Source organism: Nocardioides sp. NPDC051685, assembly GCF_044453405.1.
Taxonomy (GTDB): Bacteria; Actinomycetota; Actinomycetes; order Propionibacteriales; family Nocardioidaceae; genus Nocardioides.
The window spans coordinates 55,798-111,738 of sequence record NZ_JBITCR010000002.1 but is presented as its reverse complement, the minus strand read 5'-3'; the positions used below and the strand labels follow the sequence as shown (position 1 = coordinate 111,738).

The 55,941-nt window shown below is 68.6% G+C and carries 52 protein-coding genes and 3 tRNA genes (2 of these 55 cut by a window edge); 29 read left to right on the top strand and 26 right to left on the bottom strand.

The features are described from left to right. From ACIA03_RS05605 to ACIA03_RS05595, 3 genes are all read left to right on the top strand, one after another. Nucleotides 1–43 carry the 3' end of a 5'-3' exonuclease H3TH domain-containing protein gene (locus ACIA03_RS05605; RefSeq protein ID WP_396981765.1) on the top strand. It extends 866 nt beyond the left edge of the window, so 43 of the gene's 909 nt are visible here — the last part of the coding sequence; its start codon lies beyond the left edge, outside the window; it ends in the stop codon at nt 41–43. Between the two features lie 101 nt (nt 44–144). Beyond that, the gene (locus ACIA03_RS05600) at nt 145–582 is read left to right on the top strand and encodes an SsgA family sporulation/cell division regulator (RefSeq protein ID WP_141793432.1); all 438 of its coding nucleotides are present in this window, start codon (nt 145–147) and stop codon (nt 580–582) included. A 138-nt stretch (nt 583–720) separates the two neighbouring features. Then, the gene (locus ACIA03_RS05595) at nt 721–2,118 is read left to right on the top strand and encodes an OFA family MFS transporter (RefSeq protein ID WP_396980103.1); all 1,398 of its coding nucleotides are present in this window, start codon (nt 721–723) and stop codon (nt 2,116–2,118) included. Nucleotides 2,119–2,226: 108 nt separating this feature from the next. Here ACIA03_RS05595 and ACIA03_RS05590 read toward each other — a convergent pair whose 3' ends face one another. Continuing rightward, complete coding sequence (locus ACIA03_RS05590) at nt 2,227–3,060, bottom strand: aminotransferase class IV (RefSeq protein ID WP_396980101.1); 834 nt, start codon at nt 3,058–3,060, stop codon at nt 2,227–2,229. A 167-nt stretch (nt 3,061–3,227) separates the two neighbouring features. On the opposite strand from ACIA03_RS05590, the gene ACIA03_RS05585 reads away from it, so the two are divergent. The 6 genes from ACIA03_RS05585 (at nt 3,228) to ACIA03_RS05560 (ending at nt 6,316) form a co-directional block, all read left to right on the top strand. After that, nucleotides 3,228–3,300, top strand: a tRNA-Gly gene (locus ACIA03_RS05585). Between the two features lie 35 nt (nt 3,301–3,335). Beyond that, nucleotides 3,336–3,406, top strand: a tRNA-Cys gene (locus ACIA03_RS05580). 34 nt (nt 3,407–3,440) lie between these two features. Beyond that, nucleotides 3,441–3,515: transfer RNA gene (locus tag ACIA03_RS05575), tRNA-Val, on the top strand. 137 nt (nt 3,516–3,652) lie between these two features. Then, nucleotides 3,653–4,807, top strand: a complete 1,155-nt coding sequence (locus tag ACIA03_RS05570) for a cupin domain-containing protein (RefSeq protein WP_396980099.1) — start codon at nt 3,653–3,655, stop codon at nt 4,805–4,807. A 13-nt stretch (nt 4,808–4,820) separates the two neighbouring features. Beyond that, entirely contained in the window at nt 4,821–5,651 is an 831-nt protein-coding gene (locus ACIA03_RS05565) for a fumarylacetoacetate hydrolase family protein (protein WP_396980097.1), read from the top strand. A 5-nt stretch (nt 5,652–5,656) separates the two neighbouring features. After that, entirely contained in the window at nt 5,657–6,316 is a 660-nt protein-coding gene (locus ACIA03_RS05560; RefSeq protein ID WP_396980095.1) for a maleylpyruvate isomerase N-terminal domain-containing protein, read from the top strand. Between the two features lie 177 nt (nt 6,317–6,493). Here ACIA03_RS05560 and ACIA03_RS05555 read toward each other — a convergent pair whose 3' ends face one another. The 9 genes from ACIA03_RS05555 to ACIA03_RS05515 form a co-directional block, all read right to left on the bottom strand. Then, nucleotides 6,494–7,324: an SDR family NAD(P)-dependent oxidoreductase gene (locus ACIA03_RS05555; protein WP_396980093.1), complete on the bottom strand. Its 831-nt coding sequence runs from the start codon at nt 7,322–7,324 to the stop codon at nt 6,494–6,496. Between the two features lie 27 nt (nt 7,325–7,351). Then, nucleotides 7,352–8,989, bottom strand: a complete 1,638-nt coding sequence (locus ACIA03_RS05550; RefSeq protein WP_396980091.1) for a thiamine pyrophosphate-binding protein — start codon at nt 8,987–8,989, stop codon at nt 7,352–7,354. After that, nucleotides 8,986–9,849 carry an ABC transporter ATP-binding protein gene (locus ACIA03_RS05545; protein ID WP_396980089.1) on the bottom strand — a complete coding sequence of 288 codons (864 nt, stop codon included), beginning with the start codon at nt 9,847–9,849 and terminating at the stop codon, nt 8,986–8,988. Before ACIA03_RS05545 ends, ACIA03_RS05550 begins: the two co-directional genes overlap by 4 nt. Then, nucleotides 9,846–10,604: an ABC transporter permease gene (locus ACIA03_RS05540; protein WP_396980087.1), complete on the bottom strand. Its 759-nt coding sequence runs from the start codon at nt 10,602–10,604 to the stop codon at nt 9,846–9,848. The genes ACIA03_RS05545 and ACIA03_RS05540 overlap by 4 nt, the downstream gene beginning before the upstream one ends. A 59-nt stretch (nt 10,605–10,663) precedes the next feature. Beyond that, on the bottom strand, nt 10,664–11,512 hold the full coding sequence (locus tag ACIA03_RS05535) for an ABC transporter permease (RefSeq protein ID WP_396980085.1): 849 nt from the start codon (nt 11,510–11,512) through the stop codon (nt 10,664–10,666). After that, nucleotides 11,509–12,486: an ABC transporter substrate-binding protein gene (locus ACIA03_RS05530; protein ID WP_396980083.1), complete on the bottom strand. Its 978-nt coding sequence runs from the start codon at nt 12,484–12,486 to the stop codon at nt 11,509–11,511. Before ACIA03_RS05530 ends, ACIA03_RS05535 begins: the two co-directional genes overlap by 4 nt. A gap of 67 nt (nt 12,487–12,553) precedes the next feature. After that, nucleotides 12,554–13,381: an alpha/beta fold hydrolase gene (locus ACIA03_RS05525; protein WP_396980081.1), complete on the bottom strand. Its 828-nt coding sequence runs from the start codon at nt 13,379–13,381 to the stop codon at nt 12,554–12,556. Next, nucleotides 13,378–15,156, bottom strand: a complete 1,779-nt coding sequence (locus ACIA03_RS05520) for a flavin-containing monooxygenase (protein WP_396980079.1) — start codon at nt 15,154–15,156, stop codon at nt 13,378–13,380. Before ACIA03_RS05520 ends, ACIA03_RS05525 begins: the two co-directional genes overlap by 4 nt. 314 nt (nt 15,157–15,470) lie before the next feature. Next, complete coding sequence (locus ACIA03_RS05515; RefSeq protein WP_396980077.1) at nt 15,471–16,382, bottom strand: LysR family transcriptional regulator; 912 nt, start codon at nt 16,380–16,382, stop codon at nt 15,471–15,473. A 350-nt stretch (nt 16,383–16,732) separates the two neighbouring features. Here ACIA03_RS05515 and ACIA03_RS05510 point away from each other — a divergent pair, with 350 nt between their 5' ends. Then, a complete protein-coding gene (locus ACIA03_RS05510; protein WP_396980075.1) occupies nt 16,733–17,755 on the top strand; it encodes an NAD(P)-dependent alcohol dehydrogenase in 1,023 nt (340 codons plus the stop codon). Between the two features lie 63 nt (nt 17,756–17,818). Here ACIA03_RS05510 and ACIA03_RS05505 read toward each other — a convergent pair whose 3' ends face one another. The 6 genes from ACIA03_RS05505 to ACIA03_RS05480 form a co-directional block, all read right to left on the bottom strand. Continuing rightward, entirely contained in the window at nt 17,819–18,811 is a 993-nt protein-coding gene (locus ACIA03_RS05505) for a mannonate dehydratase (RefSeq protein ID WP_396980073.1), read from the bottom strand. 365 nt (nt 18,812–19,176) lie between these two features. After that, nucleotides 19,177–19,740 (bottom strand): flavoprotein, encoded by a 564-nt coding sequence (locus tag ACIA03_RS05500; protein WP_396980071.1) that lies wholly within the window; start codon nt 19,738–19,740, stop codon nt 19,177–19,179. Between the two features lie 37 nt (nt 19,741–19,777). Continuing rightward, nucleotides 19,778–20,260: a (2Fe-2S)-binding protein gene (locus tag ACIA03_RS05495; RefSeq protein ID WP_350828578.1), complete on the bottom strand. Its 483-nt coding sequence runs from the start codon at nt 20,258–20,260 to the stop codon at nt 19,778–19,780. Nucleotides 20,261–20,273: 13 nt separating this feature from the next. Then, nucleotides 20,274–22,679 (bottom strand): molybdopterin cofactor-binding domain-containing protein, encoded by a 2,406-nt coding sequence (locus ACIA03_RS05490; protein ID WP_396980068.1) that lies wholly within the window; start codon nt 22,677–22,679, stop codon nt 20,274–20,276. A gap of 118 nt (nt 22,680–22,797) precedes the next feature. Then, nucleotides 22,798–23,733, bottom strand: a complete 936-nt coding sequence (locus ACIA03_RS05485; RefSeq protein WP_396980066.1) for a helix-turn-helix domain-containing protein — start codon at nt 23,731–23,733, stop codon at nt 22,798–22,800. Nucleotides 23,734–23,807: 74 nt separating this feature from the next. Further along, a complete protein-coding gene (locus ACIA03_RS05480; RefSeq protein ID WP_396980064.1) occupies nt 23,808–24,689 on the bottom strand; it encodes a response regulator transcription factor in 882 nt (293 codons plus the stop codon). A 135-nt stretch (nt 24,690–24,824) separates the two neighbouring features. On the opposite strand from ACIA03_RS05480, the gene ACIA03_RS05475 reads away from it, so the two are divergent. Genes ACIA03_RS05475 through ACIA03_RS05465 form a run of 3 tightly spaced genes read left to right on the top strand, consistent with a single transcriptional unit; the run spans nt 24,825 to nt 28,599 of the window. After that, on the top strand, nt 24,825–26,141 hold the full coding sequence (locus ACIA03_RS05475; RefSeq protein WP_396980062.1) for an MFS transporter: 1,317 nt from the start codon (nt 24,825–24,827) through the stop codon (nt 26,139–26,141). A gap of 54 nt (nt 26,142–26,195) precedes the next feature. Next, nucleotides 26,196–27,824 carry an AMP-binding protein gene (locus ACIA03_RS05470; protein WP_396980060.1) on the top strand — a complete coding sequence of 543 codons (1,629 nt, stop codon included), beginning with the start codon at nt 26,196–26,198 and terminating at the stop codon, nt 27,822–27,824. Between the two features lie 7 nt (nt 27,825–27,831). Further along, the gene (locus tag ACIA03_RS05465) at nt 27,832–28,599 is read left to right on the top strand and encodes a thioesterase family protein (RefSeq protein WP_396980058.1); all 768 of its coding nucleotides are present in this window, start codon (nt 27,832–27,834) and stop codon (nt 28,597–28,599) included. Nucleotides 28,600–28,605: 6 nt separating this feature from the next. On the opposite strand, the gene ACIA03_RS05460 is transcribed toward ACIA03_RS05465, so the two are convergent. After that, nucleotides 28,606–30,045: an MFS transporter gene (locus ACIA03_RS05460; RefSeq protein ID WP_396980056.1), complete on the bottom strand. Its 1,440-nt coding sequence runs from the start codon at nt 30,043–30,045 to the stop codon at nt 28,606–28,608. Between the two features lie 100 nt (nt 30,046–30,145). Here ACIA03_RS05460 and ACIA03_RS05455 point away from each other — a divergent pair, with 100 nt between their 5' ends. Next, nucleotides 30,146–30,706: a TetR/AcrR family transcriptional regulator gene (locus ACIA03_RS05455; RefSeq protein WP_396980054.1), complete on the top strand. Its 561-nt coding sequence runs from the start codon at nt 30,146–30,148 to the stop codon at nt 30,704–30,706. A gap of 9 nt (nt 30,707–30,715) precedes the next feature. Here the strand turns inward: ACIA03_RS05455 and ACIA03_RS05450 are convergent, their stop codons facing one another. Together ACIA03_RS05450 and ACIA03_RS05445 are read right to left on the bottom strand one after the other, a co-directional pair. Beyond that, the gene (locus tag ACIA03_RS05450; RefSeq protein WP_396980052.1) at nt 30,716–32,419 is read right to left on the bottom strand and encodes an AMP-binding protein; all 1,704 of its coding nucleotides are present in this window, start codon (nt 32,417–32,419) and stop codon (nt 30,716–30,718) included. A 52-nt stretch (nt 32,420–32,471) separates the two neighbouring features. Continuing rightward, nucleotides 32,472–32,951 carry an OsmC family protein gene (locus ACIA03_RS05445; RefSeq protein WP_396980050.1) on the bottom strand — a complete coding sequence of 160 codons (480 nt, stop codon included), beginning with the start codon at nt 32,949–32,951 and terminating at the stop codon, nt 32,472–32,474. A 114-nt stretch (nt 32,952–33,065) separates the two neighbouring features. Here ACIA03_RS05445 and ACIA03_RS05440 point away from each other — a divergent pair, with 114 nt between their 5' ends. Next, nucleotides 33,066–34,733, top strand: a complete 1,668-nt coding sequence (locus ACIA03_RS05440; RefSeq protein ID WP_396980048.1) for an alpha-glucosidase — start codon at nt 33,066–33,068, stop codon at nt 34,731–34,733. Nucleotides 34,734–34,743: 10 nt separating this feature from the next. Here ACIA03_RS05440 and ACIA03_RS05435 read toward each other — a convergent pair whose 3' ends face one another. After that, nucleotides 34,744–36,342 (bottom strand): glycoside hydrolase family 13 protein, encoded by a 1,599-nt coding sequence (locus tag ACIA03_RS05435; RefSeq protein WP_396980046.1) that lies wholly within the window; start codon nt 36,340–36,342, stop codon nt 34,744–34,746. 172 nt (nt 36,343–36,514) lie between these two features. Between ACIA03_RS05435 and ACIA03_RS05430 the strand changes: the two genes are divergently transcribed. Continuing rightward, nucleotides 36,515–36,937 (top strand): hypothetical protein, encoded by a 423-nt coding sequence (locus ACIA03_RS05430; protein WP_396980044.1) that lies wholly within the window; start codon nt 36,515–36,517, stop codon nt 36,935–36,937. Nucleotides 36,938–37,032: 95 nt separating this feature from the next. Here ACIA03_RS05430 and ACIA03_RS05425 read toward each other — a convergent pair whose 3' ends face one another. Genes ACIA03_RS05425 through ACIA03_RS05415 form a run of 3 tightly spaced genes read right to left on the bottom strand, consistent with a single transcriptional unit; the run spans nt 37,033 to nt 40,727 of the window. Then, nucleotides 37,033–38,529 carry an MFS transporter gene (locus tag ACIA03_RS05425; RefSeq protein WP_396980042.1) on the bottom strand — a complete coding sequence of 499 codons (1,497 nt, stop codon included), beginning with the start codon at nt 38,527–38,529 and terminating at the stop codon, nt 37,033–37,035. A 51-nt stretch (nt 38,530–38,580) separates the two neighbouring features. After that, nucleotides 38,581–39,273, bottom strand: a complete 693-nt coding sequence (locus tag ACIA03_RS05420; protein WP_396980040.1) for a response regulator transcription factor — start codon at nt 39,271–39,273, stop codon at nt 38,581–38,583. Then, on the bottom strand, nt 39,270–40,727 hold the full coding sequence (locus tag ACIA03_RS05415) for an ATP-binding protein (RefSeq protein ID WP_396980038.1): 1,458 nt from the start codon (nt 40,725–40,727) through the stop codon (nt 39,270–39,272). Before ACIA03_RS05415 ends, ACIA03_RS05420 begins: the two co-directional genes overlap by 4 nt. On the opposite strand from ACIA03_RS05415, the gene ACIA03_RS05410 reads away from it, so the two are divergent. Continuing rightward, entirely contained in the window at nt 40,719–40,913 is a 195-nt protein-coding gene (locus ACIA03_RS05410; RefSeq protein WP_396980036.1) for a hypothetical protein, read from the top strand. The two genes, ACIA03_RS05415 and ACIA03_RS05410, sit on opposite strands and share 9 nt — an antisense overlap. An 86-nt stretch (nt 40,914–40,999) precedes the next feature. On the opposite strand, the gene ACIA03_RS05405 is transcribed toward ACIA03_RS05410, so the two are convergent. Further along, nucleotides 41,000–41,737: a prepilin peptidase gene (locus ACIA03_RS05405; RefSeq protein ID WP_396980034.1), complete on the bottom strand. Its 738-nt coding sequence runs from the start codon at nt 41,735–41,737 to the stop codon at nt 41,000–41,002. 285 nt (nt 41,738–42,022) lie between these two features. Here ACIA03_RS05405 and ACIA03_RS05400 point away from each other — a divergent pair, with 285 nt between their 5' ends. The 9 genes from ACIA03_RS05400 (at nt 42,023) to ACIA03_RS05360 (ending at nt 50,593) form a co-directional block, all read left to right on the top strand. Beyond that, on the top strand, nt 42,023–42,226 hold the full coding sequence (locus ACIA03_RS05400; RefSeq protein ID WP_396980032.1) for a Flp family type IVb pilin: 204 nt from the start codon (nt 42,023–42,025) through the stop codon (nt 42,224–42,226). Between the two features lie 76 nt (nt 42,227–42,302). Next, nucleotides 42,303–42,716: a TadE/TadG family type IV pilus assembly protein gene (locus tag ACIA03_RS05395; RefSeq protein ID WP_396980030.1), complete on the top strand. Its 414-nt coding sequence runs from the start codon at nt 42,303–42,305 to the stop codon at nt 42,714–42,716. Then, entirely contained in the window at nt 42,704–43,840 is a 1,137-nt protein-coding gene (locus ACIA03_RS05390; protein WP_396980028.1) for a pilus assembly protein TadG-related protein, read from the top strand. The genes ACIA03_RS05395 and ACIA03_RS05390 overlap by 13 nt, the downstream gene beginning before the upstream one ends. Before the next feature lie 24 nt (nt 43,841–43,864). Next, entirely contained in the window at nt 43,865–44,632 is a 768-nt protein-coding gene (gene cpaB / locus ACIA03_RS05385) for a Flp pilus assembly protein CpaB (RefSeq protein ID WP_396980026.1), read from the top strand. 13 nt (nt 44,633–44,645) lie between these two features. Then, nucleotides 44,646–45,848: a CpaE family protein gene (locus tag ACIA03_RS05380; protein WP_396980024.1), complete on the top strand. Its 1,203-nt coding sequence runs from the start codon at nt 44,646–44,648 to the stop codon at nt 45,846–45,848. Beyond that, a complete protein-coding gene (locus ACIA03_RS05375) occupies nt 45,845–47,260 on the top strand; it encodes a CpaF family protein (RefSeq protein WP_396980022.1) in 1,416 nt (471 codons plus the stop codon). The genes ACIA03_RS05380 and ACIA03_RS05375 overlap by 4 nt, the downstream gene beginning before the upstream one ends. Then, nucleotides 47,257–48,894: a type II secretion system F family protein gene (locus tag ACIA03_RS05370; protein WP_396980020.1), complete on the top strand. Its 1,638-nt coding sequence runs from the start codon at nt 47,257–47,259 to the stop codon at nt 48,892–48,894. The genes ACIA03_RS05375 and ACIA03_RS05370 overlap by 4 nt, the downstream gene beginning before the upstream one ends. Next, nucleotides 48,891–49,802 (top strand): type II secretion system F family protein, encoded by a 912-nt coding sequence (locus tag ACIA03_RS05365; protein ID WP_396980018.1) that lies wholly within the window; start codon nt 48,891–48,893, stop codon nt 49,800–49,802. The genes ACIA03_RS05370 and ACIA03_RS05365 overlap by 4 nt, the downstream gene beginning before the upstream one ends. A gap of 134 nt (nt 49,803–49,936) precedes the next feature. Then, a complete protein-coding gene (locus ACIA03_RS05360; protein WP_396980016.1) occupies nt 49,937–50,593 on the top strand; it encodes a response regulator in 657 nt (218 codons plus the stop codon). Nucleotides 50,594–50,597: 4 nt separating this feature from the next. Here ACIA03_RS05360 and ACIA03_RS05355 read toward each other — a convergent pair whose 3' ends face one another. Both ACIA03_RS05355 and ACIA03_RS05350 read right to left on the bottom strand, forming a co-directional pair. Continuing rightward, nucleotides 50,598–51,794 (bottom strand): CaiB/BaiF CoA transferase family protein, encoded by a 1,197-nt coding sequence (locus ACIA03_RS05355; protein WP_396980014.1) that lies wholly within the window; start codon nt 51,792–51,794, stop codon nt 50,598–50,600. A 5-nt stretch (nt 51,795–51,799) separates the two neighbouring features. Beyond that, nucleotides 51,800–53,128, bottom strand: coding sequence for an SLC13 family permease (locus tag ACIA03_RS05350; RefSeq protein ID WP_396980012.1), 1,329 nt, complete (start codon nt 53,126–53,128; stop codon nt 51,800–51,802). A gap of 195 nt (nt 53,129–53,323) precedes the next feature. On the opposite strand from ACIA03_RS05350, the gene ACIA03_RS05345 reads away from it, so the two are divergent. The 3 genes from ACIA03_RS05345 to ACIA03_RS05335 all read left to right on the top strand — a co-directional run. Further along, nucleotides 53,324–53,932 carry a TetR/AcrR family transcriptional regulator gene (locus ACIA03_RS05345; RefSeq protein WP_396980010.1) on the top strand — a complete coding sequence of 203 codons (609 nt, stop codon included), beginning with the start codon at nt 53,324–53,326 and terminating at the stop codon, nt 53,930–53,932. A 30-nt stretch (nt 53,933–53,962) separates the two neighbouring features. After that, entirely contained in the window at nt 53,963–55,630 is a 1,668-nt protein-coding gene (locus tag ACIA03_RS05340; protein WP_396980008.1) for an MFS transporter, read from the top strand. A 138-nt stretch (nt 55,631–55,768) separates the two neighbouring features. Further along, nucleotides 55,769–55,941, top strand: the 5' end (the start) of a protein-coding gene (locus ACIA03_RS05335) for a FadR/GntR family transcriptional regulator (RefSeq protein ID WP_396980006.1). It continues 526 nt past the right edge of the window; 173 of the gene's 699 nt are visible here — the first part of the coding sequence; the start codon lies at nt 55,769–55,771; the stop codon falls past the right edge of the window.

Genomic DNA, 55,941 nt, shown 5'->3' with positions numbered 1-55,941 from the left:
CTCCCCCGTCGCCCGCCTGGAAGCCGCCCTCGCCCGGGTGTGACCGGAGTCTCCCCCAATCGGTTCAGAAAGTTCGTAGAAACGGCATCATCACCTGCGTACGGCTCCGTCTCCTTGGCAAGACCACCAAGAAGGAGCGGACGAATGAGCGACATCAAGCACCCGGCAGTGCAGCAGGACATCAAGATCTCGTGCCTCGACCCGTGGGGCCGCACGGTCGACGTGCCGACCACCCTCGGCTACCGCGAGAACGACCCGTACGCAGTGAGCCTGACCTTCCACTCGGGCGGCGGTGACGTCGAGTGGGTCGTCTCCCGCACCCTGATGCTGCAGGGCCTCTCCGCCCCGGCCGGCGAGGGTGACGTGAAGATCTACCCGAGCATCGACGAGGACGCCAAGGCGGTGGCCGTCTTCGACTTCAGCTCCCCCGACGGCCGCCTGATCGCGACCGCCGACTCCAGCGAGGTGCAGACGTTCCTCGGCAAGTCCTTCGCCGCCGTCCCGGTCGGCTCCGAGGGCCAGCACATGGATCTCGACGGTCTGATCGCGGATCTGCTGGGCAGCTCCTTCGACGCTGAGTAGGCACTCCGCCCGCCTGCTCATTCGTTCACGAACCCTTCCTTCCCGAACGCCCGGAAAGGAAGGGTTCGTGCTTTCCTGGCCGTTGCCACGTCAACTGTGGTAGTGATGTGCGTCACCCGTACCATCTCGGAGGTCACAGTGCTGCCAGCTTTCCTTTCTCGCGAGCGGACGGTGGCCGGTCCCGGCTTCAGCCGTTGGCTCATCCCGCCCGCCGCCCTCGCCGTCCATCTCTGCATCGGCCAGGTGTACGCCACCAGCGTCTACAAGACCGCTCTGGTCGAGCACTTCGACTCGAGCCAGACCGCGATCGGCGTGATCTTCTCGATCGCGATCGTGATGCTCGGCCTCTCCGCCGCGGTCATGGGGACCTGGGTCGACCGCAACGGACCGCGTGCGGCGATGACCGCGGCCGCGGTCTTCTGGGCGTCCGGCTTCTTCATCGGTGCCGTCGGCATCGGCACCGGTCAGCTGTGGCTGGTCTACCTCGGCTACGGCTTCATCGGCGGCATCGGACTCGGGATCGGCTACATCTCCCCCGTCTCCACGCTGATCAAGTGGTTCCCGGACCGGCCGGGCCTGGCCACCGGCATGGCGATCATGGGCTTCGGCGGTGGCGCGATGATCGCCAGCCCGCTGAGTGGTCGCCTCCTGGCGCTCTACGACCCGTCCTACACCGGCGACGCCACCACCGTGCCCGACGGCCACGCGGTGATGATGCTCTTCCTCACCCTCGGCGTGGTCTACCTCGTCTTCATGTCCTTCGGCGCCGCCACCGTCCGGGTCCCCGCGGACGGCTGGACACCCGCCGGCTGGGATCCGGCGAGCGTCAAGGAGAAGAAGCTCGTCACCACAGCGAGCGTCTCGGCCCGCAACGCGGTCCGGACACGCTCGTTCTGGCTGGTGTGGATCGTGCTCTTCTGCAACGTCACCGCAGGCATCGGCATCCTCGAGCAGGCCGCGCCGATGATCCAGGACTTCTTCCGCTCCGACGGGGTCTCCTCGGTGAGCGCCGTCGCGGCCGGCGGCTTCGTCGGGCTGCTCTCGATCGCCAACATGGGCGGCCGGTTCGTCTGGTCCTCGACCTCCGACATCATCGGCCGCAGGCCGATCTACATGATGTATCTCGGGGTCGGCCTGGTCCTCTATCTCCTGCTGGCGACCGTCGGGCACGCCTCGATGGCGCTGTTCGTGCTGCTCGCCGTGGTGATCCTCTCCTTCTACGGCGGCGGCTTCGCGACCGTCCCCGCCTACCTGCGTGACCTCTTCGGCACCTTCCAGGTCGGCGCCATCCACGGCCGCCTGCTGACCGCCTGGTCGGCCGCCGGGATCGCCGGACCGCTCATCATCAACGCCTTCCTCGACGCGCAGGGCGAGCCCGGCACCCTCACCGCGGCGGCCTACCGGCCGGCGCTGCTGACCATGGTCGGTCTCCTGGCGGTCGGCTTCATCGCCAACCTCCTCGTCCACCAGGTGCCGGACAGGTTCCACGAGCCGAAGTCCACCGATCCGTCCGCGACCGAGAGGAGCGCAGCATGAACCCCAAGATCGCAGTCGCCTGGGCCCTGGTCGGGATTCCCCTGGGCTACGGGATCATCGAGACGCTGCGCCGTGCGGCGCAGCTCTTCACCGGCTGAGCTCCTCCTTTCAGCTCAGGGCTGAGAGACCGAGAAGGCTCCGCTCGTTCGTACGCCACGCCTCCTGTGCCGCCCGGGTCACCGGGCCGTGCGGGAGGGTGCGCGTGCCCCACGCCGTCACCGCCTGCACGTCGCGCAGGCTGGAGGTGAGGAAGACCTCCGTGGCGTACTCCTCGACCTCGGCCAGCGGCTCGTCGGTCTCCTCGGCACCGAACCACTCCAGCACCAGGGCTCGGGTGATCCCGGCCAGCGGGCCGCTGGAGAGCGTCGGGGTCTTCAGCGCCCCGTCGAGCACGTAGAAGACGTTGCTCCCGGTGCCCTCGCACAGGTCGCCCACGGTGTTGGCGAAGATCGCCTCGGTGGCCCCGTGCTCGCGGGCCTCGGCGAGGGCGATGACGTTCTCGGCGTACGACGTCGTCTTGAGGCCCGTCGTGGCGCCGTGCTCGTTGCGGCGCCACCGCACGCTGACGACCTTGGTCGTGTCCGGGTTCGGGGTGGCGTCCTCGAGGCCGATGATGACCGTCGGCGCGACCTCCACACGGCCGGAGCCGAACGGAGCCGGCCCACCCGTGACGGTGATCCTCAGTCGTCCGTACGTCGTCGGGGCTGCCTCGAGCACGGCCTCGACACCCTTGGTGATCAGACCGCGGTCGAGGGCGGGCAGTCCGAGGCCGGCCGCCGATCGCTCCAGGCGGTCGAGGTGGAGGGCGAGCGCGAACGGCTGGTCCTCGATCACCTTGAGCGTCTCGAAGACGCCGTCGCCGACCACCAGACCATGGTCACGGATGGAGACCGCCGGAGCGGCCGGGTTGTCGAGAAGCTGACCATCGATCCACGCGCGCATGCGGCAACTCTAAGACGTCCCTGGTCAGCGCCCGGAATACGCGCCGATGGGACTCCTGGGGCTGCTGGTGAATGACACGAAGGTGACCCCCGATTTGTCCCCCGGGTGCGGCTCCGTTAATGTTCTTCTCGTCGCCAAGGGCACGGGAAACCGGGCCGGAAGCACAAGCGGACGTAGCTCAGTTGGTAGAGCGCAACCTTGCCAAGGTTGAGGTCGCGAGTTCGAGCCTCGTCGTCCGCTCGGAGTAGGTCTCCACCGGAGGCAATGCCTCCAGCGGTGGGTTGGCCGAGAGGCGAGGCAACGGACTGCAAATCCGTGTACACGGGTTCAAATCCCGTACCCACCTCGAAGCACCACCCTGATATAAACTGAATAACCACGGACGATTGGCGCAGCGGTAGCGCGCTTCCTTGACACGGAAGAGGTCACTGGTTCAAACCCAGTATCGTCCACCACAGAAACCGGCCCCTGAACTGCGGAAACGCAGACAGGGGCTGGAGTCTTTCCCAGGCACGGGGCACGCCGAGGGCACGATGATTCCTTAAGACAGAATTATTGATTCCTGGGCCACTGGAGCCAGCAGGCTGTACCCATGACCGCCCCGTCCACATCCGCCACGTCACCCTCTCCGGTGAGGCTGAAAGCCGTCGAGGCCGACAACCAGCCCACCGTCACCCCCGAGCTTGAGGCCCTCTACCGCGGCTTCGAGAACGAGCTACTGGTCCCGTTGTGGACCGAGATCGGTGACTTGATGCCGGCCCACCCACGATCCCGGGCGGTGCCCCACCTGTGGAGATGGGACAGTCTGGTCGAGCTGGCTGACCGGGCCGGCCACCTCGTCCCCGTCGGCCGCGGCGGCGAACGCCGCGCGATCGCGCTGGCCAACCCCTCCCTCGGCGGTCGGCCGTTCGCAACGCCGACGCTGTGGGCGGCGATCCAGTACCTCATGCCCGGCGAGGACGCTCCCGAGCACCGCCACACCCAGCACGCGTTCCGCTTCGTCGTCGAGGGCTCAGGGGTGTGGACGGTCGTCGGTGGAGATCCGGTGCCCATGAACCGCGGCGACTTCCTCCCCCAGGCCGGGTGGAACATGCACGCTCACCACAACGCGTCCGCCGAGCCGATGGCCTGGATCGATGGGCTCGACATCCCGTTCCAGTACACCAGCGAGTCGCAGTTCTTCGAGTTCGGCCGTGACGAGATCTCCGAGGCGGAGCGGACGACACCCGATCTCTCGCGCTCCGAGCGGCTGTGGGGCCACCCGGGTCTCACCCCCGTGGCGGTCACGCACACCGCGCCCGGATCCCCGTTGCTCTCCTATAAGTGGGAGTTCACCGACCGGGCGCTCGCCGACCAGCTCGCGCTCGAGAACGAGGGTTTCGGCGGCACTGTCGAGCCCGGCCACGCAGCGGTCCGATTCACCAACCCGGCCACCGGCGGGGATGTACTGCCGACGATGCGCGCCGAGTTCCACCGAATCGCCAACGGCGCCGAGACCGCGCCGCTGCGCGAGACCGGCTCGAGCGTCTACCAGGTCTTCGACGGTTCCGGCGTCGTCACCGTGGGGACGAAGTCCTGGACCGTCTCCCGCGGCGACCTCTTCGTGGTTCCCTCCTGGGAGCCGTTCTCGGCCAGGTCCGAGGCGGGCACGACAGACTCGGACTCCGGCGCACTCGACCTCTTCCGCTTCTCCGACGCCCCCGTCTTCGAGGCGCTCCGGCTCAACCGCACCCAGATCGACAAGTGAGGAACACCAGACGATGAAGCTCGCCACCATCCGTACGGCCGAGGGCACCCGCGCGGTCAGGCTCGACGGGGACCAGCACGTGGACCTGGGCTACGCCTCCGTGGGCGACCTTCTCGCCGAGGAGGCCTGGGCCTCGCAGGCAGCCGCGACAGGCTCGACCACCTACCCGGCCGAGACAGCCGACTTCGCGCCGGTCGTGCCGCAGCCCAGCAAGGTCGTCTGCGTCGGGCTCAACTACCGCAGCCACATCGAGGAGATGGGCCGCGACCTGCCCGAATACCCGGTCCTGTTCGCCAAGTTCGCCGACACCCTGACCGGCCCGAACGACGCGGTGACCAAGCCCGCCGAGACCGTGCAGCTCGACTGGGAGTGCGAGCTGACCATCGTGATCGGCTCGACCGTACGCCACGCCGACGAGGAGCAGGCCGCGGCTGCGATCGCGGGCTTCACCGCCGCCAACGACTACTCGGTCCGCGACTGGCAGTTCCGCACCCGCGAGTGGCTGCAGGGCAAGATCTGGGAGGCCACCACACCGGTCGGCCCCTACGTCGTGACCCCTGACGAGCTGCCCGGCGGCGTACGTCCGGAGCTGGCCACGCGGCTGACCGTCGACGGCGTCGAGAAGCAGAGCGCGAACACCTCCGACCTGCTCTTCGACCCGGTCGACCTGGTGCGCTACATCTCCACGATCACCACGCTGCGCCCCGGCGACCTGATCCTCACCGGCACCAACGGCGGGGTCGGGCACGCCCGGGCGCCGCAGGAGTTCCTGTGGGGCGGCGAGTCCGTCGAGATCACCGTCGAGGGGATCGGCACCCTCACCAACACGATCGTGAAGGGCTGAACGCGATGAGCCTCCTGATCGGCACCACCCCGACGCGTACGTTCGACGACGCCCGCCGCTGGGTCACCGAGGGCACGGCCCTGCTGACCGGCGCCATCGAGGGTCTCGACGTGGCGGCCTTCGACGACGACTCCCAGCTGCCGGGCTGGACCCGCAAGCACCTGCTCGGCCACGTCGCCGCCAACGCCGACGCCCTCGGCAACCTGATCTCCTGGGCCGAGACCGGCGTGGAGAAGCGGATGTACGCCTCCACCGAGCAGCGCAACGCCGACATCGAGGCAGCCGCGACACGGCCGGCCGACGAGCTCCGCGCGTGGTATCACCGCAGCGCCGGCGAGCTCGAGGCGGCCATGGGCCGGCTGAGCGCCGAGCAGTGGGAGCACGAGATCATCACCGCCCAGCTCGTCACCCGCAAGGCCTCCGACGTCCCCTGGATGCGCGCCCGCGAGCTCTTCGTCCACGCCGTCGACCTCGGCGTCGGGATCACCTTCGCCGACCTCCCCGACGACTTCCTGCTCGCCCTCGCCGACGAGATCCGTACGAAGCGGGGGCTCTCCGACGACGACCTGCGCTGCGTCGAAGGCTCGCTGCCCGACGTCGCCGCCTGGCTCGCCGGACGGCCGCACGGCCTCGTCGCCGCGCCGGAGCTCGGACCATGGCTGTAACGCGCTCAGGGCCGACGTGATCTGGTTACCACCGCCGAGGTCGTCGGCTACAGGCGGGCCTCTCCCGATCGCTGCTGACGGTCTACGTTCCTTCCCCTGGCAAGCTCTCGGTCGAGGTCGGCAGAAGCAAGCACGGGATGCCGCCGGCGCGGTCATGGACCGCTGAATGCGTGAACGTCACCTCCTGAAGACGTCTGCGTCGGTGCGGTAGACAGCCACGCCGCCGTCGATGACGAGGACAGAGCCGACGATGTGTCGAGCCGCCGGCGATGCAAGGAGCAGGGCCAGACCTTCGAGTTCCGCGGGATCCGCCAGGTGGTCGGTCGCCGTTGCAGCCGTGAGCGCGGACAGCATGTGCTCGTTGTCAGGATTCCTCGCCCCGATCGCGGTCCGGAACGAACCCGGCGCAAGCACATTGACGTTGATGCCGCGCGGCGCGAGCTCGGCCGCTGCGTTCTGGGCAAACAAGGTCACTGCGGCCTTGGAACTGGAATAGGCATACCCGACGAGGGGATCCGGTGCCAGCCCCGCCACAGAAGAGACCACGATGATCCGTCCGCGGCCCTCGTTCATATGAGCCGCTGCTGCGCGCACCGTGTTCTTCGTGCCCGCAAGGTTGACCGCCACGACGTCGTCCCAGCGTTGATCCGAGATCTCGCTCAGAACACCGCTACCGAATGCCCGGCCCAACCCGGAGGAGATCCCTGCGTTGGCGAACACGACGTCCAAGCCACTATCCCAGCTGGCGGCGGCGCTCATGAGCGCGTCCATGGCTTCGGTGTCCCTGATGTCTGTGACGACGGATCGAACCGACAGCCCCTCGTTCGCCAACGACTCGGTCGCGGACTCCACAGCGTCGGATTGGGTATCAACGAGGACCACGCGTGCCCCGTTTCGGGCGAGGACGCGGGCGATCGCGAAGCCCAATCCACTGGCAGCCCCTGTGACGACTGCCCCTAGACCAGCGACCGAGAACAGGTTCTCAGCATGTGATTCGCTGCTGCTCACTGCCCCACCTCAAGCAGACTCAGACCGTTAGACATGGTCGTAGATCGGCGATCGCACCTCGCGCGAAACATGGCAGTCGAGAAAGAGGGGCCCTCGCTGCGGGTCCCAAGCTCGAATGGCAGGTTCCAGCTCCGACACCTCGTCGATGCGCGACGCGGTCGCACCCATACCGGCCGCGGCCGCAGCGACATCTGCATAGCCGAACAGTGCCTGCTCGGGCGGTACGCCCCAATCCTTCATATGCGCCAGCTCCGAGCCGGCTGCCCCGTCGTTCATGCACACGACGACGAGAGGTATGCGTTCTCGAACCACCGTCTCCAGGTCGCCCATCGTCATGTAGAAGCCGCAGTCCCCGATGAACAGGACAGACTGCAGATCGGGGTCCGAGACAGCGCTTGCGGCTGCGGCGGCCAGTGCGCTTCCGACAGCACCGAAATCGGGCATCCACACGACCGAGCCCGCCTGGGCATGTGTCATATAGAGCACCGGGAAAGCGCCGAAGTGGCCGTTGTCCAAGAGGATCCGTCGTGGGGCGGGCAGCGCTCGGTCAAGCTCAGCTGACAGCGTGCGTGGGTCGATCTCTCCTGGCACAGAAATGTCATCGAACGCTGCGAGGGATGGCGCTACCACGCGCGGGCGGGGCGGGATCGTCTCCAACATCCGATTCAGGCGAGCTACGGCGTCCCGCGCATCACCGAGCACCCGCAGATCCGGTTCACTCCATCGCCCGAACGAGGCGGCGTCTCGATCGATCTGAATGACCGTTCGACCCTCGATGAACGAGTTCTTTCTCGTCTGGAAGAGATTCAGACCAGCGCCGATGGCCAAGATACAGTCTGACGCTTCGATGATCTCGGCCGCCTCCGGAGGAGAGAATCCCCCGAAGATCCCGAGGTCGGCGGAGTTGCCGTGGAAGATGCCCACCGACTTTGCTGTGGTCGCGAGATGCGCACCCAATCGTTCCGCGAGCTCCGCGACCTCGCCTGCGGCGCCGGCGAGGTGCACTCCGTATCCCGCGACGATGAGCGGGCGCTGTGCCGCGCGAAGAAGGCGCTCAGCCTGTGTCAGTGCTTCCTCGTCCAAGTTCGATCCTGAGACGCCCCTCCCCGCGAACGGTGAGGCGGGTGCAGGTGCGGTTGGATCGAGATCCATCCCTGTCGGGATCACGAACACGACCGTGCACCGTTCTTCCGTCGCGCGTTGATAGGCCTCGATGAGATCTGCAGCGCACCGATCCCGCGTCGCGCGCACCACGGGGATTCCGAGCGGCGCAAGGATCACCTCCGGATCGAGCCCCTGCACTCCCCCGGCGAACGGGAACCGCAACGGGTCCATGCTCGATGAGTCGGAGGTGATCATGACAACGGGAGACCGGCCCTTGTGAGCGGTCAGGAGAGCCGTGATCGTGTTGGTGAAGCCAGGGCCCTGCGTGACGGTGCACCAGCCCACCTCGCCTGTTACCCGGGCATACCCGTCCGCAGCTCCGACTGCTCCGTTCTCGTGACGGAAGTGGTGGACGGTGACGTCGTGGTCCTCCGCCAGGTGGTGAATGAGTCGGAGGTTTCCGGCTCCCATGAGCGTGAACAGGTGGCGCATTCCAAGGTCCGCCATAGTCCTCGCGAGTGCACCGACGACGGTGGTCGGCGTTGACGTCATGACGTTCATACGGCCGGCATGACAAGGTTGAGAAGGTGACCGCGCAGCTGCAAGAACTCTGCTGAGGCGCGCGTCGCGACCTGCGAGCGACCGCTGCCGAGTCCGACCGTCACGCACTCGCGCACACGGCTCGGCGACCCGGTCAACGCCACGACCCGGTCTCCAAGGTAGATCGCCTCGTCGATGTCATGCGTGACCAGGACGACAGTGATCCCGAACTCGTCGCGAACCCTCAAGATGAGGTCCTCGAGGTCGAACCGCGTCTGCGCGTCGACGGAGGCGAACGGCTCGTCCATCAGCAGGAGATCAGGCTTATAGGAGAGAGCCCGTGCAATCGCCACGCGCTGCTGCATGCCGCCGGACAGCTGCCACGGGTAGTGCTTGCCAGAAGCGGCGAGACCGACCGAAGCCAACACTTCCTCTGCACGCGCGACCCGAGCCGCCTTACTGACTCCCCGCGCAGCCAGCGGGAGCGCCACGTTCTGCAGGTTCGTGAACCATGGGTAGAGCGATCGAGCGTAGTCCTGGAACACGACGCCGAGCTGGTCGGGGACCGAAGTCAGCTTCGCACCCTCGAACTCCACCTCGCCCTGGCTCGGACGAGCCAGTCCAGACAGGCACCGCAGGAGGGTCGTCTTCCCCGCCCCGCTGGGCCCGACGATGCATACGAACTCGCCACGCTCGACGTGGAAGGTGATGTCGTCGATGGCCATACGTTCGGACGGCTTGCCCTCGTTGTAGATCTTGCGCAGGCCGCCGACCTTCAGTACTGGCTCGAGTTCGGCGCGGTCGGTCTCCGTGGCGTCACTTGTCGTAGCCATGGCAGCTTCCCCAATCTTTCTAGCTTTGCGTGTCCCTAGCATCGTCATCGCGCTGATCCTCCTATTGCCGTGTAACCGATATGCCATCTGAGCAATCTGCGCTCGATGAGCACGAATATGAGGTTCAGAATCGTTCCGACTAGAGCGAGAACAAGGATTCCGGTCCACATCAGGGTGATCGAGAAGACAGTCTGGGCCTGCAGGATGAAATAGCCGATCCCCGACTGCGCTGCAATCAGTTCGCTCACCACCATCAGGATGATCGATACTTGCAGGCTCGCTCGGAGCCCTGCCACGATCTGCGGAGAAGCGGCGGGGATTACCAGCTCGAAGAGCGTGCGCCACGGGCCCAGCCGCATCGCCCGCGCGCTGTCAAACTTGACCTGATCGATGCCGCGCATCCCGTCCAAAGTGTTGAGCAGGGTCGGCCAGATGGCCCCGAATGCGATGAGGGCCACCTGCCTGGTTTCGCCGATACCGAAGATCGCGATCAGAGCGGGAAGCAGAGCCGGGGCGGGCAGGGCGTAGAGGAAGTAGACGAAAGGCGACGCGGCCCGCCGGGCCGAAGAGAACTTCCAGAGCACCGTCCCGGATATGAGCCCGAGTCCTCCGCCCAGTGCAAAGCCGTAGACGAGGTGGCTCAGGCTCGGAACCAGCTCCAGTTTGGCGTCGCCAAGGACCCAGTTGTCCCACAGTTGTGTCAGGATCGTGCTGAGCGGTGGAAAGAAGGGCGAGGTACTGTTCGCCGAGAGAACCCACCAGATGGCGAGCAGCGCGACAGGGAGCCAGACGAGGACCGCCATATTGCGGACGGTGCCGCCAGCGTCAGCGGCGATCCGGGTGCGAGATGTTCCGACGAATGTCATTGCGAAGACCTCTCATTCAGGGCGAGGTTGCGCTGACTCTCGTGCCAATGCAGCGCCTTCTTCTCAATAAGGAAGAACGCCCCTGTCAGCAGAAGTCCGAGCAACCCGGAGATCAGCACGTACGCGTACATGCGCGGGTACGCGCTCGCGCCGGCACTCTGCGACTGCAGGATGATGCGGCCGATTCCTTCGGCGCCGCCGACGAGTTCGGACACCACCGCGAGGATGAGAGCGTTGGCGGAGGCAATACGCAAGCCGGTCGCGATGTAGGGGGCCGCGCTGGGCACCGTCACCACCAAGAACTTCCGCACGCCGCGTACGCGCGAGACCTTCGCCGTGTCGAGGACGGTCGGATCGACGGAGCGCATGCCGTAGATCACCTGGATGAGCAGGGGCCAGAACACGCCGAACGCGACGAGGAAGACCTTCATCGGCGGCGTCGACCCAAGGACCAGGATCACCAGCGGGAGGATTGCGATGGCGGGGATGGCCTTGAAGATCTCGATCACCGGCGATGCGCTCCGAAAGGCGAAGTCGTTCGATGCGAGCAGCGCGCCGACGACGAGGGCGAGGGCGGTGGCGATGAACAGGCCGACGGACCAGGTCTGGAGCGTGGCGCTCACGGCTGACCACATCGTCGAGGTGGTCAGCGCGTCGGCGAACGCCTGGAAGGTGGCGAAGGGGGTCGGGAACTGATCCGGTCGAAAGAGTCCGTTCGACGTGACCACCTGCGCCAGGAGCACGGCGGCTAGCACGGTCACCCAGGGCAGGAGCCACCACGACATGGTCCGCGGCGACCGGGCGGTGGCCGGCTGCACCTTCACCTCACGTGTCGCCGATGTCATTGCTGCGGCTCCAGGGCCCCCGGCCAGATCAGCTCGTCTGCCGGGAAGGTCTTCTTCAGGCCCGCGTACTTGGTCATGAGCTCCTGCACGACGTCCATCCCCTCGGTGTTGAGGGTCGGCTCGCACGTCGTGCACCAGGTCGCCTTGGCGGCCGCCTCCGCGGAGAGGCCGAGCTGCTTTGCCACCACAGCTCGCGCCTCGTCGGTGTTCTCAGCCGCATACTGCTGCGATTCGATGATGGCGTCGCTGAACTTCTGGACGGTCTCGGGCGAGGAGTCGATGGTGTTCTGGCTGGTGGTGTAGAGCGAGACCGCCATATTCGGGAAGAGCTCGTTGTTGGGCTTGGCCACGACGGTCGCCCCGCTCGCGACGCTGTCTGCGATGAACGGACTCTGTACCACAGCGGCGTCGGCGTCGCCGCCGGCCAGAGCCGCGGGCATCTGCCCGAACGGCAGCTGCACGAGCTTGATCGACTTGGGGTCCACGCCCGCCTCGGCGGCCAGCTCCCAGGCGGCCATCGTGTTCAGCGACGACAGCCCGACCACCGCGAGGGTCTTCCCCTCGAGATCGGCTGGCGACTCGATCCCCGACCCGGGTGCCGCGAGCATCGCGTTGCCGTCGTTGTCCGCTTCGTTCGGGGACTGCAAACCATCGACGGTGGAGATGGCGCGGATGGGGATGTCGTTGACGTTGGCGTTCACGATGTGCACCGAGGTCGCGAAGCCGAAGTCGTACTGACCGCTGGCGACACCGGAGATGATCGCTGCCACATCGGTCTGAGGCACGACCTCGACCTGGAGGCCGTGCTTGGTGAAGATGCCGGATTCGATGCCCACGAGCAGCGGAGCGTTGAAGGATCCGGGGATGATGCCAATGGAAACCTTCTCCGTGGATCCCCCGGCCGCGTCCTCCGACGGTGAGCCATTGGAGCCGGCACAACCGGCGAGGAGCATGAGGGCCGCTGCGGCTGCCACGGCGCTGATGGTTCGACTTCGGGCGGTAAACATCGTTGTTCTCCTTGATTCTGCGGGATTCGGACTGTCAGGTCGTGCGGGAGAGGAACTCCAGAAGGACCGGGACGAGGATGTCGGGGCGATCGATGTTGGGCTCGTGCCTGGCGTCGAGCGTTGCGACGCTCAGGCGATCGCCCAGCAGGGCGAAATGATCGGTCCACCCCGGTTCGAGGAGGGTGTCGCGGGTGCCGGCGATGAGGAGCACCGGGGTGTCCGTGTCGCGGAGTTGTTGGGGCCACGGATCGGTTGGTCGTTCCTCTTTCAACCCATCGGGGACAGGAACTCCCACCGAGGCGACGGAACGGTAGTGCCCCGGCGCCGCTGCCCACCGCATCCGCTCACGGATCTGGTCGTCCCAGCCGTCGAACGGTTCGATGAGCTGCGCGACGATGCGATCTAGGTCGCTCTCGGAGCCGTCCCATCGGCTCAGATCCTCCAGGGCAGTCGGCGTCCGCCAGGGGCCTCCGGTCCCGTTGATGCTGGTGACCGAGCGCAGCGCTGGCCGTCCGGGATGCGCGAGCATCCGCAGAGCCAACGATCCCCCGAACGAGTTCCCGACAACATGTACCGGACGGTCCACACCCACCGAGGCCAGGAAGCGCGTGACGTGGTCGATACGGGGTTCGTACGTCGACCGGTCGAAGTACACGACTTTGTCCGTTCCACCAAAGCCCAGCAGGTCCGGCGCCAGGACGTGGAAGTGCTGCGCCAGGGCGCCGATGCTGTTGCCCCACGTGACCGAGCTGGAACCGCCCCACGCTCCGTCGTGGAGCAGCAGCACCGTCTCGTTCGCGCGGTCGCCCGCCTCGAGGTACCTCGTCGCGTGCCCTCCCACACGCACCATCGACTCGATCATCGCCGCGTCCCGCCCACGTCGACCGTCGCCCGCGCGTCGAGGAAGTCATAGTCGTCGGCCCGGACGGCGCGCGTCAGGTTCCAGTAGTCCAGCAAGGGAAGCGGCCAGTTCTGCGACACCCGGCCGCGACTGTTCTTGTACCAGCTGCTCACGGCCGATGCCCCCCACGCCATTCCGGAGTTGGCGCGGTCGATGCGCTGGTTGTATGCGATGAAGGGTTCCTCCCGCACGCGCATGGCATCATGTCCCTCGCTCAGGAGGTGGCGCAGGCTGTCGAGGATGTAGTCGACACCGAGCTCTGATAGGAGCACGATGCTGCCGTTGACGACGACGTTGGTGTTCGGTCCGTATAGACAGAAGAGGTTGGGGAACTTCGGCACCGTGATGCCCAGGTACGCGCGGGCATCGCCCGCCCAGTACTCGGCCAGCGTCAGGTCGTCCTCCCCCGTGACGACGACAGACTCCAGGAACTCGGATGCGCGGAAGCCGGTTCCGTAGACAATCACATCGACATCCACGTGGGTGCCGTCCTCGGTGCGGATTCCCGTCTCCGTGAACTCGGTGATCTGGTCGCTCACCAGATGGACGTCCGGCCGCTTGAGGGTGGACGCCCACGCCCCGTCGTCCCGGAGCAGGCGCTTCGCACCCGGTGGGTAGTGCGGGATGACGTGCTCGAGCAGGTCTGGTCGGTCACCGAACTGTTCGGCTAGGTAGTCGGTGAGGGCTACCCGCATCGACTCGTTCGCCGCCGACACCGAGCCCGGCCGGTCCCACTCGGGATCGACGGTGACGAAGCGTCGGCGTCCCTCGACCGAGGTCCAGAACTGGAAGAAGCGGAACCAGCGGTGATACAGCGGCAGGACGTCGAAGAGCCACTGACAAGCCTCGGGGATGGCGTCGTGATAGTTGGGGGTCGGATACATCCAGGGCGCGTTGCGCTGGAAGACGAAGAGCTCCTCGACCGAGTCGGCGATCGCCGGGATGAGCTGGAAGGCGCTGGCGCCCGTGCCGATGACCGCCACGCGTTTGCCGGCGAGATCCAGATCATCGTCCCATCGGGCGGTGTGGACGGTCGTCCCTCGGAAGCGCTCGGCGTGGGGGAACTCCGGAACGAGCGGCGTGTTGAGCTGACCCACCGCGCTGATCACGGCGTTGAAGGTCTTCACGCGACGGGTGCCGTCGACGGACCGCGTCCGGACCTCCCAGTCGTGCGTGCCGCTGCGGTAGCGCGCCGCCTCGACGGCGGTGTCGAAGGTGATCAGCGGGCGCAGGCCGAGCTGTTCGGAGGCGTCGCGGAAGTAGGCGAAGATGGCGTCCCGACGCGAGTACTGGTGGGTCCACCGCCCCGTCTGCAGGAACGAGAAGCTGTAGGCGAAGTTGCTGGTGTCGAGCTGACAACCGGGATAGCGGTTCTCGTACCATGTGCCGCCGACCTCGGGGTTCTTCTCGAAGACCTCGCATTCCACCCCTGCTTCCTGCAGACGATAGGCGGCCGCCAAGCCGGACATTCCAGCCCCGATAATGGCGACTCTGAACGGGCGTCCTTCGTCCATCGAGGTCTTGCTCCATGACGGGGAACCCACCCCGGCGGGGATATCGATCTCGTGCTTGAGAAGCGGCAGGTACGCCTCCGCAGCATCGCCGGCGATGAACGTCATCAAGTCGCGAAGTCGATTCTCGGAGAGCTCGGGGACCTCGATCGAGCCGGTGTCCCTGAGGCTGCGAAGCGCATTGAAGCTGGACCGGCGGGCCGCGGCTTGCTGTTCATCAGTCATGCCGCCCTGGGGTGGAATCGCGCCCGGTGACGGGACAAGAGGCGGTCGCAGCGCCTCATCGAGCAAGGATGTGTCGCCGGTGAGGTGGCTCAGGGTGACCAGCAGTGCTGGAAGCTCGGCTTGATCGACAGCCGATTCGAGCTCGGTGTCGGACGCTTGCAAGAGGGAAAGCGCGCGCATGCTAGTGGGTCTCCTTCGACACTGCAGCAGAACCCGATCCGGGCTCGCTTGTGACTTGTGACACTAGGCGCGAAGGACCATTAGTTCAAACGATTGTTAGACATGGCTAGCATTCATCTCATGAATATTTAGATTCAACGGGTCGAGCGAGTTTCGACGGCGATCTCCGAGAGCAACTGACGGAGCCACACGCTCCCCGGATCGTGCTGGCTACGGGGATGCCAGTAGGCGTTGATCATCAAAGGTGGCAACTCGACGGGCGGTTCCACCCGGCGAAGTCTCATTGTTCCTGACAGGCGATCGGCTAGCGCATCCTGCACCAGTGCAACGTATGGCGTGCCTTCCAATAAATAGGGAATGGTGACGAAGTCGTTCGCCACAACTCGCGGCGTGACGTTTATACCGTTGCGCGCGAGCATCTCCAACGCGACTGTCGTGACACCGGCCTGTTCGTACACGACATGTCCGAACGTCAGGAACTCCTCGAGTGAGAACTTCGAATCTCGGAAGGGGTGGTCGTTATCGACGAGACATGTCCAATTCATCGTGAGCAATCGCTCTCCGGGGAAACCTACGTCGAAGTAGTCGGGTAGAAGGAGAATGTCGACGCCGGGATCGAGCAGAATGGAGTCCAGAGGCTCGGTGACTTGCACAATCTTGATCGTCACCTGCGGCGCAGAATGTGCGATTCGGGCGATCGCCGGCGCCAGCACTATGACAGCAGACGAACTGTTCGTCGCGACAGTGAACAGGCGCTTATCCGATCGCGGGTCGAACGGAGCCGGGACCAGAATGTCATCTCGAACAATCTGCAACGCCCGCTCGAGCGGCGCTCGCAGCGACTCGGCGCGGGAGGTGAGATGCCACTCCCTACCCACGCGAATGAGGACTTCGTCACCGAGCAGTCTTCGCAGCCGCCCCAGCGTGTTGCTCATCGCCCCCTGGCTGATGCCCACACGCGCGGCCGCACGCGTGACGTTCTTCTCCAACAACAGAGCTTCGAACGCCACGAGCAGGTTGAGATCCACGCCACTCAGATTGGTCATGATGTCACGCTAGTGCCGTCGTCGCCGTTTAGATAGGCAGATGGGAAAGGCACGAGACCCCGGGAGACGCCGATTCAAGGGCCATTCCATACCGAGGCTCGCGACCATTCACTGGGTGAATCACAGACATGGCTTGGACGGCGTTGCCTGCCCGTATGTCACGCACCTAGTATGGCGTCCGAAACGACCAGATTGTCGGCACGCCACACCAGCACGGCAACGCGCTCGTGTTCTATATCCGAGGCGCTGTCCCCGTTCCATTCGGGAGAACCCTTCGTTTCCGGGACGCCGGGCCCCACAGTTTCGCGCCTATGGCTCGCTCCGCCCGGAAATTATCTGAGGATGATCCTATGAAAGCAGCTCGCTTGCACGAGCCCGGCGCAGACTTCGTCCTGGAGGACCTCCCGATCCCGGAGCCTGGACCGGGCCAGGTCCGCATCAAGGTGGGCGGAGCGGGTGCTTGTCACTCCGACCTCCACGTCAGAGCCGGGGAACTGAACGGCGTCATGCTCCCGCATACGCTCGGCCACGAGAACGCCGGATGGATCGATGCTTTCGGCGTAGGTGCCGAAGACCGCGGTCTGGTGATCGACGATGCTGTCGTCGTCTTCGGAGGCTGGGGCTGCGGACACTGCAGGGTTTGCCTCGGAGGTCAGGAGCAGTTGTGCAATTCGCTCCTGTGGGGCGGCATGGGGCCGGAGGGCGGATACGCCGAGTACCTGATCGTCCCGTCTACTCGCCACCTGATCCCGGCAGGCAATCTGGAACCCGCCGACGCAGCCCCCTTGGCGGATGCCGCGCTGACGCCGTACTCCGCAGTGAAGAAAGCCCTACCGCGGCTTGTACCCGGGACGCGAGCGGTGGTGATCGGAGCCGGTGGACTTGGGCAGTACGGCATCCAATTCCTGAGACTGCTCACGGCCGCGACGATCATCGTCGTCGACACCGACGGACGCAAGCGTGATCTGGCGCTGCAGCTGGGTGCGCATGTGGTGATCGACCCGAATGTTGCGGGCGCCGAGGGGGTCGTCAGGGAAGCGGCTGGCCCAGACGGCGCGGCCGCGGTCTTCGACTTCGTCGGCCTCGACGCGACCATGGCGCTGGGGATTGAGGCTCTCGGACCAGAGGGCATCTTCGTCCTCGTTGGCCTCGCCGGCGGCAGCGTGCCGTTCTCCTTCTTCAGTGTTGCCCAGGGTGCGGCGCTGACCATAAGCAACTGGGGATCGCGCAACGAGCTGGACGAGGTGCTCTCCTTGGCGCAGCAGGGGCGCCTGGTTTCCCACGTGGAGAGATTCCCCCTTGCGTCCATCAACGAGGTCTTCGATCGACTCGGGCGCGGCGAGATCATCGGCCGAGCTGTGCTCATCCCCTGAGCCTGACCGTCCCGGTGCACCCACGTCGCCGGGGACGACTCGACCAAGCGTCGCTCGGTTGGATCAGAAGAGCCCACGCGCGCGGTGCTCGGCGCCCTTGATGGCACCCAGGATGAAGCCGTAACCCTGCGCGTACGCCTGCCGGCCGTCTTCGTCGTCGGGGTGGTCAGGGACGTGGTCGGGGTCGATCGCGTCGGCGTAGCCTTCCTCCGCGAGGATGTTGATGATCCGTGCGTGATCGACGACCCCCTCGTCGGGCCACACCTCGATGAAGTCGTCGCGGCGACCGATGATGTTGCGCAGGTGGATGTTGAAGATGCGGCTGGTGCGCGCCAGCCGGCGCACGATGTCGTAGATCTCCCCCTCGGGGTTCCACAGCATCTCGGCCAGAGTGCCGCAGCACAGGTTCAGCCCGTGGTACGGGCTGGCGTGCATGTCGAGGAAGGTGAACAGACCCTTGCCGCCTTCCTGACTGAGGACGTTCTCCTCGACTCCTCGATATCCACCGGGCGGCGTGCCCGGGTCCTGGGGATGGCAGGCGATCCGCACCTTGTACTCCTCGGCGACGGGCACGACGCGTTCCAGGAAGTAGTCGATGCGCTCCCAGTAGTCATCAGCGCTGACCTTGCCCGCGATGGTGTCCGGAAGTGAGTAGTCGAGATCAGCCGCCCGGAATCGCCGCGTGGTCGATCCGCCGCGAAGCTCTTCGTCTCCGGTGCTCAGCACACCGAGGAGACTCAAGTTGTACTTGATCGTCGACACCCCGGCCTCCGCGCACGCCTGGATGCTCCGGTGGATGTCCTCGATGTCGCGATCTCGCTCCGGGCTCTTCGCCAGCATGATGGCGGGGCGAGCCTCACGGTCGATCAACGTGGAACCCAGGAACGACAACGCCACCATGTCCATCTCGAGGCCGTCTTGGCTCTCGATGAACTCCTTGGTCTGAGCGACCTCCGCGGTCGTCCAGTAGCCGCGGCCCGAGTCCACGGGCGGCGCCGGCGGGTAGCCGCACACCCTCTGGACCCCGTGACGCCGGAACTCCTGCAACGTGGCCATGTCATTGGCCCTCCGCTGCGTACCGAGCACCATCTTTGGCCGCCGGTTCGGGCGTGGCCGGTGAACAGAGGTCGCACCGTCGCTGGCCGCGAGTGCGGGGCTGCCGGCGCTCGTTCCCAGAGTGACCGCTCCGGCCGCGGCAGCGCCCGCACGCAGCAACGATCGTCGTCCAAGTTCTCCGCTCATCTGCACGCACTCCCATGGCTCGAACGCAGCCTCGGCCGCGGTTCGGCATCCCCGTTGAACGCCTCAGTCCTGGAACCTAGTGAGTCTTCGATGACCTGGTCCAAGCCCGATCTGGCATGGCGCGATGCGCCACGCGTATGACGCACGTCACAACAGCGATCGGGTGCCAAACGCCGACTCTAGGCCCCTGGCGCTCCGCGAGCCGCCGCTCGCTGGGCGGCGTCGATGATCGCTCCCCAGGGGAGTGCTTGATCCTGTGGCATCTGGCGTGGCGGGTGGAGGGGCCAGACGTCGGGGCCCTCGATCAGGTCGACGCCAGCCCCGCGGAGAGCTGCGAGGTGGGACGCCCACGCGGGGTGCTCGGCGTGGGCGGCGTTGATGAGTGGGAAGAGCACGACGGGAACGCTGGTGAGGCTCTCGGTGACGACCGTGAGGGCCTGGTTGTCGGCGAGGCCGAGGGCGATCTTCGCGGTGCTGTTGAAGGTCGCGGGGGCCACGACGATGGCGTCGAGCTGGGCAGGGTGGGTGCGTGGCTCCCACGGGAGGCGGCTCGCCCCGCGTACGGGGTAGCCGGTGGCGGCCTCGATCCGTTCGGCTTCCCCGTTCGCGGTGAGCCAGGTGAACGCCGTCGGCGTCAGGGTCACCGGCACCTGGTGGCCGGCGACCCGCAACGGGGTGACCAGCTCGTCGCAGAGTTGCTCCACACCACCTGCGGCGCAGGCGATGACTCCGACGGTGGCCACCCCGCGAGCGTACGTGACGGGGACCTCGGGCGAGGGATCAGCCCATCTTGCCGGCGCCGGCCTTGATCGCCTCGCGGATCCGGAAGTACGTGCCGCAGCGGCAGATGTTGCGGATCTGGTCGATGTCGGCGTCGGTGACCGAGCGACCCTCGGCGTGAGCCTTGTTGACGGTGGCGACCGCGGCCATGATCTGGCCGGGCTGGCAGTAGCCGCACTGGGCCACGTCGGCGTCGAGCCACGCCTCCTGCATCGGGTGCAGGCCGTCACCCGGAGCCGTGTCGGCGAGGCCCTCGATGGTGGTGATCTCGTCGTCCTCGTCGAGGGCGCTGATCGGGGTGGCGCACGGGTTGAAGGCCTTGCCGTTGATGTGGGAGGTGCAGGCCTTGCAGACGTTGATGCCGCAGCCGTACTTGGGGCCGCGCACCCCGAGCACGTCGCGCAGCACCCACAGCAGGCGCTCGCTGTCCTCGACGTCGACCGTGACCTTCTCCCCGTTGAGCTTGAAGGTGTAGTTGGGCATGTTCTTCCTCTACTCAGTAGGTGTGGCCGAGGCCGTCGGTCGGCGACGCGGGCACGGGCGGGACGAAGGACTTCACCTCGAAGCCGATCGGGTCGTGGTGGTTGATCGGGAACGAGGTGGGCGTCGTGCCCGTCGCCCGGGCATAGGCGCAGGCCACCGCGGCGAACGACGCCGCGACACCCGCCTCGCCTGCGCCGCCGGGGATGTCGGTGACCGGGTCCATCACGAAGACGCGTACGTCGGGCGGGGTGTTCCACTGACGGGTGTAGAAGTAGTTGTCCCAGCTGGCCTCGAGGTAGTGGCCGTCCTCGAGGTGGGTGCTGGCGGTGAGCGCGAGCGCGATGCCGTCCATGATCCCGCCCTGCATCTGCGCCTCGACGCCCTTGGGGTTGATCACCTCGCCGCAGTCGATGGCGAAGGTCACCTTGGTGACCCGGGGACCGGTGACGCCGTGGTAGACCTTCCGGTCGACGGTCTCCGGGCGGCAGTCGATCTCGACCAGACAGGCGGAGTAGCCCTTGTACTCCTGGTGGATCGCGATGCCCTGGGCCGTGCCGGCCGGCATCGACCTGCCCCAGTTGCCGGCGGCCGCCACCTGCTTGATGACGCGCCGCAGGCGGTCCTCCTTGGCGTACTTCAGGCGGAACTCGACGGGGTTCAGCCGCATCTTCTTGGCGACCTGGTCGACCGTCAGCTCGAGCGCCGTGCGTACGTCGGGCGAATAGACGTTGCGGACGGCGCCGGAGTTGATCGCCCGACTGGTCGTCTCCATGAGTCCCTGGGTGGTGACGCCGAAGTCGTACGGCACCTGCTGGGAGGTCACGAAGATGGTCTCCGACACGCCCAGGTTGCTCACCCCGGCCGGGAGCGAGATGGCGGACGAGGTCAGGATCTCGCCGAAGCCGTGGCGGTAGTCGGTGGCGGTGCAGGTGTGCTGCTGCTCGACGGAGAGGATGTTGTCGCCTGCCCAGACCGTACGCACCCGGGACGTCGCCATCGGGTGGTTGCGGCCCTGACGGGGCTCGTCGGCGCGGTGCCACATCAGCCGGACCGGCGCCTGGCAGTTCTGCGAGATCAGGGCAGCCTCCAGGGCAGCGTCCCAGAAGAGCTTGCGGCCGAAGGAGCCACCGGACTCCATCACGTTGAACGTCACCGCCGTCGGCGCGAGACCGAGCTCGAGCGCGATGCTCTCGGCGGCCACGATCGGGGTCTTCGAGCCGGCCCAGATCGTCGCCCTGTCGGCGCGGACGTCGGCGACGGCACAGTTGGTCTCCAGGGGCGAGCCGCTGCGGGTGTAGAAGACGTAGTCGGTGTCGAGAGTCTTCACGTCGGCCGCGGTGAGGCCGCCGGTCAGGCCACCCACGGCGTCGGTCACCGTGCCGAGCAGCTCCTCCACGTTCGGCACCGCCATCGGACGCTGGATACCGCGGAGCTCCTCGAGCACGTCCGTGTCCGAGCGACCGCTCACGGTGCCGGGGTTCCACTCGACGTCGAGGGCACGGATGGCGTTGATGCACTGTCCGAACGTCTTGGCACGTACGGCCACACCGGTCGGGATGGTGACGACATGCGTCACGCCCGGCATCGCCTCGACGTCCTTCTGGTTGCGGACGGACTTCACCGTGCCGTTGTGCTCGGGGGCGCGGCAGACCATCGCGGGCAGCGCGTCCGGGACGTCGATGTCCATCGTGAACTGCTTCTTGCCGGTCACCGCGTCCAGAGCGTCCTTGCGGCGGCGCGGGGTGCCGATGACCGCGAAGTCCGACTTCGGCTTGAGGTCGACGTCGACGACCTTCGTGACCAGGGCCGCGGCGGAGGTGGCGAGCTCGCCGTAGGAGATGGAGGCGCCGCCCGGGGCGCTGATCACGCCCTCGTGGACCGAGAGGGTGTCGTGGGGCTGGGCGAGCGCGATCGCCGCGGCCTCGAGCAGCGCGCCACGGGCGATGGCGGCGGCCACACGCACGGGCGTGTACATCGCGTGGATGGTGTTGGAGCCGCCGGTCATCTGGTTCCAGATCAGCTCCGGGCGCGCCTTCGACAAGGTGACGTCCACCTTGCCGAGCGGCAGGTCGAGCTCCTCGGCGATCAGCATCGCGATCGAGGTGGTGATGCCCTGGCCGACCTCGGCGCGCGGCAGCTCGAACGATGCGGTGCCGTCCTTGTTGACGACGACCTGGATCAGGTTCGCGGTGGGACGGGCAGCATCGGTCAGCAGGTCGTTGAGGTCGTAGAGATCGGCCGGCTGCGGCACCCCCGGGACGACGGCCGCGGCCGGTGTGCCGAGGCCGATCCCGATCTGGGCCGCCCCGGTGACGGTCGCTGCCGCCAAGAGGTAGCCGACGAAGCGGCGGCGGCCGAGCTCGTGCTCGGCGAGGCCCGATACGGACAGGCCCGATGGCGTCTCGGGATGTGTTGACAAGGCGGTTACCTCCGTGGGTCCGGTCAAGGTCCTCGTCACGTTATGTGCGACGCGTCACACCTGTGTCGCCATGGAACGCCAACTTCGTTGACTTTCCGCGCCAGCTCGACAGCTCGGCTCACACCGAGGTCAGGACCCCTTTTCGGAGCGCGCCCGGAGTGATCCCGAAGCGCGATCTGAAGCTGCGGGCGAAGTGGGACGGGTCCGGATATCCCCAGCGCCCGGCGATCGACGCGGTCGAGTGCGCGGTATGTGCCGGGTCGAGCAGCGCGTCCCGGATCCTCATCAGCCGGAACTCCCGCAGGTGGGCCATCGCCGAGTGCGGCTGGCTCTCGAAGAGCCGGTGCAGGCTGCGGGGCGAGAGCCCGTGCGCGGCCGCCACCGCGTCGTGGCCGAGGCCCGGGTCGGTGGCGTGGGCCTCGACGTAGGCGATGATCCGGGCCCGGAGCGCCTCGCCGGGGTCGACCAGGTCGTCACCGCCGACCAGGCTCGAGAGCACCTGGATGGCGGCCTCGCCCAGATGTGTCGCTCCCCCGGCGTGCGGGGTCTGACGGACCGCGCTGCCCAGCAGATGCCCGAGTACGCCGGTCCTGCCGTCGAACGCGGTCCAGGCGTGCGACATCGACCGCTCGATCACGGCGTCCGAGGCCGCCAGCGCACGACGCGGAAGCGTCATCGCGAGACACTCCCAGGTCTCCTCGAAGCGCAGCTCGTAGGGGCGGCCGGTGTCGTAGATCGCGATGTCCCCCGGCCTCAGGACGAGCTCGGTGCCGCCCTGCCGGACGACGGAGCGGCCATGTCGCTGGACACACACCTTGAACGGCTCGTCGGGTACGTCGGCGAGGGAACGGCGGGTGCGGCGTACGACCTGCGGGGTGCCGCCGACCCGGAAGGCGTCGACCCGTCCCAGGTCGGCGTGCTCGATCGCTCCGGCCAACGGGCCGGGCGCCAGGTGCTGGCCCGGTGGCAGCCGCTCCGCCTTCAGTCCCGCGAAGGCGTCCGCCAATGCGGTCCGCCATCTCTCCGACACGCCGCCCGAGTCCCCATGCGTCATGCCGTGATCCTGCGCACGCGGCCGCCCGGACGGTACCCCCGTACGAGGGGCCTTGCACCATCGACCCGGCGGCGTCAGTTGATCAGTCCGGCCTCGCGCGCCATCCGGACCGCGTGGACGCGGTTGTTGGCGTTGAGCTTGCGGGTGGCGCTCTTGAGGTAGGACTTCACCGTGCTCTCCACGATCCCGAGCGCCTCGGCGGCCTCGCGGTTGCTGCTCCCGAGCGCCACCTGGCGGAGCACGTCGATCTCGCGCGCGGCCAGGCGTACGGCAGGGGCGAGCGGAGCCGGCCGCTTCTCCCCCGGCTCCGCGGTGAGCCGCAGCACCATGGCCTCGAGCCGCCTGCGCACCTCGGGGTCGATCACCTGGCCGGCCAGGTCGGTGAGCTCGGCGGCCATCTCGCGGCGCTCGGCGAGATCGCGCTTCGCCGAGCTCTCGGCCGGGCGCGGGGCCGGGGTGGGAGCGAGCCGGGAGAGCCGGTTGCGGACCTCGTCATCGATCAGGATCTCCCGCTCGAGGGTGCGGATCAGCGGCCGCAGCGCGTCGAACCAGACGCCGCCGAGACCGAGCCGCGAGCGGGAGGCGAGGTAGATGAGCATCCGCGGGGCCCGGTCGACCAGGATCGGCAGGGCGGCGACGGTCTGGATCTCCTCCTGGGCCACGGCGGTGTCGTAGAGGTGGGTGATCCCGCGAGCGGTGTAGTAGTGATCGACGGAGCCGGGCTGACGGGTCTGCAGGGTCTTCCCGCCCAGGCCCTCCCCGTTGACGACGCGCAGACCTCGCAGCGACACGCCCTTCGCGCCACACGTGGCGGTGATGTCGATGGCCTTGCCGTCGCCGCGGACAGGACCACCGAAGGCGAGATCCAGCCCGGACGCCGTCCGGAAGGAGGCCAGCGTCTGGGCGATCCGGGTCCCGTCGTAGGGCGCCTCAGGGGCGATCGCGCTCGTGCTCATGACCTTGAGGGTAAGTGACGATCATCACAAGCAACAAGAGGCACACCCCCTCTTTCGAGGGCACTCGTCCGGGGGTATCGGACAGGTGGTAACGGTCCCACACTCGGTTCACCAATCCGAGTAGGAGGCACGATCATGGCCCAAATCGCGGCTAACCGAGCCGAGGTCGACGGGCGCACCATGCGCCGCGTCGCGACGGCGTCACTGACCGGCACGACCATCGAGTTCTACGACTTCCTCATCTACGGCCTCGCAGCGGCCCTGGTGTTCAACGCGATCTTCTTCCCGTCGATGGGCGGTCCCGAGGGCACCCTGGCCTCGATCGCGACCTTCGGCGTCGCGTTCGTCTTCCGGCCGCTCGGCGCGATCCTCTTCGGCCACTACGGCGACCGGATCGGCCGCAAGGCCACCCTGATCACGACCCTGCTGATCATGGGCACCTCGACGTTCGCGATCGGCCTCATCCCGAGCGTGGAGTCGATCGGCAAGGGCGCCGTGGTGATCCTGGTGCTCCTGCGCGCGCTCCAGGGAATCGCCCTCGGCGGTGAATGGGCCGGCGCCGCCCTCCTCACCACGGAGTACGCCGCCCACGGCCAGCGCGGCCGCTACAGCATGTTCCCGCAGCTCGGTCCCAGCCTCGGCCTGATCATCGCTGCCGGCGCCATGCTGACCACCTTCCGGCTGATGGATCCTGACGCGTTCGCTGCCTGGGGCTGGCGGATCCCGTTCCTGGCCAGCGCCGTGCTGGTCGGCGTCGGTCTGTGGGTGCGACTGAACATCGCCGAGACCCCGTCGTTCAAGAAGATCCAGTCGGCGGGCTCGCGCAGCGCGCTGCCGATCCTCGGCTGCCTGCGGGATCAGTGGCGACAGGTGCTGCTCGGCGGCGGCATCATGGCGATCGTCTTCGGCGCCTTCTACACCGGCGCGAGCTTCATGGTCGCCCACGCGGTCGGCACCCTCGGCCTCAGCCTGACCCAGGCACTGCTCGGGGTCATCGTCGCCGCGGTCGCGATGAGCGTGACGGTCATCCTCTCCGCCTGGCTCTCCGACGTCCTCGGCCGCCGAGCGGTCCTGCTCCTGGGTGCCGGCTTCGGCATCGTGGCCGGTCCGCTGGCCTTCGGTGTCATGGAGCCGGGCAGCTTCGCGAGCTTCGCGCTCGGCAACAGCCTGCTCCTGTGCGTGCTCGGTCTCAACTACGGCCCGATCGCGGCGTTCCTGCCCGAGACCTTCCAGGCGAAGTACCGCTACACGGGCGCCGGGCTCGGCTACAACATCGCGGGCATCCTCGGCGGCGCCGTCCCGCTCGTCATCGCCGAGGAGCTGCTGGCCCGGTGGGGCACCGACGGGATCGCGTACTTCCTCACCGCGCTGGCCCTGCTGAGCGTCGTCTGCCTGCTGGTCGCCAAGGAGACCAGCCGCGTCGAGCTCGACGCGGAGCCGGCACCGGCCTGATCCACCCTCCTTCGGGGGTGTGGCTGTGGCCATGGTCTCGGTCATGCTCGCGGCATGACCGAGACCTCATCCATCACCGCATCGTCGGCTCGTGGCGACATCGACGTTCCGCTGCTCGAGGAGACGATCGGAGCCAACTTCGAACGCACCGTCGCCCGCCACGCAGACCGTGAGGCCCTCGTCGAGATCGCCACCGGACGGCGCTGGACCTACGCCGAGCTCGACGCCGACGTGAACGCCCTCGCGATCGGCCTCCGCAAGGCGAGGATCGGCAAGGGTGACCGGGTCGGCATCTGGGCTCCCAACTGCGCCGAGTGGACGATGGTCCAGTTCGCCACCGCGAAGATCGGCGCGATCCTGGTCAACATCAACCCGGCCTACCGGACCCACGAGCTCGCCTACGCGCTCAACCAGTCCGGGGTCCGGCTGCTGATCAGCGCGACCGCCTTCAAGACCAGCGACTACGTCTCCCTCGTCCGCGAGGTCGAAGGCGACTGCGGCGCCCTGGAGCAGACGATCTTCCTCGGTACGCCGCAGTGGGATGCCCTCCTGGCCGCGGGCCGTGGGGAGCGGCTGGCCGACCACGTCGACTACCCGCTCGCCCCGGACGACGCGATCAACATCCAGTACACCTCCGGGACCACCGGCTTCCCGAAGGGCGCGACGCTGTCGCACCGCAACATCCTCAACAACGGCTTCTTCGTCACCGAGACGATCCACTTCACCGAGCAGGACCGGCTCTGTATCCCGGTGCCCTTCTACCACTGCTTCGGCATGGTGATGGCCAACCTCGGCTGCACCACCCATGGCGCGACCATGGTCATCCCGGGCCCCGGTTTCGACCCGGCCACGACGCTGCAGACGGTCCAGGACGAGAGGTGCACCGCGTTGTACGGTGTGCCGACGATGTTCATCGCGATGCAGGACGACCCGGGGTTCGCCTCCTACGACCTCTCCACGCTGCGTACGGGGATCATGGCCGGCGCGCTGTGCCCGATCGAGGTCATGAAGCGCTGCGTCAGCGAGATGCACATGAGCGAGGTCGCGATCGCGTACGGGATGACCGAGACGTCGCCGGTCTCCTGCCAGACCCGCACCGACGACGACCTCGAGCGGCGCACCGAGACGATCGGGCGCGCCGCGCCGCACGTCGAGATCAAGATCGTCGACCCGGCCACCGGCGAGGTGGTCCCCCGCGGCACCGCCGGCGAGTTCTGCACCCGCGGCTACTCGGTGATGCTCGGCTACTGGGACGATGAGACCAAGACGGCCGAGGCGATCGACACGGATGGCTGGATGCACACCGGCGACCTGGCCGTCATGCGCGAGGACGGCTACTGCGTGGTCGTCGGCCGGATCAAGGACATGGTCATCCGCGGCGGGGAGAACATCTACCCGCGTGAGATCGAGGAGTTCCTCTTCACCCATCCCGACATCGCCGAGGCCCAGGTCGTGGGCGTGCCGGACGAGAGGTACGGCGAGGAGCTCTGCGCCTGGATCCGGATGCGACCCGGGGCCGAGCCGCTCGACGCCGACGCCGTCCGCGCCTTCGCCAGCGGCAAGCTCGCGCACTACAAGGTCCCTCGGTACGTCCTGCTCGTCGACGAGTTCCCGATGACCGTGACCGGCAAGGTCCGCAAGATCGACATGCGCGAGCAGAGCGTCGCTCTGCTCGGCCTGTGAGCCGCCGATGAGTTATTGGCACCGCACTGGGCCACGCACGTTCACCCCGACCGAGCACGTCGGTGGCGCCTGGGACCTGGAGACCCAGCACATCGCCACCCTGCTCGGCGTGCTCGCGCACGAGGTCGAGCGGGACCGCGCCGCCCGCCGCGACGACGGGCTCCAGGTCATCCGGATGAGCTACGACATCCTCGGCACGATCCCGCTCGAGCCGGTCGATGTGGAGGTCACCGTGCTCCGGTCCGGGCGCACGATCGAGCTCGTCGAGGCCCGGGCGAGCCACGGCGGCCGGCCCGTGGTGCTGCTCCGTGCCTGGCTCACCGCCGGCTACCCGACCGGTGACCTCGCCGGCACCCACCATCGGCCGATGCCCACGCCGGAGGAGGTACCCGCCTGGGACATGACCAGGCTGTGGCCAGGGGGCTTCATCGCCTCGGTCCAGGTGCGGCGTTGCGAACTCGGCCCCGGGCGGGCCCAGACCTGGGTGCGTACGCCGCACCCGATCGTGGCCGACGAGAAGGTGAGCCGGTTGGCGCAGGTCGCCGGTCTGCTGGACATCACCAACGGCGTCGCCGTCCGGGCCGACCCGAAGGACGTCAGCTTCCCCAACCTCGACCTGACCGCACACCTGTTCCGCGCTCCGGGCGATGGCTGGCTGGGGCTCGACACGACGGTCTCGTTCGGCCCGGCGGGGGCTGGCGTGACGACCAGCGTGCTGCACGACGAGCAGGGCGCCTTCGGCATCAGTACGCAGTGCCTGACCGTCCGCCCGTGAGGCAGCTCAACCCGCGGCGGCGGCCATCGTGACCGACGTCGACCGGCTCGCACGCCGTTCGGCTACGAGGATCACCACCGCGACGACGACGGCCAAGGCGTAGAAACCGGTCGCGACGTCGAAGACGGTCGAGTAGCCGTGGGCCTGGGTGAGGGCGCCCGGGGCGGGGTCGTGGTGCACGGCGGTTCCGTAGACCACGGTGAGGAGGGCGAGCCCGATCGAGCCACCGATCTGATGGGCGGTGTTGACGAGGCCGGAGGCCGCACCGGCGGCGCCCGGATCGACCTCGGCCATCCCGAAGTCGGTGAGGAGGATGATCGCGATGCCCTGGCCGATGCCCAGCACGAGGAGCGGCGGCAGGATCCAGGCCACGGTGGTCGTGCTGTCGATACGGCTGAGCCAGGCCATGCCGATCGCTGCGGTGACCAGGGAGGCCAGCAGGAGCGCCGGCTTGCTGACCCTCGGGGCGGCCCAGCGCACGACGTACACCATGGCGAAGAACATGCCGGTCATCGGGATGTAGACGAACCCGGTGGCGAGCGGACTGAGACCGAGGACGTTCTGGAGATACTGCGAGAGGAAGTAGAACGTCGAGAACATCGCGCCGACGATCAGGATCCGGCCGACGTAGGCCCCCGAGCGCTGCACGCTGAGGAAGAGCCGGAGCGGCACGATCGGTTGGGACGCCCGCAGCTCGACGAGCACGAACGCGACGAGCAGCACGACCGACGCGGCCAGGGGAAGCACGGTGCGGGTGTTGGTCCAGCCGATCTCGGCGGCCTCGACCAGTCCGTAGACCAGTGCCGACATCCCGACGGTGACGCTCAGCGCTCCGAGAACGTCGACACGGCCGGGCTGACGCTCGGTCTCGGGCAGGAAGCGCGGTGAGAGCGCGAGGATCAGCATCCCGATCGGGACGTTGACCAGGAGGCCCCAGCGCCAGGAGAGGTACTCGGTGAAGACGCCGCCGACGATGATCCCGACACTCGCTCCGGCACCGATGACCGCGCTGTAGATCGCGATCGCCCGGGTGCGCTCCCCCGGCTCGGGGAAGGTCGTGATCAAGAGAGCCAGCGTCGACGGGATCGCCAGGGCCGACGCCACCCCCTGCAACGTGCGCGCCGCGACGAGAAGCTCGGCCGACGGCGCCACCCCGGCAAGAAGCGAGGCCGCGGTGAACAGCGCCGCGCCGGTGATGAACACGCGCCGCCGACCCAGGAGGTCACCGGCCCGTGCGCCGAGCAGCAGGAGGCCTCCGAAGGCGAGCACGTAGGCGTTCTGGATCCACGACAACGAGGAGTCGGTGAAACCGAGCTCGGCCTTGATGTGGGTGAGTGCCGTGGTCACGATCGAGGCGTCGAGGGTCATCATCAGCTGGCAGCCGAGGATGACCATGAGCACGACCGCCCGGCGGCGGGCGCCGGAGGTCGGGAGTGTCGGAGACATGAGTGCCCCATTCCTAAGTAACTAACGAGTTGGTTGCTTCAAGTGAAACGCCGAGCCCGAGAAGACGAAACTAACTAGTTACTTGCCTTACGATGGGCGCATGGCCAGAGACTCCGAGGCGACCCGTGCCCGCATCCTCGACGCCGCCGAGGCCGAGTTCGCGGCGTACGGCATCGCCGGCTCGCGCGTCGACCGGATCGCGGACGCGGCGCACGCGAACAAGGCGCTGATCTACAAGTACTTCGGCACCAAGGACGAGCTCTTCGACGCCGTGTTCGCCCACCGGGTCCTCGCGTTCGTCGACGAGGTCGAGTTCGACGCGACCGACCTGCCCGGCTACGCCGGGCGGTCCTTCGACCTCTACGAGCGCTTCCCCACGACCCTTCGGCTGACGACCTGGTATCAGCTCGAGCGGCCCGACGGGAAGCTCCCCGCGATCGTCACCTCCAACGACGCGAAGCTCGCCAAGATCGAGGAGGCGCAACGCGCCGGGAAGCTGACGACGGCCTACTCACCGCTCGAGCTGCTCACCGAGGTTCGCGCGCTCGCGATGAGCTGGCACCTCCACACCCCCGAGCTGGCCCTCGTGCGCCGGCCTGGTCGTGCCCGGTGCCGGGAGGTCGTCGTCGAGAGCGTCCGGCGCCTCGTCGAGCACGACTAGGCCTCACCCCTAGCTGCGGGGGAAGAAGTCCTCGTAGCGGTGCTCGCCCGGCGGCCGCTGGTCGACCACATCCTGCTCGCGCACGCGGAGCTCGACGCGCCGGATCTTCCCCGAGATCGTCTTCGGCAGGTCGAAGAACTCCAGGCGCCGCACGCGCAGGTAGGGCGGCAGGTGGTCGCGGGCGAACTCGAGGATGGCCTTGGCGGTGTCGGCGGTCGGCTCGTGGCCCGAGGTGAGGGAGACGTACGCCTTGGGGACGGCCAGCCGCACCGGGTCCGGGGCGGGGACGACGGCCGCCTCGGCCACCGCGGGGTGCTCGATCAGGACCGACTCCAGCTCGAAGGGCGAGACCTTGTAGTCGGAGGCCTTGAAGACGTCGTCGGTGCGCCCGACGTAGGTGATGTAGCCGTCCTCGTCGCGGCTGGCGACGTCGCCGGTGTGGAAGAAGCCGCCGCGCATCGCGTCGGCGGTGCGCTTCTCGTCGTCGCGGTAGCCGGTCATCAGCGTCGCGGGCCGTTGGCCGAGGTCGAGGCAGAGCTCACCCTCGCCAGGGCCGTCGACGACCGTGCCCTCCACCGGGTCGACGAGGACGACCGGGACTCCGGGCAGCGCCCGGCCCATCGACCCCGGACGTACCGGCTGTCCGGGGCTGTTGGCGACGGTCGCGGTCATCTCGGTCTGACCGAAACCGTCGCGGATCGTCAGGCCCCAGGCCCGGTGGACCTGGCTGATCACCTCGGGGTTGAGCGGCTCACCCGCGCTGATCGCCTCACGCAGCGAGCCGCAGCCGCCGCTGAGGTCGGCCTGGATGAGCATCCGCCACACGGTCGGCGGGGCGCACATGCTGGTGACGTGCTCCTCGCGGATCCGCTGCAGCAGGGTGGCCGCCTCGAAGCGCGCGTAGTTGAGGACGAAGACGGTGGCACCGGCCAGCCAGGGTGCGAAGAAGTTCGACCAGGCGTGCTTGGCCCAGCCGGGGCTGGAGATGTTCATGTGCACGTCGCCGGGGCGCAGGCCCAGCCAGTACATCGTCGACAGGTGCCCGACCGGGTAGGTGTAGTGGGTGTGCTCGACCAGCTTCGGCCGGCTCGTGGTGCCGCTGGTGAAGTAGAGCAGCAGCGCGTCGGTGGTGGCGTTGCCCGGGTGCTCCAGCGGCTCCTGGCTCTCCTCCGCGGCCGCGGCGTAGCCGTGCCAACCCTCCCGCTCCCCCACACTGATCCGCACGTAGTCACCGGGGACGCCGTCGAACTTGCCCGTGTCGTCGGCGTTGCAGACCACGGCCTTCGCCCGGCCCCGGGCGAGCCGGTCCACCAGCTCGGCGGTGCCCACCGCGGTCGTGGTCGGCATCAGGACCGCCCCGACCTTCATCGCCGCGAGCATCGTCTCCCACAGCTCGACCTGGTTGCCGAGCATGACGACCACGCTGTCGCCTCGCCCGATCCCGAGCCTCCGCAGGTAGCGGGCCACGGCGTCCGAGCGACGCGCCAGCTCGTCGAAGGAGTACGCCGCCCGCGACCCGTCCGCCTCCGCGATGATCAGCCCCGGAGCGTCGTTGCCCCGAGCCATCGGGTCGAACCAGTCATGGGCGAAGTTGAAGGTCGCCCCGACGTCGGGCCAGCGGAAGGTGTTCAGCGCATCGGCGTAGTCCAGGCGCTGGGCGATCAGCGCGTCCCGGGCGGCGAGCAGGGCGTCGGTCGAGGTCGAACGAGTCATGGCGGTCATCATCGTCGCGACGCCGACCCCCGCCATACCCCCGGAAGAGGGGCTAACGCGCCAGCCCACCGACGATCACGGTCGGCTCGACGTCGACCGGGAAGTTCACGCTGCTCGCGATGAAGCAGTCCAGGTGGGCCTGATGGTGGGCGGTGGTCGCGGCCTCGATCATGGACGCTTCGGCGACGGTGACGACCGGGTGCAGCACCGCCCGGGTGAACCGGCCACCGGTCCCCTGCGTCTCCATGGTCGCGGTCGCGGCGTCGTGGTAGTCGAGGACGACCACACCCACCTTCACCGCCTGGTGCAGGTAGGAGAGCATGTGGCACTGCGCCAGCGAGATCAGCAGGAGCTGCTCGGGGTTGTGCCGGCTCGCGTCGCCACGGAAGGTCGGGTCGGCCGAGCCGAGGATGTCGGGCAGCCCCTCGATGCGTACGACGTGGTCTCGGGAGTAGTCGCGGTAGCCGCTGGTCCCGGTGCCACGGTTGCCCGTCCACTCCACCGAGACCGTGTAGTCGTGGGTCAGTGCCATGTCCACACGCTAGCGGCCGCCTGAGCGCGGCGGGTATGTGCGGCGCGTATGCCCGGCGCCCGACGCGGTTACCGCTCGCGGGGACCGCCGTCCGCTCAGCAGGAGGAAACCAGGATGCCTTCGAACCTCACCGAACCCGCTGGCCGCATCGGGCCGGGATGGTGGCGTTCCGCCGTCGTCTACCAGGTCTACCCGCGCAGCTTCGCCGACGGGAACGGTGACGGTGTCGGCGACCTGCGCGGGATCAGGGAGCGCCTCGACCACCTCGAATGGCTCGGGGTCGACGTCCTGTGGATCTCCCCCGTCTACCCCTCGCCGATGGCCGACAACGGTTACGACGTCAGCGACTATCACGACGTCGACCCGACGTACGGCACGCTCGCAGAGCTCGACGCGCTGATCGACGAGCTCCACCAGCGGGGGATGAAGCTGGTGATGGATCTCGTCGCCAACCACACCTCGGACGAGCATCCCTGGTTCGTGGAGTCGAGCTCGAGCCCCGAGAGCCCCAAGCGCGACTGGTACTGGTGGCGCGACGAGCCCAACAACTGGGGCTCGTTCTTCTCCGGACCGGCCTGGACCTACAGCGAGGGCAGGGCCGCCTACTACCTGCACCTGTTCACCAAGAAGCAGCCGGACCTCAACTGGGAGAACCCCGAGGTGAGGCAGGCGGTGTACGAAGTGATGCGCTGGTGGCTGGACCGTGGCGTCGACGGCTTCCGCATGGACGTGGTGAACCTGATCTCCAAGGACCCGGAGCTGCCGGAGGCACCGGTCCTGCCCGGACAGCGCTACGGCAACATGCGCCGGTCGGTGATCGACGGGCCGCGCGTGCACGAGTATCTCGCCGAGATGCACCGGGAGGTCTTCGACCGCTACGACCGCGACCTGCTGCTCGTCGGGGAGACCGGCGAGACGACGGTCGAGGAAGGCCGGAAGTACACCGATCCGGCCCGCCGCGAGCTCGACATGGTCCTGCACTACGAGCACGTCGAGATCGACCACGACACCTTCAAGTGGGACGTACGCCCCTTCGACCTGGGTCGGCTGCGCGACCGGCTCGCGGCCTGGCAGACAGGTCTGGCCGACGTCGGCTGGAACAGCCTCTACTGGGACAACCACGACCAGCCGAGGATCGTGTCGCGCTACGGCGACGACGGCCGTTGGCGGGCCGAGTCGGCCAAGCTGCTCGCGACTGTCCTGCATCTGCAGCGGGGCACCCCGTTCGTCTACCAGGGTGACGAGATCGGGATGACGAACTTCCCGTTCGCGTCCATCGACGAGGTCGACGACGTGGAGGCGGTGAACTACTACCACGAAGCGGTCGCCGCGGGCCTGGAGCCCGAGGACGTGCTGCGCTCACTGCGGGCGATGTGCCGCGACAACGGGCGTACGCCGATGCAGTGGGACGCCTCCCCCGGTGCCGGGTTCACCAACGGGAAGCCCTGGCTCGCCGTGAACCCGAACCACACGGAGATCAACGTCGCCGCACAGCTCGACGACCCGGACTCCGTGCTCTCGCACTATCGTCGGCTGATCCGGCTGCGCCATGAGGACCCTGCGGTGGTCGACGGCGACTTCAGCCTGCTCGCCGAGAGCCACCCGCAGCTCTTCGCCTTCCGCCGACGCCACGAGAGCGGACAGCTGACCGTGCTCGCGAACTTCAGCGGCACCGAGGCCGACCTCAGCGACCTCGTCGAGGAGTGCCGGGGCGAGCTCGTGATCGGGTCCGGCCGCGGTCCGGTGATGGCACCGTGGGAGTCGCGGGTCTACCGCCGCTGAGGTCTCTGCGTCAGTCGGTGAGCATCCAGACCGCGTCGTCCGGCGGAAGGTCGGAGACCGGCTGGTCGCCGCTGCAGATCACGACGTCGCCATCCGGCAGCGGCGTGGGCACCGTGCCGCAGTTGAGGAAGACGCTCAGCCGGCCGCGGCGGAAGGCGATGACGCCGTCCGGCGCGTCGAGGAACTTCACTTTCTCGCCGACGCCACGGGCGTAGCGGCGGCGCGCGGCCAGGGCCGCCCGGTAGAACTCCAGGGTCGAGCCCGGCCGACCGCTCTGCGCGGCCACGGTCAAGTCAGCCCACTGGACCGGCTGCGGCAGCCACGGCTGCCCGTCGCCGGGGCTGAAGCCGAAGGGCGGGGCGTCACCGCTCCAGGGAAACGGCACCCGGCAGCCGTCCCGGCCGTTGCCGCCCTGCGCCCACGGGTCCTGCTGATGCTCCGGGGGCAGCTCCACGTGCGGTAGCCCGAGCTCCTCGCCCTGGTAGAGGTACGCCGACCCGGGTAGTGCCAGCATCGTCAGCGTCGCCGCGCGAGCGCGGGCGAGCGCCTGCTCGCCGTCGCCGTAACGGGTCCGATGACGGACCGCATCATGGTTGGAGAGCACCCATGTGGGCCAAGCGCTGGAGGGCTCCAGCGCCTGCAGAGTGGACATGATCGCCTCGGTGAACTGCACCGCCGACCACCTCGACTGCAGCCACAGGAAGTTGAACGCCTGGTCGAACTCGTCCGTACGCAGGTAGTCGCGCAGATCGGCCGGCCAGTGGGTCCACGCCTCGGCGAGCAGCATCCGCTCACCGGGGTAGGAGGCGACGATCTTGTGCCAGTCGCGGTAGACGTCGTGCACCTCGGGGCGGTCCCACATCGGGTCGTCCTCGACACCGGCGTCGTACATCACCGCGGGGTCGGAGTTCGGTGAGCATCCCTCCGGGACCTTCTGGTCGCGCAGGTCCTTCATCAGGCCGTGGGCGACGTCGACGCGGAACCCGTCGACGCCCCGGTCCAGCCAGAACCTGAGGACGGAACGGAACTCCTCGGCCACCTCGGGATTGCGCCAGTTGAGGTCGGGTTCCTCCTCGTCGAACATGTGGAGATACCACTGTCCGTCCTCGACCCGCGTCCAGGCCACGCTGCCGAAGACGGAGCGCCAGTTGGTCGGCGGCTCGTCGCCGTCCGGACCTCGGCCGTCGCGGAAGATGTAACGATCCCGCTCCGCCGAGCCGGGTCCGGCCGCGAGCGCCTCGCCGAACCACGGGTGGTCCGAGGAGGTGTGGTTGGGGATCAGGTCGATGATCACTTTCAGGCCCACCTCGTGCGCCTTGGTGAGCAGGTCCTCGGCGTCGGCGAGCGTGCCGAAGAGCGGGTCCACGCCGCGGGCGTCGACGACGTCGTAGCCATAGTCGCTCTGCGGCGAGGGATAGAACGGCGAGAGCCAGATCGCATCCACACCGAGGTCGGCCAGATGGTCCAGCCGCGCGGTGATACCTGCGAGATCCCCGGTGCCGTCCCCGTCCGCATCGGCGAACGAACGCGGGTAGATCTGGTACGTCACGGCCTCACGCCACCACGGAGAATCCACGCGAGCCCGGTAACCGGATGCCCTCGAGATCATGCAATGGCGGCCGCCGGTTCGGGTCGGCGAGGACTTACCCAACATCAGGCATGGCGCTCACCCGGGGCGAGGCGTTGTGTTGGAGGTGACCAGGTCCCTGCCGTGCGGCAGCGGACTCGGGGCCGCACGCTGCACGACATGCGGACGCACCTCACCAACCATGGAGGGAACCATGCGGATCCTATTCCGCGTACTCGCAGCACTCGTCGTCGTGACCTTCGCGACGATCGGGGCACCAGCGATGGCCGGCAGCGCGCACTTCGTCGGCGACGCCACCATCACCCGGGTCGGAGACACGCTCCAGGTCTCCGGAAAGGTGGCCGGCCTCGGCAACGAGGCGCAGATCCACGTCACCGTCACGGCCGTGGCCCAGTGCATCAACCCCGGCAGCAACCATCCCAAGGCTGCCAACAAGGAGTCGGTCTCGGCAGAGGGCGACTTCCCGGTACAGAACGGCAAGGCCAACTACTCGTTGACGCTCGTCGCGACGACCATCTCGCCGAACTGCACCCCACCGATGACTATCCGGTGGAGTGACGTTTCCATCTCCGTCCTGGACCAGGGCATCTCGCAGTTCTACCCCGGCCCGTTCTGATCCCCCGCAACCCACGTGACGGCGCTCGGCTGGACCCTCAGCCACGCGCCGTCTTCGGCGGTCTGCCCCTCTGCGTCCAGGAGCGCGTGCTCGGCTCAGTGGTCGTGGTCAGCAGGGTGCAGCTGCGTCCCGGTCACACCGCAGTGCGCACAGGTCTCGATGTGCACGCGGTACTCGTCGGGCTGGGCCTCGACCGCCAGCGGGCGGCGTACGAACCCGACCGCGATCACCGCGCCGAGGACCAGCAGGCCGGCGTTGAGGACCATGGCCATGCCGAAACCGGCGTCGAAGGCCTGCGGGTCGGTGTAGTCGTCGCCGGCGATCCCGACAGCCGCCGGCACGACGGCCACCGCCAGCAGCCCGGCGGTCCGGGCCACGGCGTTGTTGACGCCCGAGGCGATGCCGGCATGCCGGTCGTCAGCGGCGTCGAGCACGGTGGCGGTCAGCGGCGCGACCAGCAAGGTGAGCCCGGCGGCGAAGAGCAGGACGGGCGCGAGCACGTCGAGGACGTACGACGCCTGGGGCCCGATCCGCCCCATCCAGAGGACGCCGGCGGCCGCGAGCAGAGGCCCGAGGGTCATCGGAAGACGCGGACCGATGCGCTGCGCGAGCGCGCCCGCACGGGACGAGAAGAGCAGCATCACCACGGTCACCGGGAGCAGGCCCGATCCCGCGGCGAGGGGCGACCAGCCGCTGACGACCTGGAGCTGCAGGACGAGCAGCACGAAGATCACGCCGAGCGCCGCGTACACGAGCAGGGTGACGGCGTTGGCCGCGCTGAACTGCGGGTTGCGGAAGAGCTCGAGCGGCACCAGCGGGTGGGTCGAGCGGGCCTCGACGACCACGAAGGCGACCAGACAGGCGACTCCGGCCGCGGCGGTCGCCGCCACGGAACCGGCGAAGCCCGCATCGCCCGCCCGGGTCAGTCCGAAGGTGAGCGCGCCCAGCCCGGCCGCAGCCAGGACCGTGCCGGTCAGGTCGAGCCGGCCGCTGGCGTCCGGGTCTCGGCTCTCCGGGACGTGGCGCGTGGCGACGATGACGATGAGCACCGCGACGGGGACGTTGATGAGGAAGACCAGCCGCCAGTCGATCTCGACCAGCCAGCCGCCGACGAGCGGTCCGATCGCGGCTGCGATGCCGCCGAGACCCGACCAGGCGCCCACGGCCGCGGACCGGTCCTCGGCATGGAACGACGCGGCGATGATCGCCAGGCTGCCCGGTGTCAGCAGGGCGCCGCCGACCCCCTGCAGCCCCCGCGCCGCGATCAGCAGATGGATGTCGGGTGCCAGCCCGCACAGCAGCGACGCGACGGCGAACCACACCACGCCGACCAGGAACACCCGGCGCCGCCCGAAGCGGTCGCCGAGGGAACCGCCGAGGAGGATCAGCGCCGCGAGGCTCAGCGTGTAGGCGTTCACCGTCCACTGCAGGCCGGAGAAGCCGGCGTCGAGATCCTCCCCGATCCGGCCGAGGGCGACGTTGACGACGGTGGAGTCGAGCAGCGCCAGGCCCGAACCCAGCACCGTGGTCAGCAGCACCCAGCGGCCGCGGGCGGAGCCCAATCGGAGGGCGGCGCTGTCGGTCTCTGTCACCCGCTCAGTCTAGTGACGCTCCGATCTCCGACCGGTTGCCGTGCCCGCAGGTCAGCCCTGAGGTCGGTAGCGGTAGCCGACACCACGCACAGCCGCTATCGGCGAGGCGTCGCCGGACCAGCCGAGCTTGCGACGCAGCCGGAGGACCACGAACTTCACCCGCTCGGGGGCGATCCCGGTGGGGTCGTTCCACACCTGGTCCAGCAGCTGGTTCGGTGAGAGTACGGCGCCGGCGTGCTGGACCAGCACGCTGAGCAGTCGGAACTCGGTGCGGGTGAGGTCGACCGGTCGTCCGTCGACCTCGACCTGCCGCTGCCGGAGGTCGACGCGGACGACACCGTCGTCATACACCCCGGCCTCGGTCCGGTCCGCTCGCTCGGTCGACCGCACGCGACGCAGCAGCGCTTCGACCCGCGCCAGCAGCTCGTTGTTGTTGAACGGCTTGGCGAGGTAGTCGTCGGCGCCGCCGCGGAGGCCGCGTACCTTCTCCGACTCCTCGCTGTGGGCGCTCAGCATCAGGATGGGTACGTCGGCGAAGTCGCGCACCCGCTCGAGCACGGTCCAGCCGTCCATCTCGGGCAGGCCCACGTCCAGGACCACCAGATCCGGTCGCACGTCGTGCACCTTGCGGAGCCCGACGCGGCCGTTGGTCGCCAGGTCGAAGCCGTAGCCACTGCGCTCGAACAGCACCCGCAGGACGAGCGCGACGTCCGGCTCGTCCTCGATGGCTAGGATCCTGGTCATCGCGTCTCCCTATCCAGCGGCACCGCGACTCGCACCGTCGTGCCGCGGTCCTCGGTGCTCTCGACCACGATCGAGCCGTGGTGCAGCTCGACGATCGTCTTGCAGATCGCCAGGCCGAGCCCGCTGCCCGACAACCGCCTCCGGACGGCGTTCGAGCCGCGGATGAAGGTGTCGGTGACGGCTGGCAGCTCGTTGTGAGGGATGCCGATGCCGGTGTCGGCCACCTCGATCAGCCACCGAGACCCGGCACATTCGGCCCGGACCGCCACCGAGCCCTGGGGCATCGTGAACTTCACGGCGTTGCTCAACAGGTTGTCGAGCACCTGGCGCAGGCGGGTCGGGTCGCCGACGAGCGGCGGTCCGTCGGCGATGTCGGCGGTCAGTGTCAGCTGCCTGCTGTCTGCGGCGGGCCGGTGGTCGGCGACCGCGAGGTGCACGAGCTCCGACATGTCGACGGCTGACTCGTGGATCGGGAGGGTGTGTCGCTCGAGCTGGGTGATGAGCTGCAGGTCGTCGACGAGCCTCGTCAGCCGCTCCGCGTTGCGTGCGACCGCGTCGACGGCCGTCCGTTGTCGGTCGGTGAGTGAACCCGAGGCCGGGTCACCCAGCATCTCGGTGAAGCTGGCCACCGCGGTCAGCGGCGTACGGAGCTCGTGGGAGACGGCGGCCACGAAGTGGTTCCTCAGCTCCGCCGCCTCGGTCAGCACCCGGTTGCGCTCCCGGAGCTCGTGCTGGGTCGTGGCGATCTCGGTGACGTCCCGGAAGTACCACAGCGCGCCCAGATCGGTCTCGCCGTCACGGATCGGCACGAAGTCCAGGCTGAGGCTGCGGCCGTTCACGAGCTCGAGGCCATAGCCCAGGCACATCTTGCGGAGGGTCGCGATGTCATCGAGCTGGGCACGCACGGTGGCCCGCTCGCGGCAGCGCCGGGCCACGGCACCGAGGACCTCCGAGCGCTCGACGTCTCCCCACGCCTCGGCGCTCGCACGCCCGAAGACACGCGCGAAGGTGTCGTTGGCCAGCACCGTCCGGCCGCCCTCGTCCTCCACCAGTACGGCGGCATCGAGCTGCCGCACGAGTGCCCGAAGCCGCTTCCCTTCGGTCCTGGACCGGCGCTCGGCGGCCCGTTGATCGGTCACGTCGAGCGCGTACGCGATCACGGCGCGCACTCCTGAGACGTCGGTCATGTCGTAGAAGACGGTGTCCATCTCCCGCCAGCGGCCGTCGGCGGCGAGCACCCGGATGTCGGTCCGGGCCGCCGGCAGCTCGCCGGCGCGCACCGCCCGCAGTGCGGCGGCGGCGGTGTCGATGTCGTCAGGATGGACCGCGTCCCGCAGACCGGAGGGCAGCTCCATGTCGGGCGGATAGCCGAGCGCCTCGACGATCGCGTCGGAGAGCACCGACCAGGTCCCGTCGAGACCGATCCGCACCACGATCGACCGCGAGTGCTTCACCAGGGACGAGTACGCCTCCAGACCGGGTTCCCGGCGTACGGCATCCGGGTCGAGACGCGCGACATCCTCGACGAACTCCGCAACGTCGTCCGAGTCCGCCGCAGCATCGTGGAGCAGGGCCGTGGCGCGATCGATGAGGTCGGAAAGGGCATCCGCGTTCGCGCTGGTGTCCGCGTGCTCAGCTGATGGTTCCGTCGTGGGACCCCCTTCGCCTGCTCCTCCCCACAACTAAGGTGCCACAAACAACGGGAAAGCGCAGGAACAAGGCGGAATCAGGCTGTGCCGAGCAGCACCGCGAACGCGCCGAGCACCAGGAACGGCCCCAGCGGCAGGGCGGAGTCGAGGCTGGCCCGCCTGGTCACGAGCAGCGCCAACCCGAGGATCCCGGAGAGCACGAACGGCAGCGCGCACGCCAGCACGACCGCGGACAGCCCCCACCACCCGAGGGCGAGACCGAGCAGGCCGGCCAGCTTCGCGTCACCGAGGCCGAGCTGGTCGGGGCGGATCAGCACCAGGACCAGGTAGCCGACGCCTGCCACCAGCCCGCCGGTGAGGACGCCGACGATCCGGTGCGGCTCGCCGCCGGCAAGAGCCGCGACGATGAGCAGACCGGCGAGGATCGGGTACGCCGGCAGCGTCAGCCGGTCGGGCAACCGATGCACCGCGATGTCGATGAACACGAGCGGGACGGCCACCAGCGCCAGGAACGTGAACGCGAGCAGCTCGGGACGGGGGCCGATCGCGCCCGCGACGGCACCGAGGAGCGCGGCCGCGACTCCCTCTACCACGCCGGCCGGCGGGCCGATCCGACGCCGGCAGCCGCGGCAGCGGCCGGTCGGCGGGAGGAGCGAGCGCCACAGCCGGTCGGACACCAGCTCACGGGTGCAACTGGGGCACCGGATCCGGTCGGGTTCTCCCGACGGGACCGACAGACGAAACGCCAGCGCCCGCAGCCAGGGCGCGAGCAGCGCCCCGGCCGCGGAGCCGGCCATCACCATGACCGATGCCATCACGGCGTCATCACCAGGTGCATGCATCGAAGGTAAGGCAGCCAACCGGCTGGGCCCAGAGGCCGGAAGCAGAAATGGCCGACCGTCCGTCGGCGCCCGACAGATGTCCTCCGAACGCCCGACACGGGACGACACCGGTCGTCCGGCCCCCGGCCAACCATGGCCGTTCGCCCGCTACAGCGGCCGCTCGAGAACCCGGATCGTAGAGGCATCGGGGAAAGCGGGTCACCCGGATCCCGAATCTCGGACACACCCACATCACCGTCAGTTCACAAGGAGTCTCACATGCTTTCCATTCTCACTCAGCTCTCAGCCTGGTTCTACACCCGTACGGCGGACCGCGACCGCGAGCGCGGTGCCACCGCTGTCGAGTACGGCCTCCTGGTCGGCCTGATCGCAGTCATGATCGTCGCCACGCTTCTCCTCCTCGGCCCCGAGCTGACCCGGATCTTCGGGGAGGTCCTCGCCGCCCTCCAGCAGGTGCCGTAAGTCGCCTGGGCAAAGGGGGCCGGCCGGCGGCCGGCCCCCTCGTCCTGTCCACCCGTCACTTCAGAAGGAGACCTGAATGTCACGCCTCTTCAGCCGCCCCGACCGGGCAGACCGCGGGGCCGCCGCGGTCGAGTTCGCGCTCGTGCTGCCGCTGCTGCTGCTCATGCTCTTCGGGCTCATCGACTTCGGCCGGGCGCTCAACGCGCAGATCACGCTCACCCAGTCGGCTCGCGAAGGCGTCCGCCTCGCCGCCCTCCAACAGCCGGGCGTCGAAGACAGGACGCGTGCCGCCGCCGAGCCGATGACCGGCGTGACCGTCTCGGTCACGGCGTGCCCGGCGAATCCGGCGCCGACCGACGACGCGGTCGTCCTCGCGCAGCAGGACTTCACCTTCATCACCCCGATCGACAGCATCGCCGACCTGTTCGGCGGCGGCCTCGGTTCCTCGTTCCAGCTCACCGGCAAAGGAGTCATGCGATGCCTCGGCTGATCAACCACATCATCGACCGCACCCACCGGCAAGGCGACGACCGAGGAGCGGTCTCGACCCTGGTCGCGATCGTCCTCGGCGCCGGACTGCTGCTCGGCATCGGTGCCCTGGTCATCGACACCGGCCAACTCTTCGTCGAGCGGGCCGAGCTCCAGAACGGCGCCGACGCGGGGGCCCTCGCGGTAGCCCAGGACTGCGCGGACGCCGACGGCTGCCCCGCCGACGCCCAGCAGCAGGCCGAGGCGCTGGCCGGGGACAACGACGCGAGCGATGACAGGGCCGATGCGAGCCTAGTGTGCGGATACACCGTCGCCGGGTTCCTGGCACTGTGCCCGGCCGAAGACGCGGCGTCCGATGCGTGCCTCGGTGACCGGCCGCCGGCCCCCGGCAACTTCGTCGAGGTCCGTACCACCACCCGGCAGGACGACGACTCGACCGTGCTGCCCCCGGTGTTCGGCCGGATCCTGCTCGGAAACGACTACGACGGCCGCGGCGTCCTCGCCTGCGCACGTGCCGCCTGGGGCGGCCCGAAGGCAGCCGCCACCCTCCCGCTGACGATCTCGTTCTGCGAGTGGCAGTACGCCACCGGAGACGGCGTCGACTTCGCTCCGGCACCGCCGGCCGTTCCGGCCGGGAGCTATGAGCGCGTCCTGTCCCTCAAGGCGGACGGCAGCGATCCGGTCCCCTGCCCCGGCAGCCCCTCGGGCGGAGATCTGCCCGGCGGCTTCGGCTGGCTGGACGACAGTGACTGCAACGTCGAGGTCGACGTCGACGGGACGTTCTCGGCAGACCCCGGCGTGTCCGGGTCGACCTGCGACGCAATGTTGTCGACGGCTCGTACCTCCGGGGAACCCCTGCTGATCCCGATCTTCGACGTCGCCGAGGGAACCGGGAGCAACGGCACGTACCAGATGCACGGGTTCGCGGCCTTCGTGGTCACGGGCTACGACCTGCCGGGCTTCAAGGCGACTTCGACGCTGACCGGACGGAAGAAGTGCTCCGACTCCGGCCCCAGCTCGGCCAAGTGCATCTTCGGCTACTTCACCAAAGACCTCGTCACAACCGCAGACACCGTGCTCGGCGGGCCGGACATGGGCGCCACGACCGTCCAGATCATCGGCTGAGCAACGAGAGAGAAGAGAGACACCATGAAACGTTCCGTTCTTGTCCTAGGCCTCGCACTGCTGCTCTCGGTGATGGGCGCCACGGCGGTCTTCTGGTACGTCCGAGGCGCAGATGCCCGGGCGATGGCCGGACAGCAGGTCGTGACCGTGCTGATCGCCGACCAGTCGGTGCCGGCCGGCACCGAGGCCGGCAAGGCCGTCGACACCGGCCTGCTGAGGACCGAGCAGATGCCCGCCGATACCGTTCCGGCGGGCGTGCTGAGCGAGATCCCCTCGGACCTCACGCATCTGGTCGCCGTCGCGGACATCGCCCCGGGTCAGCTGGTACTGCGCTCGATGTTCGACAAGAAGCGGCCCAACCCGTCGGGCCTGACCATCCCGGAGGGCAAGGTCGCCGTCACCGTCACGCTCGGCGTTCACCAAGAGGTCGCGGGCTACGTGAAGGCAGGCTCCGAGGTGGCGGTGTTCGACACCTACACCGAGCGCGACGGGCAGGGCCGGACCACCGGTGACGGCCTCCCGAAGAAGCGCGGGGACTTCCAGGCCACCCGGGTACTCCTGCCCAAGGTCGAGGTGCTCGCCGTCGGGGGGGCCCCGGCCAAGAAGAGCGATGCCGCTGGGGGCCAGCAGGCCGGCGTCCTGGTCACCGTGGCCGTCGACCAGCGGAACGCGGAGCGCCTGATCCTCCGTTCCGAGACCGGTTCGCTCCATCTCGCACTGCTGTCCGACACGTCCAAGGTCGAGCCCGGCCCCGGCGCCAGCACCCGATCCATGAACCGCACCGAAAGTTGAGTGAGGCAGCGACATGACCATCCTCTGTTCCCCGTCCCAGCCAAGCGACGAGCTGATCGCCGCCCTAGGCGCCGGCGTCCTGCCCGCGCCAACCCTGTCCCGGGTCCGGGAGCTGCTCGAGCAGCTCCCTACCGAGCGCCTGGTCGTCGTCGGGCCGGAAGTCGGCCTCGACGAGGCCGCCGGCTTTGCGATCGACCTGCGTCTGACGCGGCCGCTCGTCGGCGTCGTGGCGATCCGGCCCGAGCTCGACGTCGAGGCCTACGCATACGCGATGCAGGCCGGTATCCGCGAGCTGGTCGCTGTGGCCGACCTGCCGGGGCTCGTCGAGGCCTGCCAGCGCTCCCAGCGGCTCTCGGAGTCGATCCTGCTGCCCGTCGAGGCGGCAGCGGGCAGCGAGGGGAAGGTGATCACGATCTTCAGTTCCAAGGGCGGTTGCGGCAAGACCACGCTGGCCACGAACCTGGCGGCCACGCTGCACGACAAGGGCGCGCGTCGAGTGTGCCTGGTCGACCTCGACCTCGCCTTCGGTGACGTCGCGATCTCGCTGCAGCTCGAGCCCCGGCGCACCCTGGTGGATGCCGTCGCGATGGGCGAGAACATGGACGCGACCGGTGTGGCCGGCCTGCTCACCACCTTCCGGCCCGGGCTGGAGTGCTTGCTCGCCCCGGTGGAGCCCGGCGACGCCGAGAAGGTCCCGGCGGCCGTGATCGACGACCTGCTCGCGGTGCTGCGCGGGATGTTCGACTACGTGGTGGTGGACACGCCGCCGCAGTTCAACGAGCACGTGCTCCGCGCGCTCGACGGCAGCGACCACCATGTGCTGCTGACGAACCCGGACATGGCGGCGGTGAAGAACCTCCGGCTGACCCTGGACATGCTCGACCTGCTCTCGTATCCGCGGGCGACCCGCAGCATCATCCTCAACCGGGAGGACGACCGCGTCGGGATCACCGCCGGGGATGTCGAGCAAGCACTGCGCAGCCAGATCGCCGCCAGGATCCCCAACAACCTCGAGGTCGTCGCGGCCTTCAACCGCGGCGTGCCGATCGCGGCCGAGAAGCCGTCGCACCGCGTCAGCGAGGCGATCCGGAAGTTCAGCGCCCAGTGCCTCGACGGTTCGTTGGCCGCCAGGACGCGGGCGGCCAAGGCACAAGCGCCCAAGAAGCCGCGGGGCCGGTGGCTCGGCGTCGGTGCGCGGGGAGTGAGGAACGCATGAGCATGCGACTGAGTGACCGACTGGCCGGGCAGCGACCGGGCCGAGAGCCGACCGCCCCCCAGGCGGCGCCGACGGAGGCCGCACCCGAGACCGGCGAGCCGTCCGGGCGTGCCGCCCGCCACACCGACCCGTTCGCCGAGCTCAAGCGGAGCGTGCACGACAACCTGCTCGAGGAGCTCGGTCCGAGCCTGTATACCGACCAGCTCGCCGAGGACGACTTGGCGCAGCGGGTGCGGTTGACGGTCAAGAGCGTGCTGGAGCGGGAGGACACCCCGCTGACCGCCGCCGACCGCATCCGTCTCGCGGAGGAGGTCGGGAACGAGATCCTCGGCCACGGCCCGCTCGAGCCGCTGCTGCGAGACCCCGGGATCACCGAGATCATGGTCAACGGTCCGGACAGCATCTACGTGGAGCGCGCGGGTCGCCTGTCCCCGGTGCCTGCGACGTTCGCCGACGAGAACCACCTGCGTCGCGTCATCGACAAGATCGTCGCGCGGGTCGGCCGGCGCGTGGACGAGGCCAGCCCTATGGTCGATGCCCGGCTGGCCGACGGCAGCCGGGTCAACGCCGTCGTCTCCCCCATCGCGCTGGACGGCTCGAGCCTGACCATCCGGAAGTTCTCCGCCGATCCGTTCCAGGTGGCGGACCTGATCAGGTTCGGCACCATGACCAGGCCGGTCGCCGACCTGCTCTCGGCCTGCGTCCGGGGGCGGCTGAACATCATCGTCAGCGGCGGCACCGGCTCGGGAAAGACGACTACCCTCAACGTACTGTCGTCGTTCCTTCCGCACGACGAGCGCATCGTGACCATCGAGGACGCCGCAGAGCTGCAGCTGCGCCAGGACCACGTCGTGCGGCTGGAGTCGCGGCCGTCCAACACCGAGGGCCGCGGCGAGATCACGATCCGCAGCCTGGTCCGCAACGCGCTGCGGATGCGGCCCGAGCGGATCGTCGTCGGTGAGGTCCGCGACGGCGCTGCCCTCGACATGCTGCAGGCGATGAACACCGGCCACGACGGGTCGCTGACGACCGTGCACGCCAACTCACCGCGCGACTCGGCCTCACGTCTGGAGACGATGGTCCTGATGGCGGGTATCGACCTGCCGAGCCGGGCGATCCGGGAGCAGATCGCCTCCGGCATCGACCTGATCATCCAGCAGGCTCGGCTCAAGGACGGCACCCGGCGGATCACCCACATCACCGAGGTGACCGGGATGGAGGGTGACGTGCTCACCCTGCAGGACCTGTTCACGTTCGACTTCGGTGCCGGGGTCGACGAGCATGGCCGGTTCCTCGGGACGCTGCGCTCGACCGGACTGCGCCCGAGCTTCTCCGACCGGCTGGAGCAGCACGGCATCGTGATGCCCGAGATGCTCGGCGCACGGCTCGGCGATCCGGGAGCACAGAGATGAGCCGGGACGTGGCCGCCGGGTCCGGGGTACGGCACAGCCTGCGGGCGGTGCTCGGCGGTACGCTCGCACTCCTGGTATCCCTCTGGGCGCTCACCCCCGCAGCCGCGGTCGCGGCCGACGCGCAGCCGGGCGGAGCCGCGGTCGTCATCGTGCTCGACGCGAGCGGGTCCATGCAAGGCGAGCGGTTGGCCTCGGCACGAAAGGCGGCCGAGAGCTACCTCGACGCGCTGCCCGACGACATCCCGGCGGGGCTGGTGACCTTCTCGGGCCCGCCTCAGTTGACGGTGCCGCTCACCACCGACCGGGAGCGCGTCGGCGCCGCGGTGCGTGCCGCGCAGGCTCATGACAGCACCTACCTCTACGACGCCGTCGTCCTGGGCGCCCAGACGCTCGCCAAGTCGCCCGGCACCCGCAAGATGCTGGTGCTGTCCGACGGCGAGGACACCAGCAGCAAGCGGACGCTCGAGGAGGCCCTGGGCATCCTGCGGAAGTACGGGATCACCACCGACATGGGGGTGCTGGACGCGGTTCCTGCGTCCGGCGCGCGCTCTAGGCTGGTCGAGGACACAGATGGGCGGATGCTGACCGCAGAGGAAGCGAAGGACCGGGCGACGGAGCTGGTGCCCGCGCCGCGGGCGGCAGCTCCGGCCGCGGCGCCGCCCGGATGGCTGCTGACGGCGGGCGTCGCTGCGCTCTTCGCGGGGTTCGCCGGAGTTGCAGTCGCGGTGCTCGGCCCGCTGAGCCGGGACCGTCGGCGCGAGCGGGCCCTCGCCGTCCTGGCACGGTACCGCGTGACAGGGACCGGAGCGGCGCCCCAGGACGAGGTTGGCTGGTCGTCGCCGCTGCGGCACGCGCTCACCTTCAGCGAGCACTTCCTCGATTGGCGGGGCCGGCGCGAGCAGCTCGCCACCGACCTCGGCCTCGCGGGCATGTCGTTGAAGCCCGCGGAGTGGCTGTTGGTCCGCACCTGCACGAGCATTGGCCTGGGTGTGTTGACCATGGTCGTCGGGGCGCCCTGGTTCGTGGGCGTGATCGTGGCCCTGCTCGCCTGGTTCGCCACCCGGGCCTACCTGAAGATTCGAATCTCACGGCGGCGGACAGCGTTCGGTGAGCAGCTCCCAGACACGCTGAACCTCCTGGTCGCCGCTCTCCGCACCGGCTTCTCGCTGCCGCAGGCGCTCGACGGGGTGGTGCGCAACGGCACCGAGCCGATCGCCGGTGAGCTCGCTCGCGCGCTCGCCAGGACCCGGCTGGGCGTATCGGTGGAGGACGCGCTGGACAAGGCGGCCGAGCGGATGAAGTCCGCCGACTTCGCCTGGGTCGTGATGGCGATCCGGATCCAGCGGCAGGTCGGCGGAAACCTGACCGGGATACTCGAGACGACCGCGAGGACCATGCGGGAGCGGGTCCAACTGCGCCGGCACGTCAAGGCGCTCTCGGCCGAGGGCCGGATGTCGGCGTACGTCCTGATCGGGCTCCCCATCGTGCTCGCCGGCTTGATGCTGTTCATCAGCCGCGAGTACATCGCGCTGCTCTACACCACGCCGCTCGGCTGGGTGCTGATGATCGTCGGTGTGGGCTTCATGTCCGTGGGCTGGTTCTGGATGAACAAGCTGATCAAGGTGGAGGAATGAGCGTGCTGACACTTGGAGTAGCGACCTTGGCGGTCGCGATCGCATTCGGGGTCATCGGCCTGTCGATGGTCTGGGGGCCCGCGAACCGGCGGGTGGCCAAGGGGCTCGAGTCGATCGAGCTCTACTACGGCAGCGGGCAGCCGGGGAGCGTGGCCGGTGCCGGCCAGGTCGGGTTGCCGTACCTGCTCATCCGGCTGGGCCAGCTGGCCGCCAAGCTGTCGCCGGCCGGAGTGCCGGCGTCGATCGGTCGCCGGCTGAACCTCGCGGGCAACCCGGGGAGCTGGACGGTGGAGAAGGTGCTCGCCTACAAGGGCCTGGGGCTCTTCGCGGGGGCAGCGCTCGGGGCGCTGCTCGGGTCGCGGTCGGGGGTCGCCGTCTTCGTCTTCGGTGGGCTCGGCGCGGCGGTCGGGTTCTTCCTCCCCGACGTCCTCCTCTACAACGCCGGCAGCAAGCGCCAGGCCGTGATGCGCAAGCAGCTGCCGAACACGCTGGACATGCTGACCGTGTGCGTCGAGGCAGGGCTCGGGTTCGACGCCGCCCTCTCTCAGATCGGGCGGAACACCCAGGGCCCGATGGCCGCGGAGTGTGTGCGGATGCTGCAGGAGATGCAGCTCGGCAAGTCGCGGGTCGAGGCCCTCCGGGCGCTCGCGGACCGGACGACCGTGGTCGAGCTGCGGGCGTTCGTTTCCGCGATGGTCCAGGCGTCCGAGCTCGGCGTCCCGACCGCACAGGTTCTGCACGAGCAGGCGAAGGAGATGCGGGCCAAGCACCGTCAGCTCGCTGAAGAAAAGGCGCAGAAGCTCCCCGTCAAGATCCTCTTCCCGATGATGTTCTGCATCTTCCCGGTGTTGTTCATCGTCGTTCTCGGCCCCACGGTCCTGTCCCTGCTGGCGATGTTCGGCGGGTAGGCCGGTGCCGGTGCGTTCGCCGGACGACGAGCTGCCGGGCTCTGCAACCGTCCTGCAACCGGTTTGCACTCGGATTCGCACCTTTGGCGTGGCTTCCTTGTTCTGTCGCAATCACGTAGGACGGGGAGGGCCTCATGACGATTCGACTCGTGACAGTCGACGGGCACACGCTGCACCGCTTCGGGCTGTCACAGCTGATGGACCAACAACAGGAGATCGAGATCATCGGCGAGGCGAGCAGCGCGGCCGCGGCGGTCGCGCTGATCGGGGAGCTGATGCCCGACGTCGTCACCGTGGACGTCAGCCTGCCCGACCGCAACGGGCTCGCGCTCGCACGCGAGCTCCGGGACCGCTTTCCGGAGCTGGGGATCGTGGTGCTGACCTCCTTCGGCGAGGACGACGTCCTGTTCCGGGCCATGGAGACGGGTGTGTCCGCGTTCGTGCCCAAGACCGCGTCGGCAGCGGAGATCGTCTGCGCCATCCGGCACGCCGGGGTCGCGGCACGGTCGTTCACGGCGACCGGGCTCGCTGACGCGCTCGTCCGGCTCCGCGACGCCCGGGACTCATCACCGCTGAGCGCCCGCGAGGCAGAAGTCCTGCGACTGCTGCACCGTGGACTGACCATCCCGCTGCTGGCCCGCACCCTGCACGTGAGCAACTCGACCGCGAAGACCTACGTCGCCCGGCTCTACGACAAGCTCGGCGTCAACAGCCGCTCCCAGGCGCTGATGGTGGCCATGGAACGGGGTCTGCTCCGGCCGCCCGCCCCTACCGGGACGGGCGGCTGGTGAGCGCTCAGCTCGGCGATCCTGTGGAAGGGGACGCTGCCGGCCTCGCCACCCACGTACGCAGCCGCGAGCCGTGCTGGTCGAGGGTGGGCGGCGCGGCGTGGTCGGACGGCGTCACCTCGGCGCCCTCGGCGAAGAACCGCAGCGGCGGTCCGGGCAGGGTGAGGTGGCCGAGGGTGGAGTGGTCGACGTCGATCAGCAGACCCTGGCTGGCGGTCTGCTCCCAGGCGTAGACCTCGTCGAGAGCGCGCACCTTGCCCGCCGGGACACCGGCCTCGGCGAGCTTGGCGAGCAGCTCCTCGGCCGGCCAGGGCGCGAACAGCCCCTCGACCAGCTCGACGACCTTCTCGCGATTGGCGGCGCGCTCGGGGTTGGTAGCCATCCCCTCCAGGTCCGGCGAGATGTCGAAGGCGGTGCAGAACCGCCGCCACAGCCCCTCGCTCCCCACCGCGATCTGCACGGTCCCGTCGGCGCAGCGGAACAGGCCGTACGGCGAGATGCTCGGGTGATGGTTGCCCTGGGCGCGGCCGACCTCGCCCGCCACGGTCCAGCGGGTGCCCTGGAAACCGTGGACGCCGACGACGGCGGAGAGCAGCGAGGTGCGTACGACGGTGCCGCGGCCGGTGCGATCCCGCTCGTGGAGAGCGGCGAGCACGCCGTAGGCGCCATACATCCCGGCCAGCAGGTCGGCGATGGGCGTGCCCACCCGCTGCGGGTCATCGGGACCCGAGCCGGTGATCGACATCAGGCCCGCCTCGCCCTGCGCGATCTGGTCGTAGCCGGAACGCCCGCCCTCGGGTCCGTCGTGGCCGAACCCGGTGATCGAGAGCACCACGAGGCGCGGGTTGCGGGCCTGGAGCTCGTCGATGCCGAGCCCGAGCCGGTCCAGGACGCCGGTGCGGAAGTTCTCGACGAGCACGTCGGCCCGGTCGACCAGCCGCAGGAGCACGTCCTTGTCGTCGGGGTCCTTGAGATCGAGCGTGATCGACTCCTTGTTGCGGTTGGCGGAGAGGAAGTACGTCGCCTCCCGCTGTCCCTCCTCCCCCACGAACGGCGGGCCCCAGCCCCGGGTGTCGTCGCCGTGCCCGGGCGCCTCCACCTTGATGACCCGGGCGCCGAGGTCGCCCATCATCATCGCGGCGTGGGGCCCGGCCAGGGCGCGGGAGAGGTCGAGCACGACGACGTCGTCGAGCGGTCCACGCATGCGCGTCACCAGCCCGGGAGGACCATGGTGGCCCAGACCAGGAGGGGACCGACGAGCACCACGATGACGCTGTAGCCGAGGATCTGCTTGTAGTAGCGCTCCTCGGTGATGCTCTCGGGCCGGTTGGCCAGCATGAGCGCGCCGTTCGTGGAGAACGGGCTCACGTCGACGATGGTCGAGGAGATCGCCAGCGCGGCCACGAACATGGCTGCCGAGATGCCGCCCTCGGCGATCAGCGGCACCGCGATCGGGATGATGATCGGGAGCAGCGCCGTGGAGGAGGCGAACGCGGAGACCACGCCGCCGACGTAGCAGAGGATGAGCGCGCCGATCGCCGCGACGCCCAGGCCGGCGGCCCAGCCGCCCACGAACTCCGGCGATCCGGCGGTGTTCAGGATCGTGGCGTACGTCGAGACGCCGGCGACCAGGAGCACGGTCGGCCAGGCGATCTGGCGGATGGCGTCCTTGTGCTGGCTCGGCGAGAGCGCCGCGAGGACGGTCGCTGCGGTGATCGAGGCGAAGCCGATGTTCTTGTCGAAGAACAGCGCGATGGCTGCCACGATCACGAAGGCGGCCAGGGTCAGGACCTGCTCGGTGCGGATGCCGGGCTTGGTGCCCGTCGGGGCGACGGTGCCGTAGCCGCGGGCCGGGACGGTCACGCCGCCCTCGTTCAGGTCACCCGGTACGCCGGCGGCGGCGTTGGCCGCCTCGTCGGGGTCGAGCCGCATGTTCATCAGCGCACGTCCACCGAGGGCGAAGAAGAGGATCGTCGCCATGATCAGGTTGACCACCAGGCTGGTCAGGAAGACCGTCATCTCGCTGGCGGGCAGGCCGTTGTCGACCATGACCGAGTTGGTGATCGTGCCGTAGATGCTGATCGGCGAGAAGCCGCCGCCCTGGGCGCCGTGCACGACGAACATGCCCATCATCAGCGGGTTGATCTTGTAGCGACCCGCGAAGCCGAGCGCGACCGGTCCGATGATCGCGCAGGCCGCCGGGCTGGCGGCTCCCATGGCGGTCAGCAGGGCGGTCACCGCGAACATCACCCACGGGATGAGCGCGACTCTTCCTCCGACCGCGCGGACGGCACTACTGACGATCAGGTCGACCGTTCCGTTGTTCCTGGCGATCGCGAACAGATAGGTGACACCTATCAGCGTCAGGATCAGGTCGGCACTGACGCCGGCGAGGATCTCCTTCTCGTCGAGGTTCAGCGCGAACATCCCGACCAGCCACGCCGCGACGTACGCCAGAGCTCCCATGTTGATCGGCAACAACGTGCCGGCCACGAACAAGGCGACCAACGCGATGATCGCCACCCATTCCGGTCCCATCGGACTTCCCTTCTGTTTGGCCCCCATCTGGCACCGGTGTGACTCGCATCACCATCGGCTCAGTGGCCTAGCCAATAGGACAATCCGGAGAACGTCAATACCCAACAACCGACTTGCCCAGAACGAAACGACTCCGTACTATCTTTTGAAACGAAACCGTACCGTTTCATCGACGAACGATTTGCGAGGTGCCCGATGTCCCCCACCCGAGCCGCCCAGGCCGCCGCTGAGGCGCAGTCCCGCCCGCGCATCGAGGGCGAGCGGGAGCAGGAGATCTTCGACGCGACGATCGACATCCTGACCGAGCTGGGCTACGACCGGCTCACGATGGACGCCGTCGCCGGGCAGGCCAAGGCCTCCAAGGCGACGCTCTACCGCCGGTGGAACGGCAAGGCGCAGCTCGTCATCGACGCGCTCACCTCCGAGAAGGAGCCGTGGACGGTTCCCGACACCGGCGACCTCCGCGAGGACCTGTTGGGCGCGTTCTGCGGCATGGGCGGTCTCACCGACCAGCGCCAGATCGCGATCTTCGGCAGCGTCGTCACCGCGATCTCCCGTGACGCCGAGTTCGCCGAGGCGTTCCGGCGCGGCGTCGTCGGCCCGAAGAAGGCCATCGCGACCGAGATGTTCCGCCGCGCGCAGGAGCGCGGCGAGATCCGCGACGACCTCGATCTCGAGCTGATCTCCTCCGCCCTCCCGGGCGTCGTCCTGCACCACACCTTCCTCCTCGGGGAGCCGCCGACGACCGAGCTGATCGCCAAAGTGGTCGACCAGCTGATCCTCCCTGCCGTGACCCGCGGCTGACTCCACCCCACACACGAAGGAATCCAACTCATGACCAACACCGAATCCCTCGGCGCCGAGGGGACGATCTCCTCGACCGCGCCGCCGGAGCAGGAGAAGGCCAAGGTTCCGCACGCCGGTCTCGCCCTCGTGCTCATCCTGACCGCACAGCTGATGGTGGTGCTCGACTCGACCATCGCCAACATCGCGTTGCCCTACATCGGTAGCGACCTCGACATCTCCCAGGCCAACCTGACCTGGATCGTCACCGGCTACGCGCTCGCCTTCGGCGGCCTGCTGCTTCTCGGCGGCCGTCTCGGTGACCTCTACGGGCGGCGCCGTCTCTTCATGAGCGGTCTCACCCTCTTCGCGATCGGCTCTCTCCTCGGTGGGCTCGCCCAGAACGAGGCGTTGCTGCTGGGCTCGCGGGGCCTCCAGGGCGTCGGCGCCGCGCTCGCCGCGCCGGCCGCGCTCGCGCTGATCACCACGACGTTCCCCGCCGGTCCTCAGCGCAACCGCGCGATGGCGGCCTACGCGACCATGTCGGGCATCGGTGCCGCCATCGGCCTGATCCTCGGCGGCTGGCTCACCGGCCTCGACCAGCCCCTGGGCGTCGACGGCTGGCGGCTCACCTTCCTGATCAACGTCCCGATCGGCCTGCTCGCCGCGCTGGCCGCGCCGCGGGTCCTCCGGGAGTCCGAGAGGCACACCGGCTGGCTGGACATCCCCGGCGCCATCACCGGTACGCTCGGCCTGCTCGGCATCGTGTTCGGGCTCTCCCGCGGTGGCCAGGAGGCCTACGGCTGGGACCACGCCCAGACCATCACCTCGCTCGCCGCGGGCGTCGCGCTCCTCGTCGCCTTCGTCGTCATCGAGTCGCGGGTCGACCACCCGCTGCTCCCGATGCGGATCTTCGCCAACCGCACCCGGGCCACGAGCTTCGTGGCGATGATGATCGCCCCGGCCGCGATGTTCGCGATGTTCTTCTACCTGAGCCTGTTCGTGCAGCAGATCAAGGGCCTCAGCCCGCTCGAGGCCGGCTTCTCGTTCCTGCCGTTCTCGTTCGGCATCGTGATCGGCGCGGGCGTGTCGTCCAACCTGGTGGCCCGGATCCCTCCGCGCTACCTCTCAGGCACCGGCACCCTGCTCGCGGCGATCTCGCTGTTCATGTTCTCGCGGATCGACGTCGACGACAGCCCCTCGGCGGTCCTCGCGGCGCTCGGCGCCGGCAACCCCCTCGGCGCTGACGTGAACTACTGGACCAGCCTGTTCCCGTACATCCTCCTGATGGCGATCGGCATGGGCATGGTGTTCGTGCCGCTCACCCTGACCGCGGTGCACAACGTGCGGACCGAGGACTCGGGCATCGGCTCCGGCGTCCTCAACACGATGCAGCAGGTCGGCGGGGCGCTCGGCCTGGCGGTGCTGAGCACGGTGGCACTCCAGTTCAGCAACAACCGTGGTGACGACATCGCCGCTCCGCTGCACGAGGGCATCACCAAGTCCGGGATGGACCCCAACGCGTTGATCCCGGGCAGCGACCTGTCCTTCTTCCAGGGCGCGCTGTTCCAGGGCACCTTCACCTCCGGCGCCCACGCAGCGTTCCTGGTCGGCTCCATGATGATGCTCGCGGCCTCCGCGGTCATCTGGATCTTCCTCGACGTCAAGCACACCGAGCTGGCGACGGACGGGCCGGAAGGCGGCGTGCACGTGGGCTGACCGGCCCCGTACCGCACGACGACCGACGTGGCGGCTCCCCTACCCGGGGGCCGCCACGTCGCAGATGTGACACGTCCCACAGGCCAGGCGATGGCCTAGCCAATAGGACAATCGGACGAACGTCCATACGCTGTAGCCATGAGTGAGTCCGCGCGTTTTCCACGTCCGCTGCAGCGAACCCGCCTGTATGAGCAGGTTGCGGAGCAGATCACGGCCTGGATCGCGGAGAAGGACCTGAAGGCCGGCGACCGGTTGCCGCCCGAGAGACAGCTCGCGACCAGCCTCGGGGTGAGTCGGGCGACCCTGAGCCA

Excerpts from the sequence above, each read along its gene's own strand:
- ACIA03_RS05465 (WP_396980058.1), top strand. The coding sequence starts at position 27,832 with ATGAGTTATTGGCACCGCACTGGGCCACGCACGTTCACCCCGACCGAG.
- ACIA03_RS05545 (WP_396980089.1), bottom strand. The coding sequence starts at position 9,849 with ATGACGATGCTAGGGACACGCAAAGCTAGAAAGATTGGGGAAGCTGCC.
- ACIA03_RS05495 (WP_350828578.1), bottom strand. The coding sequence starts at position 20,260 with ATGCCCAACTACACCTTCAAGCTCAACGGGGAGAAGGTCACGGTCGAC.
- ACIA03_RS05590 (WP_396980101.1), bottom strand. The coding sequence starts at position 3,060 with ATGCGCGCGTGGATCGATGGTCAGCTTCTCGACAACCCGGCCGCTCCG.
- ACIA03_RS05340 (WP_396980008.1), top strand. The coding sequence starts at position 53,963 with ATGACCAACACCGAATCCCTCGGCGCCGAGGGGACGATCTCCTCGACC.
- ACIA03_RS05550 (WP_396980091.1), bottom strand. The coding sequence starts at position 8,989 with ATGAACGTCATGACGTCAACGCCGACCACCGTCGTCGGTGCACTCGCG.
- ACIA03_RS05525 (WP_396980081.1), bottom strand. The coding sequence starts at position 13,381 with ATGATCGAGTCGATGGTGCGTGTGGGAGGGCACGCGACGAGGTACCTC.
- ACIA03_RS05570 (WP_396980099.1), top strand. The coding sequence starts at position 3,653 with ATGACCGCCCCGTCCACATCCGCCACGTCACCCTCTCCGGTGAGGCTG.
- ACIA03_RS05355 (WP_396980014.1), bottom strand. The coding sequence starts at position 51,794 with ATGCGTGGACCGCTCGACGACGTCGTCGTGCTCGACCTCTCCCGCGCC.
- ACIA03_RS05365 (WP_396980018.1), top strand. The coding sequence starts at position 48,891 with ATGAGCGTGCTGACACTTGGAGTAGCGACCTTGGCGGTCGCGATCGCA.
- ACIA03_RS05435 (WP_396980046.1), bottom strand. The coding sequence starts at position 36,342 with ATGATCTCGAGGGCATCCGGTTACCGGGCTCGCGTGGATTCTCCGTGG.
- ACIA03_RS05505 (WP_396980073.1), bottom strand. The coding sequence starts at position 18,811 with ATGGCCACGTTGCAGGAGTTCCGGCGTCACGGGGTCCAGAGGGTGTGC.
- ACIA03_RS05380 (WP_396980024.1), top strand. The coding sequence starts at position 44,646 with ATGACCATCCTCTGTTCCCCGTCCCAGCCAAGCGACGAGCTGATCGCC.
- ACIA03_RS05430 (WP_396980044.1), top strand. The coding sequence starts at position 36,515 with ATGCGGATCCTATTCCGCGTACTCGCAGCACTCGTCGTCGTGACCTTC.
- ACIA03_RS05475 (WP_396980062.1), top strand. The coding sequence starts at position 24,825 with ATGGCCCAAATCGCGGCTAACCGAGCCGAGGTCGACGGGCGCACCATG.
- ACIA03_RS05460 (WP_396980056.1), bottom strand. The coding sequence starts at position 30,045 with ATGTCTCCGACACTCCCGACCTCCGGCGCCCGCCGCCGGGCGGTCGTG.
- ACIA03_RS05390 (WP_396980028.1), top strand. The coding sequence starts at position 42,704 with ATGCCTCGGCTGATCAACCACATCATCGACCGCACCCACCGGCAAGGC.
- ACIA03_RS05450 (WP_396980052.1), bottom strand. The coding sequence starts at position 32,419 with ATGACTCGTTCGACCTCGACCGACGCCCTGCTCGCCGCCCGGGACGCG.
- ACIA03_RS05405 (WP_396980034.1), bottom strand. The coding sequence starts at position 41,737 with ATGGCATCGGTCATGGTGATGGCCGGCTCCGCGGCCGGGGCGCTGCTC.
- ACIA03_RS05440 (WP_396980048.1), top strand. The coding sequence starts at position 33,066 with ATGCCTTCGAACCTCACCGAACCCGCTGGCCGCATCGGGCCGGGATGG.
- ACIA03_RS05470 (WP_396980060.1), top strand. The coding sequence starts at position 26,196 with ATGACCGAGACCTCATCCATCACCGCATCGTCGGCTCGTGGCGACATC.
- ACIA03_RS05420 (WP_396980040.1), bottom strand. The coding sequence starts at position 39,273 with ATGACCAGGATCCTAGCCATCGAGGACGAGCCGGACGTCGCGCTCGTC.
- ACIA03_RS05485 (WP_396980066.1), bottom strand. The coding sequence starts at position 23,733 with ATGACGCATGGGGACTCGGGCGGCGTGTCGGAGAGATGGCGGACCGCA.
- ACIA03_RS05600 (WP_141793432.1), top strand. The coding sequence starts at position 145 with ATGAGCGACATCAAGCACCCGGCAGTGCAGCAGGACATCAAGATCTCG.
- ACIA03_RS05395 (WP_396980030.1), top strand. The coding sequence starts at position 42,303 with ATGTCACGCCTCTTCAGCCGCCCCGACCGGGCAGACCGCGGGGCCGCC.
- ACIA03_RS05540 (WP_396980087.1), bottom strand. The coding sequence starts at position 10,604 with ATGGCGGTCCTCGTCTGGCTCCCTGTCGCGCTGCTCGCCATCTGGTGG.
- ACIA03_RS05370 (WP_396980020.1), top strand. The coding sequence starts at position 47,257 with ATGAGCCGGGACGTGGCCGCCGGGTCCGGGGTACGGCACAGCCTGCGG.
- cpaB (WP_396980026.1), top strand. The coding sequence starts at position 43,865 with ATGAAACGTTCCGTTCTTGTCCTAGGCCTCGCACTGCTGCTCTCGGTG.
- ACIA03_RS05360 (WP_396980016.1), top strand. The coding sequence starts at position 49,937 with ATGACGATTCGACTCGTGACAGTCGACGGGCACACGCTGCACCGCTTC.
- ACIA03_RS05400 (WP_396980032.1), top strand. The coding sequence starts at position 42,023 with ATGCTTTCCATTCTCACTCAGCTCTCAGCCTGGTTCTACACCCGTACG.
- ACIA03_RS05375 (WP_396980022.1), top strand. The coding sequence starts at position 45,845 with ATGAGCATGCGACTGAGTGACCGACTGGCCGGGCAGCGACCGGGCCGA.
- ACIA03_RS05455 (WP_396980054.1), top strand. The coding sequence starts at position 30,146 with ATGGCCAGAGACTCCGAGGCGACCCGTGCCCGCATCCTCGACGCCGCC.
- ACIA03_RS05535 (WP_396980085.1), bottom strand. The coding sequence starts at position 11,512 with ATGACATCGGCGACACGTGAGGTGAAGGTGCAGCCGGCCACCGCCCGG.
- ACIA03_RS05510 (WP_396980075.1), top strand. The coding sequence starts at position 16,733 with ATGAAAGCAGCTCGCTTGCACGAGCCCGGCGCAGACTTCGTCCTGGAG.
- ACIA03_RS05480 (WP_396980064.1), bottom strand. The coding sequence starts at position 24,689 with ATGAGCACGAGCGCGATCGCCCCTGAGGCGCCCTACGACGGGACCCGG.
- ACIA03_RS05515 (WP_396980077.1), bottom strand. The coding sequence starts at position 16,382 with ATGACCAATCTGAGTGGCGTGGATCTCAACCTGCTCGTGGCGTTCGAA.
- ACIA03_RS05445 (WP_396980050.1), bottom strand. The coding sequence starts at position 32,951 with ATGGCACTGACCCACGACTACACGGTCTCGGTGGAGTGGACGGGCAAC.
- ACIA03_RS05560 (WP_396980095.1), top strand. The coding sequence starts at position 5,657 with ATGAGCCTCCTGATCGGCACCACCCCGACGCGTACGTTCGACGACGCC.
- ACIA03_RS05565 (WP_396980097.1), top strand. The coding sequence starts at position 4,821 with ATGAAGCTCGCCACCATCCGTACGGCCGAGGGCACCCGCGCGGTCAGG.
- ACIA03_RS05520 (WP_396980079.1), bottom strand. The coding sequence starts at position 15,156 with ATGACTGATGAACAGCAAGCCGCGGCCCGCCGGTCCAGCTTCAATGCG.
- ACIA03_RS05345 (WP_396980010.1), top strand. The coding sequence starts at position 53,324 with ATGTCCCCCACCCGAGCCGCCCAGGCCGCCGCTGAGGCGCAGTCCCGC.
- ACIA03_RS05350 (WP_396980012.1), bottom strand. The coding sequence starts at position 53,128 with ATGGGACCGGAATGGGTGGCGATCATCGCGTTGGTCGCCTTGTTCGTG.